Annotated in this window: 50 protein-coding genes and 2 tRNA genes (2 of these 52 running past the window's edge); 26 read left to right on the top strand and 26 right to left on the bottom strand. The window is 59.5% G+C overall.

Annotated features, from left to right (window positions below):
• Positions 1–216, bottom strand: partial view of an oxidoreductase gene (locus ACO07T_RS08650; RefSeq protein WP_422049063.1) — the 5' portion only. 732 nt of this gene lie to the left of the window's left edge; 216 of the gene's 948 nt are visible here — the first part of the coding sequence; the start codon lies at positions 214–216; its stop codon lies beyond the left edge, outside the window.
• 161 nt (positions 217–377) lie between these two features.
• Here ACO07T_RS08650 and ACO07T_RS08645 point away from each other — a divergent pair, with 161 nt between their 5' ends.
• The gene (locus ACO07T_RS08645; protein WP_422049062.1) at positions 378–1271 is read left to right on the top strand and encodes an AraC family transcriptional regulator; all 894 of its coding nucleotides are present in this window, start codon (positions 378–380) and stop codon (positions 1269–1271) included.
• 106 nt (positions 1272–1377) lie between these two features.
• Here ACO07T_RS08645 and panB read toward each other — a convergent pair whose 3' ends face one another.
• Together panB and panC are read right to left on the bottom strand one after the other, a co-directional pair.
• Positions 1378–2187, bottom strand: a complete 810-nt coding sequence (gene panB / locus ACO07T_RS08640) for a 3-methyl-2-oxobutanoate hydroxymethyltransferase (protein WP_422049061.1) — start codon at positions 2185–2187, stop codon at positions 1378–1380.
• Entirely contained in the window at positions 2184–3032 is an 849-nt protein-coding gene (gene panC, locus ACO07T_RS08635) for a pantoate--beta-alanine ligase (protein WP_422049060.1), read from the bottom strand. The genes panB and panC overlap by 4 nt, the downstream gene beginning before the upstream one ends.
• Positions 3033–3210: 178 nt before the next feature.
• Here panC and ACO07T_RS08630 point away from each other — a divergent pair, with 178 nt between their 5' ends.
• A complete protein-coding gene (locus tag ACO07T_RS08630) occupies positions 3211–5718 on the top strand; it encodes a GcvT family protein (RefSeq protein WP_422049059.1) in 2508 nt (835 codons plus the stop codon).
• An 83-nt stretch (positions 5719–5801) separates the two neighbouring features.
• On the opposite strand, the gene ACO07T_RS08625 is transcribed toward ACO07T_RS08630, so the two are convergent.
• From ACO07T_RS08625 to ACO07T_RS08600, 6 genes are all read right to left on the bottom strand, one after another.
• A complete protein-coding gene (locus ACO07T_RS08625) occupies positions 5802–6200 on the bottom strand; it encodes an EF-hand domain-containing protein (RefSeq protein WP_422049058.1) in 399 nt (132 codons plus the stop codon).
• 130 nt (positions 6201–6330) lie between these two features.
• On the bottom strand, positions 6331–6990 hold the full coding sequence (locus ACO07T_RS08620) for a DUF938 domain-containing protein (protein ID WP_422049057.1): 660 nt from the start codon (positions 6988–6990) through the stop codon (positions 6331–6333).
• Entirely contained in the window at positions 6975–8066 is a 1092-nt protein-coding gene (locus ACO07T_RS08615; protein ID WP_422049056.1) for an NAD(P)/FAD-dependent oxidoreductase, read from the bottom strand. The genes ACO07T_RS08620 and ACO07T_RS08615 overlap by 16 nt, the downstream gene beginning before the upstream one ends.
• On the bottom strand, positions 8063–9001 hold the full coding sequence (locus ACO07T_RS08610; protein WP_422049055.1) for an aldo/keto reductase: 939 nt from the start codon (positions 8999–9001) through the stop codon (positions 8063–8065). Before ACO07T_RS08610 ends, ACO07T_RS08615 begins: the two co-directional genes overlap by 4 nt.
• A gap of 109 nt (positions 9002–9110) precedes the next feature.
• On the bottom strand, positions 9111–9701 hold the full coding sequence (locus ACO07T_RS08605; RefSeq protein WP_422049054.1) for an NAD(P)H-dependent oxidoreductase: 591 nt from the start codon (positions 9699–9701) through the stop codon (positions 9111–9113).
• A gap of 198 nt (positions 9702–9899) precedes the next feature.
• The gene (locus tag ACO07T_RS08600) at positions 9900–10073 is read right to left on the bottom strand and encodes a hypothetical protein (RefSeq protein ID WP_209059628.1); all 174 of its coding nucleotides are present in this window, start codon (positions 10071–10073) and stop codon (positions 9900–9902) included.
• 255 nt (positions 10074–10328) lie between these two features.
• Here ACO07T_RS08600 and ACO07T_RS08595 point away from each other — a divergent pair, with 255 nt between their 5' ends.
• Positions 10329–11363, top strand: a complete 1035-nt coding sequence (locus tag ACO07T_RS08595; RefSeq protein ID WP_422049053.1) for an AraC family transcriptional regulator ligand-binding domain-containing protein — start codon at positions 10329–10331, stop codon at positions 11361–11363.
• A 10-nt stretch (positions 11364–11373) separates the two neighbouring features.
• On the opposite strand, the gene ACO07T_RS08590 is transcribed toward ACO07T_RS08595, so the two are convergent.
• Complete coding sequence (locus ACO07T_RS08590) at positions 11374–12345, bottom strand: sodium-dependent bicarbonate transport family permease (protein WP_422049052.1); 972 nt, start codon at positions 12343–12345, stop codon at positions 11374–11376.
• Positions 12346–12554: 209 nt separating this feature from the next.
• Here ACO07T_RS08590 and ACO07T_RS08585 point away from each other — a divergent pair, with 209 nt between their 5' ends.
• On the top strand, positions 12555–13457 hold the full coding sequence (locus tag ACO07T_RS08585) for a LysR substrate-binding domain-containing protein (protein WP_422049051.1): 903 nt from the start codon (positions 12555–12557) through the stop codon (positions 13455–13457).
• An 83-nt stretch (positions 13458–13540) separates the two neighbouring features.
• Complete coding sequence (locus ACO07T_RS08580) at positions 13541–14278, top strand: GGDEF domain-containing protein (RefSeq protein WP_422049050.1); 738 nt, start codon at positions 13541–13543, stop codon at positions 14276–14278.
• A 46-nt stretch (positions 14279–14324) separates the two neighbouring features.
• Here ACO07T_RS08580 and ACO07T_RS08575 read toward each other — a convergent pair whose 3' ends face one another.
• Positions 14325–16289: an alkyl/aryl-sulfatase gene (locus tag ACO07T_RS08575; RefSeq protein WP_422049049.1), complete on the bottom strand. Its 1965-nt coding sequence runs from the start codon at positions 16287–16289 to the stop codon at positions 14325–14327.
• Positions 16290–16393: 104 nt separating this feature from the next.
• Here ACO07T_RS08575 and ACO07T_RS08570 point away from each other — a divergent pair, with 104 nt between their 5' ends.
• Positions 16394–17296 (top strand): LysR family transcriptional regulator, encoded by a 903-nt coding sequence (locus ACO07T_RS08570; RefSeq protein WP_422049048.1) that lies wholly within the window; start codon positions 16394–16396, stop codon positions 17294–17296.
• 45 nt (positions 17297–17341) lie between these two features.
• Here ACO07T_RS08570 and ACO07T_RS08565 read toward each other — a convergent pair whose 3' ends face one another.
• A complete protein-coding gene (locus tag ACO07T_RS08565; RefSeq protein WP_209059642.1) occupies positions 17342–17842 on the bottom strand; it encodes an Lrp/AsnC family transcriptional regulator in 501 nt (166 codons plus the stop codon).
• Between the two features lie 216 nt (positions 17843–18058).
• Here ACO07T_RS08565 and trxB point away from each other — a divergent pair, with 216 nt between their 5' ends.
• Complete coding sequence (gene trxB, locus ACO07T_RS08560; protein WP_209059644.1) at positions 18059–19000, top strand: thioredoxin-disulfide reductase; 942 nt, start codon at positions 18059–18061, stop codon at positions 18998–19000.
• A 192-nt stretch (positions 19001–19192) separates the two neighbouring features.
• Here trxB and ACO07T_RS08555 read toward each other — a convergent pair whose 3' ends face one another.
• A complete protein-coding gene (locus ACO07T_RS08555) occupies positions 19193–20248 on the bottom strand; it encodes a hypothetical protein (protein ID WP_422049047.1) in 1056 nt (351 codons plus the stop codon).
• Positions 20249–20509: 261 nt separating this feature from the next.
• Between ACO07T_RS08555 and ACO07T_RS08550 the strand changes: the two genes are divergently transcribed.
• Positions 20510–22189, top strand: a complete 1680-nt coding sequence (locus ACO07T_RS08550) for an adenylate/guanylate cyclase domain-containing protein (RefSeq protein ID WP_422049046.1) — start codon at positions 20510–20512, stop codon at positions 22187–22189.
• Positions 22190–22337: 148 nt separating this feature from the next.
• A complete protein-coding gene (locus tag ACO07T_RS08545) occupies positions 22338–24413 on the top strand; it encodes a bifunctional sulfate adenylyltransferase/adenylylsulfate kinase (RefSeq protein ID WP_422049045.1) in 2076 nt (691 codons plus the stop codon).
• Positions 24414–24547: 134 nt separating this feature from the next.
• On the opposite strand, the gene ACO07T_RS08540 is transcribed toward ACO07T_RS08545, so the two are convergent.
• Both ACO07T_RS08540 and ACO07T_RS08535 read right to left on the bottom strand, forming a co-directional pair.
• A complete protein-coding gene (locus ACO07T_RS08540) occupies positions 24548–25051 on the bottom strand; it encodes a fasciclin domain-containing protein (protein ID WP_422049044.1) in 504 nt (167 codons plus the stop codon).
• Between the two features lie 175 nt (positions 25052–25226).
• A complete protein-coding gene (locus ACO07T_RS08535) occupies positions 25227–27020 on the bottom strand; it encodes an amidohydrolase (RefSeq protein WP_422049043.1) in 1794 nt (597 codons plus the stop codon).
• Between the two features lie 304 nt (positions 27021–27324).
• On the opposite strand from ACO07T_RS08535, the gene ACO07T_RS08530 reads away from it, so the two are divergent.
• Positions 27325–28755: an SPFH domain-containing protein gene (locus tag ACO07T_RS08530; protein WP_422049042.1), complete on the top strand. Its 1431-nt coding sequence runs from the start codon at positions 27325–27327 to the stop codon at positions 28753–28755.
• Positions 28756–29034: 279 nt separating this feature from the next.
• On the opposite strand, the gene ACO07T_RS08525 is transcribed toward ACO07T_RS08530, so the two are convergent.
• The 7 genes from ACO07T_RS08525 to ACO07T_RS08495 all read right to left on the bottom strand — a co-directional run bounded on the left by ACO07T_RS08525 (position 29035) and on the right by ACO07T_RS08495 (position 37740).
• Positions 29035–30114: a BMP family ABC transporter substrate-binding protein gene (locus ACO07T_RS08525; protein WP_209059661.1), complete on the bottom strand. Its 1080-nt coding sequence runs from the start codon at positions 30112–30114 to the stop codon at positions 29035–29037.
• A gap of 43 nt (positions 30115–30157) precedes the next feature.
• Positions 30158–31078: an ABC transporter permease gene (locus tag ACO07T_RS08520; RefSeq protein ID WP_209085822.1), complete on the bottom strand. Its 921-nt coding sequence runs from the start codon at positions 31076–31078 to the stop codon at positions 30158–30160.
• Positions 31078–32157 (bottom strand): ABC transporter permease, encoded by a 1080-nt coding sequence (locus ACO07T_RS08515; RefSeq protein ID WP_209085825.1) that lies wholly within the window; start codon positions 32155–32157, stop codon positions 31078–31080. Before ACO07T_RS08515 ends, ACO07T_RS08520 begins: the two co-directional genes overlap by 1 nt.
• Positions 32154–33701, bottom strand: coding sequence for an ABC transporter ATP-binding protein (locus tag ACO07T_RS08510; RefSeq protein ID WP_422049041.1), 1548 nt, complete (start codon positions 33699–33701; stop codon positions 32154–32156). Before ACO07T_RS08510 ends, ACO07T_RS08515 begins: the two co-directional genes overlap by 4 nt.
• A gap of 413 nt (positions 33702–34114) precedes the next feature.
• Positions 34115–34888: an HpcH/HpaI aldolase family protein gene (locus ACO07T_RS08505; protein ID WP_422049040.1), complete on the bottom strand. Its 774-nt coding sequence runs from the start codon at positions 34886–34888 to the stop codon at positions 34115–34117.
• Between the two features lie 158 nt (positions 34889–35046).
• On the bottom strand, positions 35047–36942 hold the full coding sequence (locus ACO07T_RS08500; protein WP_422049039.1) for a Hint domain-containing protein: 1896 nt from the start codon (positions 36940–36942) through the stop codon (positions 35047–35049).
• A 723-nt stretch (positions 36943–37665) separates the two neighbouring features.
• Positions 37666–37740: transfer RNA gene (locus ACO07T_RS08495), tRNA-Thr, on the bottom strand.
• A gap of 87 nt (positions 37741–37827) precedes the next feature.
• Between ACO07T_RS08495 and ACO07T_RS08490 the strand changes: the two genes are divergently transcribed.
• The 5 genes from ACO07T_RS08490 (at position 37828) to hisD (ending at position 41785) form a co-directional block, all read left to right on the top strand.
• Positions 37828–38004 carry a hypothetical protein gene (locus tag ACO07T_RS08490; protein ID WP_422049038.1) on the top strand — a complete coding sequence of 59 codons (177 nt, stop codon included), beginning with the start codon at positions 37828–37830 and terminating at the stop codon, positions 38002–38004.
• Positions 38005–39270, top strand: a complete 1266-nt coding sequence (gene murA / locus ACO07T_RS08485) for a UDP-N-acetylglucosamine 1-carboxyvinyltransferase (protein ID WP_209059688.1) — start codon at positions 38005–38007, stop codon at positions 39268–39270.
• Positions 39270–39749, top strand: coding sequence for a DUF2948 family protein (locus tag ACO07T_RS08480; protein ID WP_209059690.1), 480 nt, complete (start codon positions 39270–39272; stop codon positions 39747–39749). Before murA ends, ACO07T_RS08480 begins: the two co-directional genes overlap by 1 nt.
• On the top strand, positions 39746–40240 hold the full coding sequence (locus ACO07T_RS08475; protein WP_422049037.1) for a GNAT family N-acetyltransferase: 495 nt from the start codon (positions 39746–39748) through the stop codon (positions 40238–40240). The genes ACO07T_RS08480 and ACO07T_RS08475 overlap by 4 nt, the downstream gene beginning before the upstream one ends.
• Positions 40241–40480: 240 nt before the next feature.
• Positions 40481–41785, top strand: coding sequence for a histidinol dehydrogenase (gene hisD, locus ACO07T_RS08470; protein WP_422049036.1), 1305 nt, complete (start codon positions 40481–40483; stop codon positions 41783–41785).
• A gap of 102 nt (positions 41786–41887) precedes the next feature.
• Here hisD and ACO07T_RS08465 read toward each other — a convergent pair whose 3' ends face one another.
• Positions 41888–42658, bottom strand: coding sequence for an SDR family oxidoreductase (locus ACO07T_RS08465; RefSeq protein ID WP_422049035.1), 771 nt, complete (start codon positions 42656–42658; stop codon positions 41888–41890).
• Between the two features lie 168 nt (positions 42659–42826).
• On the opposite strand from ACO07T_RS08465, the gene ACO07T_RS08460 reads away from it, so the two are divergent.
• The 7 genes from ACO07T_RS08460 (at position 42827) to ACO07T_RS08430 (ending at position 46120) form a co-directional block, all read left to right on the top strand.
• A complete protein-coding gene (locus tag ACO07T_RS08460; RefSeq protein WP_422049034.1) occupies positions 42827–43306 on the top strand; it encodes a UPF0262 family protein in 480 nt (159 codons plus the stop codon).
• Positions 43307–43311: 5 nt separating this feature from the next.
• Positions 43312–43797: a low molecular weight phosphatase family protein gene (locus tag ACO07T_RS08455; protein WP_422049033.1), complete on the top strand. Its 486-nt coding sequence runs from the start codon at positions 43312–43314 to the stop codon at positions 43795–43797.
• Between the two features lie 115 nt (positions 43798–43912).
• Positions 43913–44131: a translation initiation factor IF-1 gene (infA, locus tag ACO07T_RS08450; protein ID WP_007205486.1), complete on the top strand. Its 219-nt coding sequence runs from the start codon at positions 43913–43915 to the stop codon at positions 44129–44131.
• Positions 44132–44164: 33 nt separating this feature from the next.
• Positions 44165–44740, top strand: coding sequence for a Maf family protein (locus tag ACO07T_RS08445; RefSeq protein WP_422049032.1), 576 nt, complete (start codon positions 44165–44167; stop codon positions 44738–44740).
• A gap of 12 nt (positions 44741–44752) precedes the next feature.
• Entirely contained in the window at positions 44753–45787 is a 1035-nt protein-coding gene (locus ACO07T_RS08440) for a ribonuclease E/G (RefSeq protein ID WP_422049031.1), read from the top strand.
• Positions 45784–45966: a DNA gyrase inhibitor YacG gene (locus tag ACO07T_RS08435; protein ID WP_422049030.1), complete on the top strand. Its 183-nt coding sequence runs from the start codon at positions 45784–45786 to the stop codon at positions 45964–45966. The genes ACO07T_RS08440 and ACO07T_RS08435 overlap by 4 nt, the downstream gene beginning before the upstream one ends.
• 79 nt (positions 45967–46045) lie before the next feature.
• A tRNA-Phe gene (locus tag ACO07T_RS08430) sits at positions 46046–46120 on the top strand.
• 223 nt (positions 46121–46343) lie between these two features.
• On the opposite strand, the gene gcvA is transcribed toward ACO07T_RS08430, so the two are convergent.
• Entirely contained in the window at positions 46344–47249 is a 906-nt protein-coding gene (gcvA, locus tag ACO07T_RS08425; protein WP_422049029.1) for a transcriptional regulator GcvA, read from the bottom strand.
• 142 nt (positions 47250–47391) lie between these two features.
• On the opposite strand from gcvA, the gene ACO07T_RS08420 reads away from it, so the two are divergent.
• The 3 genes from ACO07T_RS08420 to ACO07T_RS08410 all read left to right on the top strand — a co-directional run bounded on the left by ACO07T_RS08420 (position 47392) and on the right by ACO07T_RS08410 (position 50299).
• Positions 47392–48045 carry a pyridoxamine 5'-phosphate oxidase family protein gene (locus ACO07T_RS08420; RefSeq protein WP_422049028.1) on the top strand — a complete coding sequence of 218 codons (654 nt, stop codon included), beginning with the start codon at positions 47392–47394 and terminating at the stop codon, positions 48043–48045.
• Positions 48042–49004, top strand: a complete 963-nt coding sequence (locus ACO07T_RS08415; protein WP_209077277.1) for an alpha/beta fold hydrolase — start codon at positions 48042–48044, stop codon at positions 49002–49004. Before ACO07T_RS08420 ends, ACO07T_RS08415 begins: the two co-directional genes overlap by 4 nt.
• Before the next feature lie 113 nt (positions 49005–49117).
• Positions 49118–50299 carry a PhzF family phenazine biosynthesis protein gene (locus tag ACO07T_RS08410; RefSeq protein WP_422049027.1) on the top strand — a complete coding sequence of 394 codons (1182 nt, stop codon included), beginning with the start codon at positions 49118–49120 and terminating at the stop codon, positions 50297–50299.
• 126 nt (positions 50300–50425) lie between these two features.
• On the opposite strand, the gene ACO07T_RS08405 is transcribed toward ACO07T_RS08410, so the two are convergent.
• Positions 50426–51673: a hypothetical protein gene (locus ACO07T_RS08405; RefSeq protein WP_422049026.1), complete on the bottom strand. Its 1248-nt coding sequence runs from the start codon at positions 51671–51673 to the stop codon at positions 50426–50428.
• Positions 51673–53691: a hypothetical protein gene (locus ACO07T_RS08400; RefSeq protein WP_422049025.1), complete on the bottom strand. Its 2019-nt coding sequence runs from the start codon at positions 53689–53691 to the stop codon at positions 51673–51675. Before ACO07T_RS08400 ends, ACO07T_RS08405 begins: the two co-directional genes overlap by 1 nt.
• A 1100-nt stretch (positions 53692–54791) precedes the next feature.
• Here ACO07T_RS08400 and ACO07T_RS08395 point away from each other — a divergent pair.
• Positions 54792–56139 carry the beginning of a choice-of-anchor L domain-containing protein gene (locus tag ACO07T_RS08395; RefSeq protein ID WP_422049024.1) on the top strand. 1550 nt of this gene lie beyond the right edge of the window, so 1348 of the gene's 2898 nt are visible here — the first part of the coding sequence; the start codon lies at positions 54792–54794; its stop codon lies beyond the right edge, outside the window.

Genomic DNA, 56139 nt, shown 5'->3' with positions numbered 1-56139 from the left:
TGTGGGGCCGAGCTCCTGCTTCAATGCGCCGATGGCGGCGGTTGATTTCTCGGGGTTGCGGTTCAGCATCACCACCTTTGCGCCTTTGGACAGAAGGATGCGGGAGGCCTGAAACCCGACACCGGCATTGCCTCCTGTGATCACATAGGTTTTGCCGGTTTGCGGGCCGAGCTGTTCCGGTGTCCAGCCTTGGGGGCCAAAAGTGGTGTCGGGCATGATGTGTCTCCTTAAAACTTCAAGTCGCTTGATGCGATGTGTGTCCTTCAGTTGCAGATAACTCTCGTATGGCGGCCCAAATAGGCGTGTTTGTCTTGAATGCTTGCCCGATTGTCTCAATGCGGTTGTCATGGTCGATTGTGCGGCGTTAGATCGGTCACATGACCCAAGAAGCGATCAAACACTTCATTGCGGCACGCACGGAGCGGGACGGGCTGACGGAAACCGGCATTGCCGGGGTGCGACTGTTTCGTGCCACTTCTGAGATCCCATGTGTCCCAGCGGTCTATGAACCCTGTGTGGTGGCCATCGTCAGCGGTGCGAAAGAGGCGGTGCTGGACGGCCAGAGATACCTTTATGACAAGCGCCAATACCTGTGCTGCCCGATGTCGATGCCGGTGAAAGCGGGCACCCCGATGGCGTCGCCGGAGCGGCCGCTTTACGGTGTTCTAATCGCGCTTGATCAGCGCCGGATGACCGAAATGTCGATGGAGATGGAAACAGCCGGAGAGCTGCTTTCGCCAATGAAAGGCGACATGCGGGCGCAGGGGATCCGGCTGGCGGCGTGGGATGCGGCGTTTACGGAAGCTTTGCAGCGGCTCTTGGAACTGGGGCGCAGTCAAACGGATACGGCAGTTCTGGGGGAGCCGCGGCTGCGGGAGTTGTATTACGCGATATTGAAGGGGGAGGCGGGCGTTTTTGCGCGGCAGGCCTTTGGGGCGGGCAATGCGATTGCGCGGTCGATTGCCCATGTGTCCTCGCATCTGGATGCGCCGATTTCGATTGACGATATGGCGACCCGCGCGGGCATGAGCCGGGCCGTGTTTCACCGCAAGTTCAAGCAGGTCACGACCATGGCGCCGATCCAGTTTGTGAAGTCCATGCGCCTGAGCAATGCGGCCATGAAGATCGCCAGCGGTGTGGCCGTCAATGAGGCGGCGATGGATGTGGGCTATGTCAGCCCGTCGCAATTCAGTCGCGAGTTCAAGCGGATGTACGGGCACTCCCCACGGCAATGGGGCGATGCTCAGCAAAGCCATTTGGGGGCTTCTTGAGCGCGGGTCTCCGTCTAAGAGCCCGACCTAATTCAGAATACTGGTGCGTGGTGCGCGAAAAACAAAGCCCTAACGCAGAGGTCGGGGCTTTGTCTTGGTATTTGGATCACCGATACACTTCATCCTCGCCGGGGAAGCTGCGGTCTTTGACTTCTTCGGCGTATTGGCTCACGGCGCGTTCGATGGCGGGGCCGAGGTCGCCGTAGACTTTCACGAATTTTGGCGTCCATTCGTTCAGGCCCAGCATGTCTTCGAGCACGAGGATCTGGCCGTCACACTCGGCGGAAGCACCGATGCCGATGGTGGGGATCGGGATCTGTTTGGTGATCTTGGCGGCCAGCGGCTCAACCATGCCCTCAAGCACAATGGCAAAGGCACCGGCCTCGGCCACCGCGCGGGCGTCTTCTTCGTGGATCGCCCAGCTGTCTTCTTCGCGACCCTGAGTCTTAAAGCCGCCCATGACGTTTGAGGACTGGGGTGTGAGGCCGATGTGGGCCATCACCGGGATGCCGCGCTCGGTCAAAAAGCGGATGGTTTCAGCCATGCGCTTGCCGCCTTCCAGCTTCACCGCGCCGCATTGGGTCTCTTTCATGATCTTGGCGGCATTGCGGAAGGCCACGGCGGGGCTTTCCTCATATGTGCCAAAGGGCATGTCGACGACCACAAGCGCTTTCTGAGTGCCGCGCACCACGGCTTTACCGTGCATGATCATCAGATCGAGCGGCACGCCGACGGTGCTTTCCATGCCGTGCATGACCATGCCAAGGCTGTCGCCGACCAGGATGAAGTCCGCGTATTTGTCGACAATGGCGGCGGTGTGCGCGTGATAGGAGGTCAGCGAGACAATCGGCTCTCCACCTTTGCGGGCGGCAATCTGCGGAACGGTGGTGCGGCGGATTTGGGTTTGTTTGCTCATGGGGTCACTACTCTTTGGTCAATCAGAAGAATGTCGCCAAAGGCAACGGAGATCATGATGGCGGTGGGGCCGGTGAGCGGCCCGGTGAGGGTATTGAGCGTTTCGGCGGCCACGATGTCCAGCCCCTTAAGGGCGGCGCGGGTCTCGGCTGAAATAGTGTCGGCGATGGCGGCCTGCAATTGTTCGATGGTGGCATCGGCATCTGCTGCCACCGCCTCAGCGGCATCCAGCGCGCGTGATAGCACCAGCGCGGCGGCGCGGTCTTCAGGCGACAGGCGCACGTTGCGCGACGACATGGCGAGCCCGTCGGCTTCGCGTACGGTGGGCGCGCCGATGATCTGCACCGGCATGTGCAGGTCCGCGACCATGCGCTTGATGACCTGAAGCTGCTGGTAGTCTTTCTCGCCAAAGACAGCCACATCCGGCTGCACGATGTTAAACAGCCGCGCCACCACGGTGGTCACGCCGCGGAAGTGGCCGGGGCGGACTTCGCCATGCAGCATGTTTGCAAGGCGGGTGGTCTCCACGATGGTTTCATCGCCGGAAGGGTACATGGTCTCCACCTCCGGCAGGAAGACCACAGCGACGCCGGCTTCTTTGAGCAGGGCGAGGTCGCGCTCCACATCCCGTGGATAGGCGTCCAGATCGGCGGCTTCGCCAAATTGGGTGGGGTTCACGAAGATCGACACGGCAATGGCGTCGGCGTGGGCTTGGGCGGTTTTGATAAGGCTCATGTGGCCTGCGTGCAGGTAGCCCATGGTGGGCACCATACCGACGCTTTGGCCATTTTGGCGCAGCCCTGCGATCGCTTGGCGGCATTCCGAAACTGAGCGGCAGATCAGCATACTGGTCTGTCTCCATTTAAGGTGGGGAGGGTGTAGCGATGCTGCGGGTGCACAGCAAGGGTTTTAACCAATACGCCACGTCGCATTCGCACAATATTGCGTCGGCTGGACCGAGAGATTCGTGGCCAATCGTTTAGACTCAGCGAAAATCATTCTTCTGCGGGGAGTCGCCTGTCTTATGAAAACGAATGTCAAAGCGCTGGTAGTGGGCGGTGGTGCCGTCGGTACCTCGATTGCATATCACCTGGCCAAAGCGGGCTGGGACGATGTGATGCTGATCGAGCGGGACGAGCTGACCTCTGGCTCGACTTGGCACGCAGCTGGCCTGCTGCCGCTGTTCAACATGTCCTATGCGACAACACACATCCACCAATACTCGGTTGATTTCTACAAAACGCTGGAAGAAGAGACCGGCCTGAACGCAGGCTTTGCGGTTGTGGGCAACCTGCGTATGGCGCAGACCCAAGAGCGTATGGACGAGTACATGCTCTACGCCTCCACCGCGGAAACCTGCGGCGTGGCATATGAGTGGCTGTCCCCCGATCAGATCAAAGAGCGCTGGCCGCTGATCGAAACCGGCGACCTGAAAGGCGCGATCTACCACACCGAAGACGGCTATATTAACCCGGCTGACGTGACCCAGGCGATGGCCAAAGGTGCCCGCCAGCGTGGTGTGGAAATTCACCGCAAGCTGCAGGCCGATGCCTTCCACTGGACCGGCACGCATTGGGAAGTCACCTGCACCAAGATGGTGGAAAAAGGCGGCAACCTGATTGAATCCGATGAGCAGGTGGTGATCACTGCCGAGCACGTTGTGACCGCCTCGGGCAACCACGCACAGCGCACCGCAAAGATGCTGGGCATCAAGATGCCAGCGATCCCGGTGGAGCACACTTTCATCGTGATGGATCAGGACCCTGAGCTGGTCAAATGGCGTGAAGCGGGCAACCCTGAGCACCCCGTTGTGCGCGACGCCGACAATGAATCCTATGCGCGTGAAGAGCGTGGCGGCTGGATCCTCGGCATCTATGAAAAGGGCGCACCTGCGCGCTTTGAGCACGGTGTGCCAGACAGCTTCCGTGCGGACCTGTTCCCGCTGGATCTCGACCGGATCGCGGATCAGTATATGGCGATGGCCGAGCGTGTGCCCTCCTGTGCCGAATCCGGCCTGAAAGACGATTTCAACGGCCCAATCTGCTACACTCCAGATGGCAACCCGCTGGTGGGTCCGGCACCGGGTCTGCGCAACATGTGGCTGGCAGAAGGCTTCTCCTTCGGCATCACCGCGGCAGGCGGCACCGGCTACTACCTCGCGCAGATGATGGTGGACGGCGAAGCCGACATCGACATGGCGAGCCTCGACCCGAAGCGTTATTCCTCCAACTGGATGACCACCGAGTTTGCGGCACGCAAGAACGAAGAGTGCTATGAGCACGTCTACATCCTGCACCACCCAGATGAAGAACGTCCGGCATGTCGTCCGCTGCGTACTTCGCCTGCCTTTGACCGTCAGAAAGAAAAAGGCGCGCAATTTGGCTGGGTGAACGGCTGGGAACGTCCGAACTACTACGGCCCAGTGGACGCACCATCCAACTTTGACGAGGAAAACCGCTCCTTCCGCCGTGGCGGCTGGTGGCAGTATGCCGTGGATGAGGCCAAAGCGATCCGTGAAGGTGTTGGCCTGATCGACGCAACCGCCTTTACCAAGCACGTTGTCAAAGGCCCCGGTGCGACCCAGTTCCTTGACTGGTTCACCTGTAACAAGCTGCCAAAGGTCGGTCGTATCAACCTGACCTATGCGCTGACCGCAGCAGGCACCACCCGCACCGAATACACCATCGTGCGCAACGGCGAGAACAACTACTACATCGTCTCCGCAGGTGCCTGGACCGAATATGACGCAGACTTCCTGCGCAAAGCGGCCGAGGACAAGATGGAAGAGTTCGGCTACATCGAAATCCAGGACGTCACCACGCAGTGGGGTGTGTTCGCGATTGCCGGGCCAAAATCCCGCGATGTGCTGAAAAAGGTCATCAGCGACGCCGATCCAAGCACCGCGCTGTCCAACAAGCGCTTCCCTTGGCTGTCTGCGCGCCAGATCGAGCTGGGCATGTGCCCTGTGAACGCGATCCGTGTGGCCTACACCGGTGAGCTTGGCTGGGAACTCCACCACCCGATCGAGATGCAGAACTACCTCTGGGATCTGCTGGTCGACGCGGGTGCGGAGTTTGACATGAAGCTGGTTGGCGCCCGTGCGCAGAACTGGCTGCGTCAGGAGAAATCCTACCGTGCGTTTGGCACCGAGCTGGGCCGCGATGCGACCCCGGCAGAAGCCGACCTGCCGCGCTTTATCGACCTGTCCAAAGAGTTCCACGGCAAGGCCGAAATGGAAGCCAAGGGCGTGCGCTTCAAGTGCTGCACCATGCTGATCGACGGGCCGGAAGATGCGGATCCTTGGGGCCGCGAAGTGCTCTACACCCCAGAAGGTGAGCGCGTTGGCCGTCTGACCTCTGGTGGCTATTCCGTGGCCTTCGAGAAATCCATCGGCATGGGCTATGTGAAGCCTGAGCTGGCGGTGGAAGGCACCAAGCTGAAAGTGAAGATGCAGGACAAGCTGTGGGATGCGGTTGTGACCTGTGACAGCCCTTACGATCCGAAGAACGAAACCATTCGGAAAGACGGCTAAGTCTGCTCACGAAACAAGAAACGCCCCGCAGATTTGCGGGGCGTTTTGTTTTGGTCGGGGCGGTGTAAAAAAGCGCGCGGCGTTTAATATTCGCCTTTGGTGATCACGCCGTCACCGTCTTTGTCGATGCTGGAGAACCACGCGCGCAGGCGGGTGTTCATCTCGTCACGGGTGACCATGCCATCCAGATTGAGATCGGTGGTGGCGCGGCTCAGCCCTTGCACCGCGCGGTTGGACAGTGAGGTTGGATGGGCCTCGGCCTCTTTGGCGCGGGCCTCGTCAAAGGCGCTGTATTCGGCGTTGTCGAGCTTGCCGTCCTGATTGGCATCAAAGGCCTCAAAGGTGCGTTTGCGCATCTCTTCCATCTCAGCCCAGGTGATGGTGCCATCCGCGTCCAGATCCCAATCCTCAGAGGCGAGGGCGGGGGAGGCTGCGGTGAGCCCAAGCGCGAGCAGGGCGGAACAAATCAGAGATGTGCGCATTGGAGGTCCAATCATTTTAGCTATGGTTGTGTGCACCTTAGGGCGTGGCGCGCGGGATGTCAGCCTGCGGAAAGCACTCAAGCGCTTTGCTAGCGTACATCATGGCCGGACCGCCGCCCTTTTCCCGCTATTACAGTGGTTTCTTCTGTTGCAGCAACAGGTTGTTGGCGGGCATCTCGGTCAGGGTGCCTTTGGAAAGCCCGTGTGAAGTGGCGAAGGCATCGACGTCGGTGTCAGATTTGTACCCGATCTCCGGGTCCTGTGCGCGCAGGTCTGCGTCAAAGCGCTGATCGCCTTCGCTGACCAGCACGCCATCGCGTTTGAAAGGACCATAGATCAGCAGCTGACCGCCCGGGGCCAGCGCCTTGGCGGCTTCGGCAATCAGGGTCTGTGCCTCAGTTGTGCTGATCAGATGCAAAAGATTGCTGAGCAGGATCACATCTGGTGCGCCAACCTGCGCCGCCCAGCCGGGGGCGGTGGCGTCCAGATCCTGAGGGGCGGCGAGATTGGTGAGGCTGCTTTCGTTCACATAGGCCTGAATGCTGGCGCGGCGGGTGGTGTCAATTTCGGTGGGGCGCCAGGTGAGCGCGGGGAAGGCTTCGGCATAGGCGGCGATGTGCTGTCCGGTGCCGCTGGCGATTTCAAGAACCTCGCCCTCTGCGGGCAGAAGGTCTTTCAACGCGTCGATCAGAGGGGCGACATTGCGCGCGGCAGAGGGGGCAAAGAGTTTGCCAGCGGTGTCCGGCGTGGCCACGGAGGCGCTGTCAGGCAGGTTTAGGCGGCGGGGCATCGGGAGAACCTCCTTGGGTCAAGGGCGTTGCGGGTGGCGGTGTCGAGCTCTGAGGGTCGGCCCGCGATCAGATCGGCGATCAGCTGGGAGGCGGCTGGGGCGGATTGGAAGCCATAGCCGCCCTGACCGGCAACCCAGATAAAGGCCGCATCACTGCCATCCGGGCCAAGCGCAAGGTTGCGATCTGGTGTGAAGCTGCGCAGCCCGGCCCAGCTGGCTTCAAGGTGGGTGACCTCCTCAGAGACAAATTCCTGATATCTGGCAAGACCTTCGGCCAGCACCATGTCATCAGGCCACGCGTCAAAGGGCGCCATCGGGTCCTCTTCGGCGGGGGAGACAATCAGGCTGCCCGCATCGGGTTTGGCATACCAGTGTTCATGCACATCCAGCAGCATGGGCCAGTGGCGCAGATCATGGCCGCCGGGGGCGGGTATGCGCGCCATGGAGCGGCGCATCGGGGTGATGCCGAGTGGGGCAATGCCCGCGAGGAGGGCGATCTGATCCGCCCAGGCTCCGGCGGCGTTCAGCAGGAGTTTGACCTCATAGGTCTCACCCCCCGCGACCACCTGCCAGCCTGATTTGGTGCGGGTGATTTCGGTGACGGTCTGGCCGGTGCGCACCTCCCCACCATGGGCGCGGCAGGTTTTGGCACACCATTGCAGCAGGCGATCCGTGTCGATGTCAGAGGCCTCTTCGTGCATGGCTGCGAAACCTGCGATCTCTGGCCGCAGAATGGGCACCCGCGTGCAGGCGTCTTCTGTGGAGATTGGCGTGGCCTCAAAGCTCTCGCAGGCCTGCTCAAAGGCCGCGCGGTCCTCGGATTTGGCGAGAAACATCACGCCTCGGGGGGAGAGGAAGCCGCCGTCTGTTGTGGCAAAGAAATCCGCGCTCGCGCGGCTGAGCGCGACGGTGCTGGGCAGGCCGTAGTTCTGCTCAAACATCGCGGCAGAGCGCCCGGAGGCATGATAGCCAAGCGCGGTTTCCCGTTCCAGAACAAGGGTTTTGCCCATCGGCGCCAGCCGCGCCGCTGCGGACAGTCCGGCGATGCCGCCGCCGATGATCAGGAAATCTATCATGCCTCCTCAAGCCGGTCGGTGGCAGGCGGCGGTGTCGGTGTCAGCGAGGTGAGCTGTTCATAAAGCGCATCGTCCATGTCAAAGGAGACCGCTGCCAGAGAGGGCGTAAGCTGCGCGGCGGTGCGCGCAGACAGGATCGGGCTGGGAGCGGTGCTGTGGCGTGCGGCCCAGGCCACGGCCAGCGTGGCGGGGTGGACATCGCGCTCAGCGGCGATGGCGGTGAGCTGCGTGGCGGCGGTGTGCATCCAATCCACGCCATAGCGTGCGGCATAGCGGCTGTCGGTGCTCAGCCGACCCGCGCCAGTCTCCGCGCTGTATTTGCCGGTGAGCAGCCCGCCGCCAAGGGGCGAATAGGTGGCCGCAAGAATACCAAGATCGGCGCACATGGGCAGGATTTCCACCTCCACCTGACGTTTCACAAGGCTGTACATCGGTTGCAGCACGTCGATGGATAGGTCTTTCGCTGCGCCGGTCCATGCGGCTTTGACCACCTGCCAGGCGGCAAAGTTTGAGAGGCCAACGTATCTGATTTTTCCGGCAGACTTCTGCTCGGCAAAGAAATCGAGGGTTTCCGCGAGCGGGGTCTCTTCATCAAAGCGGTGCAGATAGAGGATGTCGACCTGATCGAGCTGCAACCGCTGGCGGGAGAGTTCAAACTGTGCGGCAAGATTGGCCGCGCCTGCGCCGCCGGTGTAGCCCGCCTTGGTGGCGATCACCAGATCGTCGCGGTGGTCCTTGATCAATTCGCCCAGAATTTCCTCTGATTTTCCGGAGGTATAGACATGGGCGGTGTCAAAGTGGTTGATGCCCGCCGCGCGGCAGGCCTCATACATTTCGGCGCTGTCTGTGGCGCTGGCACCTTCGCCAAATTGCATGGTGCCAAAGGCGAAGCGGCTGATGGGGGTGCCGTTGGGGCTGGTAAGAGGCTGTGTCATGGCGCGACGTTGCCATGGGTTGCGGCGCGGGGGAAGGGAGATTTTGGGCCGCGCATCGCAGCTTTGCGGCCCAGCCCCAAAATGCGCAGGGCCCCCACCAGAGCTGGTGTCAATTTTTGCGGATGGTGGCCGGTGCAGGCAGGGTCTGGCCGATGGTGAAGCAACGCTCAAGCAGCATGTCGCGGCGTTGCTCTGAGGCGGAGCTGCCAATGAGCAGCTCCAGTCGTCGGGGCAGGGCGCCAAAATCGCCAGCGGCGCCCATCATCCATGTGGTGTCCAGCGCCGGGGCATGGCCTTTGCGCTCCACCCGGTCGCTGCGTGGCCCGGCGGGGACCAGCATCAGGCCGGATTTCAGATGGGCGTCACGCAGGGTGGGCGCGGTGTTCTGATTGGCGGCGTCGTTGGGCATCCAGACGCGGTTGACCCAGCCCTTCATCTTGGCGGACATGCCCCACCAATAAAGCGGAAACACCAGACAGATTGCGTCGGCGCGGGCAATGCGTTCCTGTTCTTGGGCGACATCCTCCGCGCCTTCTTCGGAGATGTCTGCAAGGGACCAGAGCGGATTGAAGTCTTCGGCGTGCAGATCCGCGAGTTCCGTGGTGTGGCCTGCGGATTTGAGGCCGGCGATGAAGCGTCTGGCGGCGCCGGCTGTGAAACAGGTGGGGGTCGGGTGATCTAATACGGTGAGAACATGCATGGAAAAACTCGCTGTGTGAGACAGGTTTTTTGAAGCGACGGAGGCGTGCGGAGGCCTGTGCCGCCCCCGACAGCGAAGGAGAGCCACTGTCGGAGGCGGTGCGGGGCAGCCACGGGAGGCGCTTGGGTTGCGCGAGGGGGGAAGTGTGGCTGCCGGATCGGGGTGTACATAGGGACAGGGATCACCCCGAATGCGATGTCAGAGCGCGAAAGGCACGTGCAGGGCGGCGATCTCGGTGGGGGATGGCAGGCCGGGGGCGCCCGCGGCAGAGCTGCCAAGGCCGAGGATCAGCGCGCCTGCGGTGATGGTGAGGCTGCCGCCCAGTGCGGCGAGGGCCAGAGATTTGCCAATTTGCGGAATGGAAAACGTCATGGTTGTATTCCTTTGGTCTGTTTGGCGCGGGGAGGATGCGCGGTTTTGAATGGAGGCCGCCGTCTGCGTGGAGGAGTGCTTGGGCGGTGTGTGTCTGATGTGCTCAGAGATACCGCAGCACAGCCGCCAAATATTGACGCCACGTGCCAAAGACTTGACAGCAGATGCCAAAGGTCAAAGTGTCGATCACGAAAGCGTGATCGGTGGGCGGTGCGCGTGATTGATGCAATTTATGGGTGAACAGGGGGCAAGCGCGTGACGGCAGTGTCAGCGATGTATGCGCGCAAGCAGATCGAGCAGGCTGTGAAGCTGCCCGATAAGGCGCCACTTTATAAGATCATCGAATTGACCCCGGAGCAGGTGCAAGATCCTGCGGTGATGGTGCCGATTGCGGCCTATCTGAGCCTGATTGAAGCGATTGCGCAGAGCGAATGGCCCGATCTGCAGTTTCATATGCGCACAAGCCAGAGCATGCGCTGCGATGAGTTTGGCGTGTTCGGGCTTGCGTTCAAATCTGCGCCGACGGTGCGGCAGGGATTGCAGCGGCTTCAGCAATATGTGCGGCTGCACAATCGGGTGTCGGAGTTTGCGGCGGAACCTGAGGGGGGCGCCTATGTCTGGTCAATGAAGGGACCGGCGGTGGCGCGGCTGGGCAGTGCGCTGTCCAATGAGGCGGCGATGGCGACCACATTGGTGCTGTGCCGGGAAGCGACGCAGACAGCGCTGACCCCGACAAAGGTGGAATTCAGCCACACGCGGGAGGGCAGCAAGGCGGCTTTGCTGGATCATTTTGGCGTGATGCCCGAGTTTGATGCGCCGCGAGATGCGATCCATTTTGACATGGCCGAGGTTGAGCAGCCCTGCGCGGTGGGGGATGCGGCGATCTGGCAATATCTGACGGCGCATCTGGATCAGGCGCTGGAAGAGGAAGACAGCAAGGCGCGCCCGTTTGATGCCTTGGTGGTGGAGGAGATCACCAAGCTGCTCAGCGGTGGTGTGCCTCAGCTGGCCGAGGTGGCCGGGATCATGGGGCTGGGGGAGCGCACCTTTCAACGGCGGCTGTCTGAGCGGGGGCAGACCTTTCAGGCGCTGGTGGATGAAGCGCGGCATCAATTGGCCAAACAACTGGTGCTGGGCTCGTCCTATTCGCTGATCGAGATTGCCTTTCTCACCGGATTTTCCGAGCAGAGCGCCTTTTCGCGCGCTTTCAAGCGCTGGTCCGGCATGTCGCCACGCGCTTACCGGCAGGCAGAGCAGGGCGAGAGCCTGGGGGCTCCCGCCACGCGGTAGAACACGTGGTTCAGCCGGAGAGGCTTGCCAGATAGAAGTAGATCGGCAGGCCGAATGTCAGGTTGAAGGGGAAGGTCACCCCGAGTGCCAGCGACAGGTAGATGCCGGATTTGGCCTGCGGCAGCGCGAGGCGCATGGCAGCGGGCACGGCGATGTAGGAAGCAGAGGCGCAGAGCACCATCAAAAGGAAGGTGCCGCCCATCGACAGGCCCACAAGCTCCCCCGCGCCCCAGCCAAAGAGGGATCCGATCAGCGGCATCACACAGCCAAAGATCAGCACCCCGCCGGAGATTTCTTTGCGGTGTTCAATCAGGCTGCGGCCGGCGGACAGGCCCATGTCCAGCAGGAACAGGGCAAGCACGCCGGTGAAGGGTACGATTATAAAGGGTTCCATCTGTGCAAGGCCTTCCTGACCGGTGGTGACGCCGATGGCAAAGGCACCAAGCAGCAGCACAATCGAGCCATTGCCAAGGATGTGGTGGGCCAGTTTACTGTCAAATTTCGCACCGCCGCCTTTGCGGGCCGCAAGCCAGAGGGCGGACATGATGGCGGGCACCTCCATCACCGCGGCGACGGCGACCATGAAGCCCTCGCTGTCAATGCCGCGCCCTTCCAGCAGGCTCACGGCGGTGACAAAGGTGACGATGGATATGGAGCCATAGTGGCCCGCCACCGCAGCGGCGTTGAGCGGGTCGAGACGGGTCATGATCGAGAGCAGGCCAAAGGCGACAAAGGGCAGCACAAAGGAGAGCACGATCCCGGCGACCAGAGAAAGGATCAGCGCGTTGCTGATCCCGCTGACAGCCACGGCGGCCCCGCCTTTGAAGCCGATGGAGAGCAGCAGGTAGATCGACATGATCTTGGCTGCGCCCTCCGGGATGGAGAGGTCACTTTTGGCAAAAGCGGCGATCAGGCCGAGGAGGAAAAACAGAATTGTGGGCGCAAGCAAGTTGCCCGCCAAAGCAGCGAGGGAGAGGTCCATAAGCGAGACTTTCTTGAATTTTCAGGGGGAGGTGCCGGTGATCAGAGGATCAGTGCGGGTCGGGTCGTCGGAGATCCATAGAGCGGTCCTTGGTCATGCCGCCAAAGAGATCAGGCAGCGGGAGGCATTGCATTTGGCCTCATATCTCTTGTGCGAAACATTTGTTCAAATATAAGATTTCTTCGATTTGTATAGTTTGAGGCTATGAAATGCGCCCGACATTGCGGCAGTTGGAATATATCGTGGCGGTGGCTGAGACCGGGCGGATTGGTGTGGCGGCGGATCGGTTAAATGTGAGCCAGCCGAGCCTCTCTGCGCAGCTGGCTGAGGTGGAAGCGGATCTGGGCACCACCTTGTTCCTGCGCGGGCGCGGTGGGGCCAAGCCTACTCCTGTGGGCGAAGAGGTGGTGCGCCGGGCGCGGATGATCCTGCATGAAATGGAGGATTTGCGCGCGGTGGCGCGCGGGGGCGGGATTTTTCAGGGGCGGCTGCGGCTGGGCGTGTTGCCGTCAATCGGGCCGTATCTGCTGCCCGGCGTGGTGCGTCGCTTGCATGCGGAACATCCGGACCTGCGCCTCGTGATCCGGGAGGAAAGCACCCATGATCTGGAAGAAGGGCTGCGCAGCGGGCGGCTTGATATGATCATCTCCACACCTGAGGACCATATGGGCGCGCGGGCTATGCCCCTCTTTACCGAGGCGCTCTGGGCGGCCTTTGCACTGGATCATCCGCAGGCAGAAGGTGAGGCGATGACGCTTGAGGTGCTGCAGAATGAAACCCTGCTGACCTTGGGGCGCAAACACAGGCTTTCGCATATTGTGGAAGGGTTGGCCCTGCGCGCGGGCGGGCGGGTGTCGGATGAATATGAGGGCACCAGTCTGGATGCGATCCGGCTGATGGCGGCCAGCGGCGCGGGGGTGGCGGTGCTGCCCAGCGTCTATGCGGCGACGGAGGTGCGGCGGGGCACAAATGTGGGGCTGCGCAAGCTCGATCACCCGGAGGCGCACCGCGATATTGCCCTGATGGAGCCGATGCGGTCAGAACCCACACGCGGCGCGGCGGTTTTGGCGGAGATTTTGCAGGCGGAGGCCGCTGTCATCCTGGCGGAATGATTTTCTTTACGTTTGGTCATGCAAATAGAGGGGGGAGCAATCTATTTGGCTTCGCCCGTGTTTGGCGCATAAAGGGACAGGGAATGAGTAAGGGTTTCTGGCGCGTGAATATTAAGAACAGCCGCGATCGATGGACTTTGGTTTTTTTCGTGACGGTGGCGTCCCTGATAGGCTCATTAGCGCTGACCTCTGTGCTGTCGCCCACCGGCCTGTCGCCTCAAGCGCTGCTGCCTTCTGTGACTGTTCCGTTGATTGTGGCCCCTCTGGCCTCGCATTGGGCGGCGAAAAAGATGTGGCGTGTCTATGAGCTCAATCGTGAACTCGAACGGATTTTGGCGCATGACAGCCTGTCGGGTCTGCTGAACAGGGCTGCGTTCTTTGATCTTTTTGCTTCCGATACCGCCCTTGGGCGCGGGGCGATCCTGCTGGTGGACATCGATGGTTTCAAAGCCATCAACCAGAACCATGGCCATAAGATCGGAGATCAGGTGATTGCCATGGTGGCGCAGGTTTTGAAGGTGCAGACGGCGGCAGGTGGCTATGCGGCGCGGGTTGGCAGCGCGCAATTTGCGGTTTTTCTGACTGATGATCTGGGACGTGCGCCCTTGGACTTTGCCGAGCGCATCCGCAGCGCGGTGGAGCAGGAGGCTTTGCCAGCGGATCAGGGCAGCGTGTCCTGCACGGTGTCGATTGGCGTGGAGTATCGCGAAGGGGATGAGGACATCGATTCAGCGATGCGGCGCGCGGATCAGGGGCTGAGTGCGGCTCAGGACGCAGGGCACAACCGCGTGCGCCAATATCAGTATCTGGCGCTGGTGTGAGCTGGACGCCGGAGCGGGCCATGCCGCCGCGGCGTCTGGTCTGAATTCATGGCGTGACGATGTTAAACCATGGGTCAAAGTCGTCCATCATTCCCATCAGCTTGCGGAAAGCCAGCGGATTGCCGGTGAACTTGATCTCGCCGGTGGTGGCCAGCCACATGAAACCCGCCTCCTGCAGGATGAGTTTGTCCAGCGCGCTGCGGTCCATGATCAGAGACACATGGGCATCGTCTGATTGCACATCACGGGTGTTGTTGAGCACGCCGTTTTTCAGCTCGATCATGTATTGCGCGTTCTGATCGGGGAAGTCGAAGTTGATGATGATTTCCGCGTCTTTTGCCAGCTCCGGGTTGAGCTTCACCCCGAGAAAATCAAAGAACAGATCAAGGGACATGCCTTTCACCGTGTCCGGACCGGGCAGCGGGGCAGGGACGGGGCGCACACCGTTTTCCAGCTCTTGTGCTGCGCTGAGGTAGAAATTGCGCCAGCTGCCGCTTTCGGCCTGATAGCCCATCTGCCGCAGGGCGGCGGCCTGCAGGGTGCGGGCCTGTTCATTTTCGGGATCGGCATAGACCACGTGGTTCACCAGCTCCGCGACCCAGCGGTATTCGCCGTCTTCAAAAGCGCGTTGCGCGTTTTCCAGAACCGCATCAGCCCCGCCCATCACCGCGACATAGCGGGTGCTGCTGTCCACCGGGGGCAGGCGATCAAGCAGAGCAGGGTTGCCGTTGAACCAGCCGAGATAGAAATTGTAGACCGCCTGCGCATTGTGTTTGACGCTGCCGTAATAGCCGCGGTTGGCAAAGACCTGTGCGAGGGGTTCGGGCATTTCGATCAGATTGGCGATCTCGCGCGGGCCGTGGCCGTGGTTGGCCAGACGCAGGGTTTCATCATGGATAAAGCGGTAGGCGTCGCGCTGGGTGATCAGATGCGTGTTGATCCGCTCCTGCCCCCAACTCGGCCAGTGGTGGCTGCCAAAGGCGATCTCGGTGCGGTCGCCGAACATCTGAAGGGATTCGTTGATATAGTGGGTCCAGGCCAGCACATCGCGCACGCGCGCGCCGCGCAGGGTGTAGGTGTTGTGCAGCGTGTGGTTCACCGTTTCCGCCAGACAGAGCGTTTTGAACTGCGGGAAATAGAACATGAACTCAGAGGGGGCCTCAGCGCCGTGGGCCATCTGAAATTCGATGTCGATCCCGTCCACGGTCAGCATGGCGCCGGTTTCTGACACGGTTTCATTGGGCGCAACAAGTGAGACAACGCCGGTGGCGGTGCTTTGCCCGAGGCCAGAGCCGATCTGGCCCTCCGGTCCGGCAGGCACCACATTGCCAAAGTGATAGGCAGAGCGGCGGGCCATGGTGTTGCCGACCAGAACATTTTCGGAAATCGCATGTTCCATGAAGCCTTCGGGCGCGATGATGCGGATGTCGCCTGCGGCCTGTTCTTCTTCGCTGATGATGCCGCGCGCACCGCCAAAGTGATCGGCGTGGCTGTGGGTGTAGATGATCGCCTTCACCGGGCGCTCCCCCAGCTCGCGGTTGGCTAAGGCGAGCGCGGCGCGGGCGGTTTCATTGGTGGTGAGCGGGTCGATGACAATCCAGCCGGTGTCCCCCTCAATAAGAGTCATATTGGCGAGATCAAAGCCGCGCACCTGATAGATCCGGTCGGTGACTTTAAAGAGCCCATGCAGGGCGTTGAGCTGGCTTTGCCGCCACAGGCTGGGGTTGGCCGTGTCAGGCGCGGGGCCTGACAGAAAGTCATAGCGCTCCATGTCCCAGACCACATCGCCGTTGTCATTGGTGATGATCGCAGGCTCGATGGTGGCAATGAAGCCGCGCTGGGCGTCCTCGAAATCCTGTTGGTTGCTAAAATCCAGCTGCGCCTGCACAGCAGCATTGGCGGCTTTGGTGTGGGATTCGGCTGCGTGCGCAGAGGCTGTGCCGGGGCTCGCCAGTGCGAGACAGCACAGGAACAAACCGGCCAGGGGCGGGGCTTTGGCGTTGAAGGTCATGGGGTCTCCTCAAAAACTTGGGAGAAAATAGACCGTGGCATATTAAAGGAATAATGGAATTAATCTGCATATGTTATAGATAAGATCTATAACAAGGAGCCGTGATGCTGACCCCGCGCCATTTGCAGCAGATCCTGACCATTGCCGAGCTGGGCACCTTCAATCAGGCAGCGCAGCGTCTGAACCTGAGCCAGCCTGCGTTGACGGCCAGCATCAACACGCTTGAGGAACGGCTGGGGGTGCGTCTGTTTTTGCGCTCCAAGAAAGGGGCAGAGCCGACGGTCTTTGGGCATCATATCCTGAAGACAGCGCCGGATATCCTGTCCCGCCTCAACCGGCTGGAGGATGAGCTGGGCCTGCTGGCCGGAGGGGAGCGCGGCTCGCTGAGAGTGGCGGCGGGGCCGGTGGTGATCCACGGGGTGTTGCGTCAGGTGGTGCCTGCGTTTTGTCGGGCCTATCCGGATTTTCAACTGACCCTGCAGACCAGTTCGGCGGATCAGATCACCAAGGATGTGGCGGCGGGGCGTCTGGATCTCGGGATTGGGGCGCTGAATGCGGAGGCCTGTGGCCCGGATGTGATGCTGCAGCCGCTGTTTGAAGAGCCGATGCAGATCGCGTCGCGGCCTGCGCATCCGTTGCAGGGAGCGCAGGCGCTGTCGCTCAAGGATATTGCGGCCTATCCGCTCAGCCTTCCGGAAATCCCGAGTGATCTGCAGGCGCAGATTGCGGCCATGGGCGGGGCGTCAGCGGAACCGCTGCGCACCACGCTGACCACGGATCAATACGACATGATTATGGATGTGGTGCAAAACGGGAATATGCTGACCTGCGCGCCGCGCCACCTGCTCCGGCCTTACGTGGAGGGTGGGCGGTTGCGGGTGCTTTCGCAAAGCGCACTGCAGCCTGTGTGGCGCGCTTCGGCGGCCTATCGGCCCGTGTCGGCGCTGTCTCCGGCCTTTTCCGCATTGCTTGAGATGATACAGGGCTGGTTTGCACAGCAGTCATGACGCGCCGAGAGCGCGTCCATATGGTCTCAAAGCTTGGGTATGGGCTCAGGCGTCGCGGCTGAGACGTTCTTCGAGCACCTCAAACGGCACGCCGGGGGCATCTTTGGCACCACGGATCACCAGAGAGGTTTTTACGCTGGCCACATTGTCAGCGCTGGTCAGCTCTTCGGTGAGGAAGGTCTGGAAAGTGCTGAGATCAGGCGCCACGCATTTCAGGATGAAATCCACCTCGCCATTGAGCATGTGGCATTCGCGCACAAGTGGCCATTGGCGGCAGCGTTCCTCAAAGGCGGAGAGATCCACTTCGGCCTGAGACACAAGCCCGACCATGGCAAAGACCTGCACCTCAAAGCCAAGTTCGCGGCTGTCCACATCGGCGTGGTAGCCACGGATATAGCCGGCGTCCTCCAGCGTGCGCACGCGGCGCAGACAGGGCGGGGCAGAGATGCCGACTCGTTTGGCGAGTTCGACATTGGTCATGCGGCCGTCGGCCTGAAGCTCTGCGAGGATTTTGCGATCAATCGGATCAAGCCGGTGTCCGGGCATGTCTCTGTCTCATTGGTCAAATTCGCGGTTGTTATATCACCAAAGGGCGCGCGCGCAATATTGTTTCGTGTTAGCGCAATATCCTTTTGCGGATTTCCTACTCACGCTTGTTTGTTGAGCAGAGTGTTCCGCTTTTGGGTCTTGGGCTTTCCCTGCGGGGCGGGGATGGCTATATCGGCTACCGACTTAGATTTTGCAATGCAGAAAGGTGCCTTCATGGCCGAGACAAAACACACCAAGGTTCTGATCATCGGGTCGGGGCCTGCGGGGTATACTGCGGGTGTTTATGCAAGCCGCGCAATGCTGGAGCCTGTGCTGGTGCAGGGTATCGAGCCCGGCGGCCAGCTGACCACCACCACCGAGGTGGAGAACTATCCTTCCTTCGTGGAAGTGCAGGGCCCGGAGCTGATGCAGAAGATGGAAGAGCACGCCCGCGCGATGGGCTGTGAGATCATCGGCGACATCATCACCGATCTCGACCTGAGCGAACGCCCGTTCAAAGCCAAAGGCGACAGCGGCACGCTTTACACCGCGGATGCGGTCATTCTGGCGACTGGCGCGCGCGCAAAGTGGCTGGGCCTTGAGAGCGAAGAGGCTTTCAAAGGCTTTGGCGTGTCGGCCTGTGCGACCTGTGACGGCTTCTTCTATCGCGGCCAGGAGATCGTGGTTGTGGGCGGCGGCAACACTGCTGTTGAGGAAGCGCTGTTCCTGACGAACTTTGCCTCCAAAGTGACCCTGATCCACCGTCGGGACGAGTTGCGTGCAGAAAAGATCCTGCAGGACCGTCTGTTCAAGAACGAGAAGATCGAAACCCTCTGGTTCCACGAGCTCGATGAAGTTGTGGGCGATGAGATGCCAAAAGGCGTGACCGGCGTGAAGGTGAAGCATGTGGAGACCGGTGAGATCACCGAGATCCCGGCAAAAGGCGTGTTCATCGCCATCGGCCACGCGCCTGCAAGCGAGCTGGTGAAAGATCAGCTGGAGCTGCACAACGGCGGTTATGTGCAGGTCGAGCCCGGCACCTCCAAAACCTCCATCCCCGGCGTGTTTGCGGCAGGCGATCTAACCGATCACGTCTACCGTCAGGCGGTCACATCCGCAGGCATGGGCTGTATGGCAGCGCTGGATGCGGAGCGTTTTGTGGCCGAAAACAGCTGAGCTGTTTGACATCGGACCATTGACGGGGTCGCGGCACATGCTGCGGCCCCGTTTGTTTTGATTGTTGGAGGGGGCCAGCCCCCAGCGTGGCTGCGCCACGCTCCCCCCCCCGGGGGAGTATTTGTGGCGGAATGAAGCCGGCTGAAATGACCTCAGAGTGGCCAAATCCCTGATGCGTCAGGGGCAGCGCTCCTAAGCTGTGCTGCCGATGGGGGTTTTGCCAGAGAAGAGATCGGCGCAGGTGCTGGCCAAGCTGTTGATCGCCTGTTCAATTTGTGCCAGCAGCGCTTGCACCGCGGTCATGGCTGCCTTGGCCGGGTCAAAATCGGGCAGTTTGTTGAGTTCCGCTTGAAGCAGATCCCGTGCCTTTTGCATTGCGTCGCGGATGGGTTTGAAAGCCCAATCGGTGAACTTCTTCTTGAGTTTGTGCAATTCGCGGTCGATTTGGTCGAGAAGACCTTTGATCCTACGATAGGTTCCTTTCGCGAGTCGTTTGCCATACGCCAGCACCGTTTCGATTTGGGTTTGCCCATAGTGGGCGAGTTGAGCAAGGGCGGAGCTGATGGCGTGAATGGCGTCCCGGATCGGCTTGAGGCCTGCATAGGTCTTTTCGATGAAATCGCTGAAATCCACCGCCTTTGTAAGCGCGTTCACCACAGCCTCCCCCGCGCGCTCTGCCGCATTGAGGGCGCTCTGCGCCTGATCTTTGGCGTCGTTTAAAGGGCGCACAATGGGGGCGAGTGGCTGATCCAGCGCCGCAGCGCAGCGGTTGACGGAAGCGGGTGTCTCGCAGCCGTCATAATGTTTGAGCAGCGCTGCCGTGACGGTTTCGGCGCGTTCCAGAAACCCTTCGACATTTGCAATCGCGGCCCAAGAGGTATCGACCGGTTTTTTGAGTTCAAAAAACGCTTCCGTGGCCTTGTCGACATCCTTTTGAATGTCACCCAGTACGGTCTGCACCTCGCCAAGGACCGTGTTGATGCTGTCCAGCGTTTCAGCTGCGAATTTGGCCTCTTCGCCAACCTCCGGAAGCCAGGTGGCGGCTTTGCAGGCTTTTTGCAGGTTGGAGAGAACCGAGTGGATCTCTTTGACCTTGTCTTTCATGCGGTTTGGAGTTTTTTCGATCCGCTCCAGTGCGCTGAGCGCATCATGCACGTCTTTGAGGGGCGTCGAGAAGTAATCGATGTCGTTGTAAAGATCGCCCAGATCTCTGTTGAGATCGCTGAGCGGGGAAGCGGGTGCGGCCATGGGGGACTCCTGAAAAAACGAGATACCAGAGAAACATCAACAGTGCGGAGTATGCCGCGTGCCGGGATACAGCGCGGCGGGCTTTGCGGGCCTATTCTAGCAAGTCTAACAGAAAACGGGGTGTGATGCAGCCGGCTGGGCAAGAGCGTGTTGGAAAGATCGCGCGCACAGCACATCTGCGCGAGGGCGCAGAGGGTGATCTTGACGCTGGTGGGGGTGTTGGCCAGTTTGAGGCAGGGCAACATTTTTGAACGGGCGCATATGAATACTCTTTGGAAAGGCAACTGGCGGGTGCGGGTGCGGATTGTGTCCGGCCTGATCCTGTTTGCCTATGTGCTGGTGCATTTTCTCAACATCGGCTTGGGGCTGATTTCGCTGGATCTGGCGGAAGCGTTTCAGGACATGCGCGAGCTGGTGCACCGCAGCTTTCTGGGCAGTGTGGTGCTTTATGGCGCGTTTCTGTTGCACGGCGGGCTGGCGTTGTGGCGTCTGGCGCGGCGGCGGACGCTGCGGGTGCCGATCTGGGAGTGGATTCAAGTGGCGCTGGGGCTGACGATCCCCTTCCTGCTGATCACCCATGTGGTGCACACGCGGATGGCGCATGAGGTTTTCCTGCTCAATGACGAGATGGGCTATATCGTCGGGTTGATCTGGAACACTGGCAGCGGCTGGAAACAGGCGGCGCTGCTGCTGATCACATGGGCGCATGGCTGTATGGGTGTGCATTTCTGGCTGCGCACGCAGGATTTCTGGGAGCGGGTGCTGCCGGCGTTTATTGCCTTTGGTGTGCTGGTGCCGGCGTTTGCGCTGGCTGGCTTTATGGTGCAGGGGCGGCTGCAATCGGCTGCGCTGCGGGACCCGGATGTGTTTCCGGCGTTGGCGGAGTATTACAACTGGTTGTCGGCGGAGGCCTTTGCCACGCTGCATCAGCGGAGCACCATCGCGATCTGGGCATTTGCAGCGGTGCTGGCTGGGGTGGTCATCGCCATGGCAACGCGGCGGCTCTTAGCGCGGCGGGGCGCTGTGCGGATCAAATATGTCTCCGGTCCTGAGATTTCGGGGCAGCCCGGCATGACGCTTTTGGAGATGTCGCGCGCCTCCGGTGTGGCGCATCTGGCGATGTGTGGCGGGCGTGGACGCTGCACCACCTGCCGCGTGATTGTTGAGGAGGGGGCAGAGCATCTTCCGCCGCCCAGCCCGGAAGAAGAGGCCAGTCTGGCGGCGGTGAATGCACCGCCCAATGCGCGGCTGGCTTGCCAATTGCGGCCGGTGCAGCCTGCCACGGTTTTGCGGGTCTTTAACAGCGATGGTGGACGGGTGCGGGCGCACCAGAGCCTTGGCAAAGAGCGCAATATGGCGATCCTGTTTCTGGACATGCGCGGGTTCACCGCGCGCACCACGGGCCAGCTGCCCTATGATGTGGTCTTTCTGTTAAACCGTTTCTTTGATGCCATTGTGCCCTCGGTCATTGGGGCCGGTGGCACGGTGGACAAATACCTTGGCGACGGGCTGCTGGCGGTGTTTGAGCAGGAAGATGAGGCGGCAAGCGCGCGGGCTGCGATGGAGGCGGCGATTGGCATCAGCTCTGCCTTGGCGACCTTCAATCAGGCCCTGAAAGCGGAAAAAGCCGCGCCGGTTGCCATCGGCATGGGCGTGCATCTGGGCACGCTGGTGATCGGGGAGATCGGCGCCGCGCAGCACGCGCCGCGCACCATCATTGGCGACACGGTGAATGCGGCGAGCCGTCTTGAGGGGGCCACCAAGGATCTTGGGGTTGAGCTTCTGGTGTCGGAGAACGTGCTGCGCGCGGTTGGTCAGGATGTGGATCGGCTGGATCTGGAGATTCTGGAGCTGCGCGGGGTGTCAAAGCCGGTGTTGGCGCTGCCTGTGCAGATTGGCAGTGATCTGCGTGAAATTCTGGATCAGGAAGCGGCCGCATAAGGCAGCCGAATGCGCAAAAGGCGAACACAGCTGTGTGATCACCTGCTGTGTCGCTAAAATTTCACAAGTTTAGGGAGTGTAGGGGCTTTCTTTTTGAAATGTGCTGTGCAATGTGTTCACGCGTGAACATACTTTGAGTCTCGTTGAGATGCCCGACACCACAGTCAAACCCAACCCAGACGAGGAAGATCTGATCTTCCGACTCCTGCGCCAGCTGGATGCGGCGCCGGATGCGTCTCAGCGGGCGACGGCGCAGGCGCTGGGCATGTCTTTGGGTCGGCTGAATGCGCAATTACGCGCGGCGGCGGACGCGGGGCTGATCACGATCAGCGACAGGGCCGGGCCGGACAAGCGCCAGCGCTTTGCCTATACGCTGACCACCCGTGGGGCGACGGAGAAGATGCGCCTCACCGACCAATTCCTTGCCCGCAAGCTGGCAGAATACAACGCACTCCATGCGGAATTGACAGGCTCAGCAAGCGGCCTTGTCCCCATCAAACACAGGACACATCCAATGCAAAACAACCTGGCTCCTATTCCTGAGCTTTATGTCTCCTATGAGAGCGCTCAGAAACTGAAAGTCGAAGCGGCTGACCTGGTCAGCTGGGATCTGACACCGCGTCAGATCTGTGACCTTGAGTTGCTGATGAATGGCGGTTTCAACCCGCTCAAAGGCTTCCTGACCGAAGAAGACTACAACGGCGTTGTGGAAGATATGCGTCTGGCGGATGGCTCCCTGTGGCCAATGCCGATCACTCTGGATGTGAACGAAGAGTTCGCAGGCTCCCTTGAAGCGGGTCAGGACATCGCGCTGCGTGACCAAGAGGGCGTGATCCTCGCGACCATGACCGTGACCGACAACTGGGTGCCCAACAAAGCCCGCGAAGCCGAGAAGGTTTTTGGTGCGGATGACGATGCGCACCCGGCAGTGAACTACCTGCACAACACCGCAGGCAAAGTGTACCTCGGTGGCCCGATCACCGGCATTCAGCAGCCTGTGCACTATGATTTCCGCGGCCGTCGCGACACGCCAAACGAGCTGCGCGCCTATTTCCGCAAGATGGGCTGGCGCAAAGTTGTGGCGTTCCAGACCCGCAACCCGCTGCACCGTGCACACCAGGAGCTGACCTTCCGCGCCGCGAAAGAAGCGCAGGCCAACCTGCTGATCCACCCTGTTGTCGGCATGACCAAGCCGGGCGACGTGGACCACTTCACCCGCGTGCGCTGCTATGAGGCGGTGCTGGACAAATACCCAGCCTCCACCACTTCCATGTCGCTGCTGAACCTGGCGATGCGTATGGCAGGCCCGCGTGAGGCGGTCTGGCACGGTCTGATCCGCGCAAACCACGGCTGCACCCACTTCATCGTTGGCCGCGACCACGCTGGCCCCGGCAAGAACTCCGCAGGCGAAGACTTCTACGGCCCATATGACGCGCAGGATCTGTTCCGCGCGCACCAAGAAGAAATCGGCATCGAAATGGTCGACTTCAAACACATGGTGTGGGTGCAGGAGCGCGCGCAGTATGAGCCGATGGATGAGATCAAAGATAAGGATGAAGTCACCATCCTGAACATCTCCGGCACCGAGCTGCGCCGCCGTCTGGCCGAAGGTCTGGAAATCCCTGAGTGGTTCTCCTTCCCTGAGGTGGTGAAAGAGCTGCGCAAGACCCGTCCGCCACGGGCGCAACAGGGTTTCACCGTGTTCTTCACCGGTTTCTCCGGTTCCGGCAAATCCACCATCGCCAACGCGTTGATGGTGAAGCTGATGGAAATGGGCGGCCGCCCTGTGACGCTTCTGGATGGCGACATCGTGCGTAAGAACCTTAGCTCCGAGCTGGGCTTCTCCAAAGAGCACCGTGACCTCAACATCCGCCGCATCGGCTATGTGGCGTCCGAGATCACCAAGAACGGTGGTATCGCGATCTGTGCGCCGATTGCGCCATATGCCACCACACGTCGCGCAGTGCGTGAGGACATCGAGCAGTTTGGTGCCTTTGTTGAAGTGCACGTGGCGACCTCGATCGAGGAATGTGAGCGCCGTGACCGCAAGGGCCTCTACAAGCTCGCACGTGAAGGCAAGATCAAGGAATTCACCGGGATTTCCGACCCCTATGACGTGCCTGCTGATCCAGAGCTGCGTGTGGAAACCGAAGGTGCCGACGTGGACAACTGCGCGCATCAGGTAATCCTGAAGCTGGAAAGCCTCGGCCTGATCAAAGGCTGATCTGAGGGCCTAGAGAATAGAGAAAGGCGCGGAGTGATCCGCGCCTTTTGTGTATGTCACGCCACCGGTTGCCCTGTATCGCAACAGTTTGCGATCCCCTCTCAGACAAGCGGCGTAGCGCACAACGCAGCCGATCAGGTGCCCGGGATCAGCACTTTGTCGATCACGTGGATCACGCCGTTGGAGGCGGTGATGTCCGCAGCGGTCACCTTGGCGTCATTCACCTTCACGCCGTTGCGGGCGTTCACGTCCAGACGCTCACCTTCCACAGTCAGGACTTTGGCTTTCTTGCCGTCGATGTCACCGGCCATCACTTTGGCGGGCACCACGTGATAGGTAAGGATCTGCACGAGCTGATCTTTGTTCTCAGGCTTCAGCAGGTTTTCAACTGTGCCTTCCGGCAGCGCTGCGAAGGCGGCATCGGTGGGGGCAAATACGGTGAAGGGGCCATCGCCTTTCAGGGTGTCCACCAGACCGGCAGCCTGAACAGCGGCAACCAGGGTGGTGAAGGAGCCCGCGTCAACGGCGGTGTCGACAATATCCATTTTCTTGCCGTGGCCGTCGGCGAATACCGAAGTGGCCCCCGCAATGGCCAAAGATGCGCCGATCACAGTGGCCATAAATGTACGTCTAAACATGTTCAATCCTCTCCAATGTTGACGTGGAAGCTACGGACGGCAACGGCGGCGCGGATCAGAAAAAACTCAACTCATGCGCACAAACGTGAATTAAGGCCTTGATAATAATTGCGAAAAATTTTGTTTTTTTGTGTTTGAACAGAGCGGTGTTTTTTGCCGCTCTGCCCGTTAGCGCTCAGTTTTTGCGCGCGGCAGCGTGGGCGATGTCGAGCACATGGTGGCCCACCGGCGGCACCAGCAAGGTCTTTTGCGGACCGTCTTTGGTCCGGTAGATTTCGCTACCGTCCTTGATGGTGGCGACCACTTTGAGGGTGTCGAGCGCCTCAGGATCAACCGCAGTCGGGTCGTCTGAGAGGATCACAAAATCGGCGATTTTGCCCACTTCGAGGGAGCCTTTCTCGGCCTCTTCAAAGTGCTGATAGGCGGGCCAGAGGGTCATGGCCTTGAGTGCGGTCATCACGTCGACGCGCTGGTGGGGGCCAAGGATGTCACCAGAGCGCGTGCGCCGGGTCACGGTGGCGGAGAGCACGCGCATGCTGTCGGGGAAGGCCACGGGTGCGTCGTGGTGGGTGCCAAACATCATGCCGCGCTCGCGCACCCAGCCCGTGGGGGAGATGTTGTCGGCGTTGATTGGCCCGACTGTGCGATCCCTGTGCCAGTCACCCCAATAAAACGTGTGCATCGGGAAGAGCGAGGGGAAGACATCAAGCCGGTCCAGCGCGGCCACTTGATCGGGGCGCAGGAACTGGCCATGGATCAGAACCGGGCGACGATCTGCCCGGCCGTGGGTCTCCTCGGCGGCGTCGATGGCGGCGATCAGCATATCAGAGGCCCCTTCGCCATTGGCGTGGGTGAGAATCTGAATGTCGTTGCCAAAGGCCCAGTTGATGGCGTCCTGCACCTGCTCGGGGGTGGCGGAGGCATAGCCCGCATAGCCCGGAGGATAATTGCCAACCGGATCAAAGTAAGGCCGGTCCCGTAGCGCGGTGAAGCCTTGCGGGGAGCCGTCGATGGTGAGTTTGGCGCCGCCGATGCGCACGCCGTTGTCGTAGGTGGCGGATTGATTGGCGAGGATGAAATCCCGATCCACCAGAACATCGGGATAGACAACCACATCCACGCCCATGCCGCCCTCGGTAGCAACTTCGCGGGCGATGGCGGCGACCTGCGGTGTGGCGCGACCTTCCTGCGCGGTGGTGTAGCCAAAGCTTGCCCAGAGTTTGGCACCCGCACGGGCGAAGGCCTTGAAGCCCTCATCCCCGATCCCGCCAAGCATCTGACCGAGCACCATGAAGAAGGCGTTCTCTTCCAGTACGCCATCGGGCTCGCCATCCGCGCCGTAGCGGATGATGCCGCCGGGCGGCACCGGGGTGCGTTTGGTGATGTCATTGGCGACAAGCGCAGCTGTGTTCACCGCGCCGAAATGGCCGGATTGATGCACAAGGATGATCGGCACATCGGTAGACACCGCATCCAGATCCGCCTTGGTGGGGTGGCGCTGTTCCGCGAGCTGGGACTGGTCATAGCCAAAACCGACAATCAGGTTGGAGGCGGCAATGGCCTCCTGATTGTCCGCCATCCAAGCGCGCAGGGCCTCTTGCAGGCTGGCGATATCCGTCACGTCCCCGTCAGGTGGGGCCAGCAGGTTGGCCGAAAGCGCCTGAAGGCCGCCCATCACCACATGGCCGTGGCTGTCTACAAAGCCGGGCAGCATGGTGCGCCCGTCCAGATCATAGGCGCGGGTGCTCTCGCCCTGATGGGCCAGAAGATCCGCGAGCGTGCCGACAGCGAGGATGCGGCCATCTTTGGTGGCCAGCGCCTCCGCTCGTGGCGCGCTGTCATCCATCGTAAGGATGGTGCCGCCGGAATAGATCGTGTCCGCGATGTCTTGGGCAAAAGCGGGGTCTGTGAAGAGGGCGCTGCAGGACAGGGCAATGGCCCCGGCGACCGGGAGAAACAGATGACGCATACCAAATTCCTTTCGGATTACAGGGCGATTGTGCCTGTGTCCTCCAAGGGCTGTCAAATGGTGGGAGTCATCGCCTTAAAAGCGCTGTTTCAGGCGGCCAAATGCGGGCCGCCGCGGGACAGATTTCGAAAAGTGGCTTTTGTGCAACATGCGCGTCTGAGGGGCAATAAATACTACCCAAAGGCGAGGCGACACGCTTTCTAAGACATCATGGATTTAGCGGTTGAGCCGCCTGTTTCACGGCATGCAGGTGCCGGAATGCCTATATGGCAGACAGGTGAAACAACAACAGGGAGAGCAGAATTTGCTATTTTTGCCAATAATTTCGATCTTTGTCATTGCTGCAGGCTATGTGCTGCGGCGCTCTATTGAGTTTCCGGACAAACCCAATGTGGATGGCACGGTGAACATCGCCGGATGGTTTGTGAAAGCGACCGGTTTGCTGATGCTGGTGGGCAGCCTGTTTAACGGCATGTTCTTTTACGCGGAGCCGGGTTTCAAATACCACGTGCGCACCATTCTGGGCGAAGAGAAGATGGTGTCTGACACGGGCTATAACCTCTATCTCTTTGGCCGCTACAATGCGTGGAAGAACGCGATGTCGGTGCAGGCCTCTTCGACCGGACGGGGCGAAGTGGTGGCTGAGGCAGAAAGCGCGCAGATGAGCGCGAACCTTGCGCCAAAGTCGCTGGTGTTCCTGGATCAGGTGGATGCCTTTGTGTCTGCGACCTCGCGGTTTGAACTGCCCTCTGATGAGGAGGCGTTCCTGCGACTGGCGCGTCAGTACCGCACGCCGGAAAACCTGCTGCGCACGGAACTGGTGCCGGCTTTTGAAGAGACGCTGGGTGCGACCGCTGCGTTGATGTCTGCCGAAGATTACTTCCAGGGCGGCAAGACGGAATTTAACAATGAATTCCAGCGCCAGATGGAAGACGGGATCTATCTTGTGCGCCGGATTGAGACACAGGTGTCTTCTGGTCAGAACCGGGCAGGATCGGCGAATGCCGCGCTTGGGGAAGATCAGGAAGAGTTTGGTGATGACACCAAGACCGTTTTTGTGGTGCAGAAGCTGCTGGATGAAACCGGTCAGCCACGCCGCAAGCAGCAGTCGTTCACCCAGTTTGGGATCTCGGTAACCTCCGCGCGTGTGACCGATGTGAACCCGAACCAGAAATTTAAGGACCGGATGGCGTTACGCCAGCAGGCGGCCGCGGATCGTGCGATTGCGCGTGAGCAGCGCATTCAGGAAGAAGAGCAAAAGCTTCTGGCCGTGGCGCGTGGTGAACGCGAAGTGGCGGAACGTCAGGCCGCGGCCAAGGTGATCCAGATTGAGCGGACCACCGATGCGGAGACCGAAAAGCAGCTGGCGATCACGGCTGCGGAGCGGGAGCGTGAAGCGGCGCGGATTGCCAAGGAGCAGTCTGAGATCCTGCTGGATAAGGCGCGGATTGATGCGGAGGCGGTGCAGGTTGCTGCGGATGCGGAGGCCTATGCCAAGAGCAAAATCCTGGAAGCCGACAACGCGCTGGCGCAGAAGCTCGATGCCGAAGTGGAAATCCAGAAGCTGTGGGCTGAGGCCTTTGCCAAGCGGAATGTGCCGACCTATGTGTTTGGCTCCGGTGGCGGTGACGGCGGAACGCCGGTGGGGGCTGATGATGAGGCATCCCGCCTGTTCCAGATCCTGACGCTACAGGCGGCGGAGCGGCTGGACTACGACCGCACGATCGCTGAGTGATCTAAGGGTTGTGAAGTTTGAGCCGGGCGCGAGAGCGCCCGGTTTTTTGTTGGCCAGAGCCGGGTGTCGCCCGACCTCGGGTGGGCGACCTCAGCTCAATTCTTGGCAAGAAGTTCCCATAAAACACAACAATGCTTAGGCACTCCGGCGGTGCAAAATCGCCCTCCCGTGGGGGAGGTCGGGCGATGCCCCGCGGGCCTGCGGCCCTTTGGCTAGGCTGCCCATACAAAAAGGCCCGCCAATGTGGCGGGCCTTCTGTGTTTCAAAACCAAGCCTGGCTTAGTTCGGGATCTCGGCGGTCAGGCCTTCAACGTAGAAGTTCATGCCTGCCAGGCCGTCGTCACCATAGTCAGCGGCGGTTTCGCCTTCTGCCAGCCATGGGGTGCCATCCTGCTTGTTCAGCGGGCCGGTGAAGGCGTGATAGGAGCCGTCTGCCAGTGCATCAACCAGCGCCAGTGCTTCGGCTTTCACGTCTGCTGGAACCGCGTCGGAGATTTCACCGATGCCAACCATGCCCGCGCCGATGCCGTCCCATGTGGAGACGGATTCCCAAGTGCCGTCCATGACAGCCTGGGTACGTGCGATGTAGTAAGGTGCCCAGTCATCGATGATGGAGGACACACGTGGGAACGGTGCGTATTCGCCCATGTCAGAGGCCTGACCAAAGGTGATCACGTTGCCAGCCGCCTGTGCCGCTGCCTGAGGTGCGGTGGAGTCGGTGTGCTGCAGGATCACGTCTGCGCCTTGCTCGATCAGAGCCTTGGCTGCGTCGGCTTCTTTGGCTGGGTCAAACCATGTGTAGGCCCAGATGATGGAGAATTCGACGTCCGGGTTTACTTTCTTGGCGTGGATGTAGGCGGAGTTGATGCCGCGGATCACTTCCGGGATCGGGAAGGACGCGATGTAGCCAATCTTGTTGGTTTTGGTCATCTTGCCTGCGATGTGGCCCTGCACCGCGCGGCCTTCGTAGAAGCGTGCGGAGTAAACGGACACGTTGTCAGCCTGTTTGTAGCCGGTGGCGTGCTCAAACTTCACCTTCGGGAATTTCTTGGCGACGTTGATGGTTGGGTCCATGTAGCCAAAAGAGGTGGTGAAGATCAGGTCTGCGCCCTGCAGCGCCATCTGGGTGATCACACGCTCGGCGTCGGCACCTTCGGGCACGTTCTCAACAAAGGTGGTTTCCACTTTGTCGCCGAACTTCTCTTCAACCGCGAGACGGCCTTTGTTGTGCTCGTAGGTCCAGCCGCCGTCGCCCACTGGGCCAACGTAGACAAAGCCCACTTTGGTGGTGTCGGCCATGGCGGTGGTCGCCAGACCCAGCGCGACAGCTGCGCTTGTCAGAAGTTTGGTGAATTTCATTTTGGGAGATCCCCCTGTTGGTAGCAGTTTTTTATCATATGCCTCACTGGGAGGCGTGGAAGGTACGGCCAAGCGAGGCGGGTGCGCCGCTCTTGTCAGCCGACATGATAACCAGAACGAGGATGGTTATCAGATAGGGAGACATTGCCAAGTATTCGACCGGAATGGCAATGCCTGCCGCCTGCAAATTGAGCTGTAAAACATTGATGCCGCCAAAAAGATAGGCACCGAGAAGAACGCGCCAGGGTTTCCAGCTGGCGAACACCACAAGGGCGAGGGCGATCCAGCCGACGCCTGCGGTCATGCCTTCGGTCCACTGCGGCACGCGGATGAGCGAAATATAGGCACCGCCAAGGCCCGCGCAGGCGCCGCCGAACATGATCGCCAGAATGCGCACGCGGATGACATTATATCCGAGCGCGTGGGCGGCATCATGGCTTTCGCCCACCGCGCGCAGGATCAGCCCGCCGCGCGACTTTTTCAGGAACCACCAGACAGCGGCAGTGAGGGCGATGCCCACGTAAAGCACGGGGTCATGGGAGAAGAAGATCGGACCAATCACCGGGATGTCTGAGATCACCGGAATGTCGAGTTTCGCCAGAGCGGGCGGCTTGATGCCCACATAGGACTGGCCCATGAGGGCCGAGAGCCCCAGACCAAAGAGCGTGAGCGCGAGGCCTGATGCCACCTGATTGGCCAGTGCAAACTGTGTGAGGAAGGCAAAGAGCAGCGACAGAACCGCGCCGCCGACCATGGCGGCCAGCAGGCCCAGCATGGGTGAGGTGGTCTCCACCGCGATGGCAAAGCCGCAGATCGCGCCCACGATCATCATACCTTCGACGCCGAGGTTCAGCACGCCGGCTTTCTCGACAACAAGTTCGCCAATCGCCGCCAGCAGCAGCGGGGTCGCCGCCACCATGAGGGAGGCGATCAGAAGGACGGGGTTGATGGCTGAGAGATCCATTATGCGACGCCCTTCGTTTTCAGAACCACGCGGTAGTTGGTGAGCAGGTCGAGTGCCAGGAGGAAGAACAGGAGCATCCCCTGGAAGACCTGAATGGCCGCTGACGGCAGGCCCAAATTGCCCTGTGCCAGATCGCCGCCCACATATGTGAGGGCCATCAGCAGGGCTGCGAGCAGGATGCCGACCGGGTGCAGACGGCCGAGGAAAGCCACGATGATCGCGGTGAAGCCATAGCCTGAGGCAAAGTCGATGTTGACCTGACCGGAGGGGCCGGTGACCTCAAACAGACCCGCCATACCCGCCAGTGCGCCGGAGGTGCCAAGGCAGAAGAGGATCAGGCGGGTGGGGTTCACGCCGGCAAAACGGGCCGCGCGGGGGGCCTCGCCAGTGAGGCGGATGTTAAAGCCAAGGATGTGACGGTTCAGAAGCACATAGGCAAAGATCACCGCAATAAAGGCAAATGCCATGCCCCAGTGCAGACCTGCGGCCTCGTTGATCCAGCTGTTGGCCGCCGGGTAGTCGCCAAAGTTGCGCGACCCGGGGAAGCCGTGGCCGTCGGGGTTGCGCAAAAGGCCCAGCGACATGGAGGCCAGGAATTGCTCTGCCACGTAGACAAGCATCAAGGAAACAAGGATTTCATTGGTGCCAAAGCGGACTTTCAGCAGAGCGGGGATCATGCCCCAGGCCCAGCCCCCCAGCGCGCCAGCAAGGATCATCACCGGAAAGATCAGGCGGCTTTCTGTCGGATAGACCGCAAGCCCCACGGCGGCGCCACAGATGGCCCCCATGATGTATTGACCTTCGGCACCGATGTTCCAGATGCCGGCCTTAAAGCCCAGCGACAGGCCAATGGCGATCAGCACCAGTGGTGCGGCTTTCACCAAGAGCTGCGGGCGATAGTAGAAGGCAAACTCGCCAAACACCGGATCCCAGAAGATCGTGCGGATGGCTTCCACCGGGTTTTTGCCAAGCACGGCAAAGAGGATGCCGCCCATGATCATGGTGATGATGACCGCGATCAGCGGTGTCGCCAGCGACAGGGCGCGGGACGGGGTGGGGCGTTTTTGAAGCGCGATCATGCGCTTGCTCCTTCTTGGTCGTTCTCGCCCACGTGGGCGACTTCCATGCCGTGGGCACCGCCCATCATCAGGCCAATTTCATCAATCGTCAGCCCTGCGGCGGAGCGGATGTCAGACAGACGGCCTTCGTTCAGTGCGCCGAAGCGGTCAGAGATTTCCATCAGTTCGTCGAGGTCTTGTGAGATCACAACGATGGCCGCCCCTTCGGCGGCGAGATCGAGCAGGGATTGGCGGATGGCCGCAGCGGCGGCGGCATCCACGCCCCATGTGGGTTGGTTCACCACCAGCACTTTGGGCCGTTGCAGCACTTCGCGGCCAATCACGAATTTCTGCAAGTTGCCTCCCGAAAGCGCGCGGGCGGCTACGTGGTTGCCGGGGGTGCGCACGTCAAAGCTCTTGATGATGCGGTTGGCAAAGTCACTGGCGCTGGACCAGTTCACAAAGCCCCTGTTGGTCAGCCCTTCGCGGATCGCCCCGGTCAGCAGGGCGTTTTCTGTCAGGCTCAGATCCGGTGCAGCGGCGTGGCCCAGACGCTCTTCGGGGGCGGCCAGAATGCCGCGCTCGCGGCGGGCATTGGGGCCAAGGCTGGCAATCTCTTCGCCATTCACCTTGATCGCATCCGGCCATGTCAGCGCTTCGCCAGAGAGGGCGGCCAGCAGTTCGTCCTGCCCGTTGCCAGCCACGCCGCCGATGCCGAGGATTTCGCCTGCGCGCACGGTGAAGTGGATGTTTTTGAGCGTGGTGCCAAATGGATTGCTCGGCTCAATGGAGAGACCAGAGACATCCAGCACCACATCGCCCGCTTTGTCGGTGGTGCGGGTCGGTGTTTGCAGCGTGTCGCCGACCATCATCTCCGCCATGTCGCGGGCGGAGGTCTCGGCAGGCACACATTCGCCCACATTCTTGCCAAGGCGCAAAATGGTGGCGTGGTCACAGAGGGTGCGGATCTCTTCGAGCTTGTGGGAGATATAAAGGATCGAGGTGCCTTCGGCCTTCAGCTTGTTGAGGGTCTGAAACAGGATTTCGACCTCTTGCGGGGTCAGAACCGAGGTGGGTTCGTCCATGATCAGCAGTTTTGGGTCCTGCAGCAGGCAGCGGATGATCTCCACGCGCTGACGTTCCCCGGCAGAGAGGTCGCCCACGGTGCGGTTGGGGTCGAGCGGCAGGCCGTAGGTTTCCGACACGCGGCGGATGCGGCGCGCAAGGTCGCGCATCGACGGCGGGTTTTCCATGCCAAGGGCGACGTTCTCGGCCACGTTCAATGCGTCAAACAGGGAGAAGTGCTGAAACACCATGGCCACGCCTGAGGCGCGGGCGGCTTTGGGCTCGGACGGGGCGAAGGGCTGGCCGTTCCATGTCATGGCGCCGCTGTCGGGCTTCACCAGACCGTAGATCATTTTCACCAGCGTGGATTTGCCCGCGCCGTTTTCGCCGAGCAGGGCGTGTACTTCGTTGTGTCCGATGTCAAAGGAGACGTCGTCATTGGCCACCACGCCGGGGTAGGCCTTGGTCAGACCTTTGATGGAAAGGAGCGGTGCGCTCATATGTGATCCCCTGAGTAAGTCTTTGCCTATTGGGTGCGGACAGGCCGCTTTTTTGTTGCGTACACACCCTAGAAACCGGCCCCCCGCCTCTGCAACAGAAAGTTCCGCGCGCCTTGGGCTTTGGGCCGCGCCTGGCAGGTGCCAGAGGGCGCGTCTCTCTCCATATCCTTGGTTTTTAAGGGCGTTGCCAGAAGATTTTCAATGAAATGACGAAAGAGTTGCAGGGGAAAGCAGGCAGAAAATGCCTAATTTTTATACGGTTTTGGCACGTTTGGAGCCGATCTTTGGGCAGATAGCGTGCCATTTGAGCGCATTGACGTTGGGTCCACATGCGCGCTGAGCCACGCATGTGATGTGTTTTCTGAGCGGGTTCGGCCTGTCGCTGGGCCGCTGGTGGGGACGGCGGAATCGCCTCAGGTCAGGGCCTTCACCTCTGCTGAGAGTGCGCGGGCGGTTTTTGCGAGCAGGAGCGTGTCCATTCCCACCGCCACGAAGGTCGCGCCGAGATCGAGATAGCGTTTCGCAGCCTCTTGGGAAAAGGTCAGGATGCCTGCGGCTTTGCCCGCTTTGGTGATGGTCTGAATGGCCTCTGCGATGGCCGCCTGTACCGCTGATTCATCGGAGTTGCCGGGAAAGCCCATGTCGGCAGAGAGGTCTGCGGGGCCGATGAAGACACCATCGACGCCATCCACGGCAAGAATCTCATCCAGATTGGCCAGCGCCGCGCGGCTTTCGGCCTGCACCAGCACGCAGATTTCCTCGTTGGCATTGCTGACGTAGTCGGAAATGGCGCCAAAGCCGGTCACGCGGGAGCCAGCTCCGCCCATGCCGCGCACGCCTGCGGGGGCATAGCGGCAGGCGCGCACGACGGCGGCGGCCTCTTCTGCGGTGTCGATCATCGGCACCAGCACGGTTTGCGCGCCCGCATCCAGCACCTGTTTCAGAATCCAGTCCTCATAAATCGGCACGCGCACCACCGGATGGCTGGCGCTCCCGTTCATGGCGCGCAGCTGATCGGTGATGGAGAGCAGGTCATTGGGGGCGTGTTCACCATCAATCACCAGCCAGTCAAAGCCGGTGGTGGACATCAGCTCTGCGGCGAGGGGGGAGCCAAAGCTCATCCAGCAACCGATCTGGGGTTGTTTGGCGGCAAGGGCGGCTTTGAAGGTGTTTTTGGGCGCAGGCATAGCGGCTCCGTCAAGTTTGAGGGCAGTTGTGGCGGATTGAATAGGCAAGCCTGCGCGCTGTCCAGAGGCCTGCGCAAAAACGAGACAGGCTGGCCCGAAGACCAGCCCATCCCATAGCGATATTTGGTGCGCGCGATTGCGGCGCGCGGCGCGCGATGTCAGCCGAGCAGCTTGGCTTCGTCCCGTTTCAACGACAGGCGCGCGGCGGTGTAGCGCTTCAGGCCTTCGAGCTTTTGCAGCTCTGGGAAGAGGGCGTAGATTTCGTCGCGCTGTTCGCGGCCGATGCCATCCAGCGAGTATTCGCCGGGCTGGAAGCTTTCGCTCCATGCGCCATCTGCGAGCACCACCTCATGGTGGTCACACATGAAGTGAATGTATTCGACGCCCACGGTGTCGACCTGCTCCACACCTTCGAGATGGGTCAGGTGTTTGGCAGCCACCAGCACCTCGCGTTCCTCAAACAGCAGTTCGGCGCGTTCTGACACCAGCAGCATCCGGTGGTTCGGAGACACCATCATGTCCCGCTCCGGCTGGTTGGGGCCAAGGGTGCCTTTCTTGATCAGAATCGGACGCAGGTTTGGCGTTTTCATCAGCTCGCGGCCCGAGACATGTTTGCGCCCGGTCCAGCGGATCTCCTGAAGGCCGTTGTCGCGGGTGACAACCTTGTCGCCTGCCTGCAGGTTTTCGACCGGCACTTCGCCCATGGGGGTCAGCACGCGGGTGCCGGGGGTGAAGCAGACCACCACTGGCGTGTCGGTGATGTTTTCGATGTTGCGGAAAATGGCGGAGCCTGTTTCCACACCATTGGCATCAAGAAAGAAAATGGTGCCGTTTTCCGCGTTGTCGGGATCAAATTCGATGCGCAACGTGCCACCCGGATTGGCGTCTTCTGCCGCGCGGAAGAGGTTGATCGTGTCAAAATCCACGCCGCTTTCATTGCCGTCGATCACATCACCGGGGCCGACCAGCACAAAAGTGTCCTGATCTTCGCCACCAAACATGGTGTCGTTGCCGTCCATGCCGACAATGGTGTCATCGCCAAACTGACCCAGGATGATGTCGTCACCCGCGCCGCCGATCAGAAGATCATTCGCATCTGGCGTGGCGTCAAAGAAAACATCGCTGATGGTCACGTCGGCAGGCGTATCATCCAGGTTGACGGTGATGATTTCCAACCGTGCCACTGGGCCCGGAATGTCGACCACGACGGAATTGTCGGCGTCTTCTGCGTCGCCGGGAGCAGTGCCGTCTGCGATGGAGGCCTCGGTGGCGCCGTCGCCGTCGATGTCAGCCAGATGCAGGTTGGTAAGATCGCTTGCGGTGAGGGTGACCTCAACCGGATTGCCGTCCGCATCCCATGCGCGGACCTTTACAACCGAGTCCTCGTCGATGTCGTTGATGCGGAACTGAACGTTTTCAACCGCTTCAGAAAACGCCAGCGCTTGCGTGGCTGTGGCGTTGACGCCGTTGCCGGTTGCGGACAGCGCGCCGCTGTTTGGGTTGGCTGCTTCTTCGCCGGTGTTGAGGCCGCTCACCAGCTGCGCATCCGCTTCAAAGGAGGTGGTGCCGGACGTGGTCAGGGTGACGGTAACGGAGCCGGTGTCCTGTGACTGGGGTGCGGTGATGGCATCGCCGTCGGCCTGCGCGCCCAGATCATCCCAGTTGAAGCTTTCGCGCACAGACTGAACCGGCGGTGTGCCTGGTTTGTAGTCGCCAAAAATCGCGTCATTGCCAGCACCGCCAAATACGGTGTCATTGCCTGCGCCGCCCACGATGATGTCGTCGCCCGCGGGCTCGGAGCTATCGCTGTCAGCACCTGTTTCGTCGGCAATGATACGATCGTCGCCTGCCCCGCCAAAGACCAGGTCGCTGCCGTTGCCTGCGAAGATCGTATCATCACCTGCACCCGCACGGATGGTATCAGAGCCATCTTGCGTGCTGATGGTGTTTCCGGAGCTGTCTGCAGTGTCGCCTTGTCCATCAACGGTTCCGACTTCGACAATGTCGTCTGTTTCGGTGCCGTCTACGATTCCGGGACCTCTTGGATCAGCCATAGTACCTCTTCCTCTCCGCGCGGTACCGGCTTGAACCGGCTATGGGGCACAGGCCGCAAAAGATCGGCTCCGTGCCGCAGCAAAGCGGTCACAAGCGGCATCACACGGATGCGTATTACAAGTTTTGGTGGCTGCCCCTAGCCGAACCCATCCCCCAGTCGGATGTGAGCCAAATATGCGCGAAATGTGCCGTTAGAGAAATAAAAACTTATAAAATTTTGGAAAAATCGACGTGAATGGGGCGTGATTGTGCCGGACCAATGGGCGATGTGTTTCAACGGGTTACGGCTGATTGTTTCTCACTTGGGGCGCAATTGTGGCGTGACGTGCCTGGTCAGAGCCCATATTTGCGCCACATTTCGGCCGTTTTTCAAGTTGGGCTAAAAACTGTGAGAAAAACTGGCGTGGTGGGTGTTTCTAAAAGGGAACCAATCGGGCGCGCGGATCGCGGATGTCACGGGCTGAATTGCGTCCGTCTGCGACGAGAAGTGATTGTTTCTGAAATCCGCGCAAAGAACGAGTCGCTGGGGGATTGGTTCGGAGTTGCGCGCAGCAGGAGGCGAATCGCTGTTGCTGATTGCGCTGATTCCCTCAGTGGAGTGGTGTCGCGTATGCAGACCGCATCGGAGCGCTTTTTAGCGTGCATGTTTTATTGCCCTGGCGAGAAATAGGCTCGGGCACTTTTGCACGATAAAAAGTGATGTTCGTTTAAGGGGATGACGGTGGTGCTGCTGGGGAGGATTGAACTCCCGACCTCACCCTTACCAAGGGTGCGCTCTACCACTGAGCTACAGCAGCGTTACCGTGGCGCGGCTTTTAGGCGCAAAATCTGACGGGTGCAAGGGCAATCTGGACCCTTTTTTGCACCTCATGTAAAGAAACTTCATGGAACGCAAATCGACCCCTGTAAATAAAGCCAAAAAAGCCTCAGATCGCGAAGACCGTCTGAAGGCTGCATTGAAAGCCAACATGGGGCGCCGTAAGGCGCAGGCGCGTGCGCGCGCCACACCGGCGGACGCGTCCGAAGAGATTGAGGCAGTTGAGAACAAAAGGCAGGATTAAATGGATTCGATCATCGTACGCGGCAACGGGCCGCTGAAAGGGCAAATTCCCATTGCCGGGGCCAAGAATGCCTGTCTCACCCTGATGCCTGCGACGCTTTTGAGCGAAGAGCCGCTGACGCTGACCAACGCGCCACGGCTGAGTGATATCAAGACCATGAGCCAATTGCTGGGCTCTTTGGGTGCTGAAGTGACCAGCCTGCAGGATGGCAAGGTGCTGGCGATGTCGAGCCATGACATCAACAACCATGTGGCAGACTATGACATCGTGCGCAAAATGCGCGCCTCCAACCTTGTGTTGGGGCCGATGCTGGCGCGGCTTGGACATGCGGTTGTGTCGCTGCCGGGCGGCTGTGCGATTGGCGCGCGACCGATGGATCTGCACATCTTTGGCCTTGAAAAACTGGGCGCTGAGATCGAGCTGAAGGACGGCTATCTGCACGCCAAGGCACCGAATGGCCTCAAGGGCGCAGTGATTGAGCTGTCTTTCGCCTCCGTGGGCGCAACCGAAAATATCCTTATGGCTGCGACACTTGCCAAGGGCACCACGGTGATCAAGAACGCCGCGCGGGAGCCTGAGATTGTGGATCTGGCCACCTGTCTGCGCGCGATGGGCGCTCAGATTGAAGGGGATGGCACCAGTGATATAACCGTGCAGGGCGTGGATCGGCTGCATGGCGCGACTCACCCCGTTGTGACCGACCGAATCGAATTGGGCACCTTTATGCTCGCGCCTGCCTTCTGTGGCGGCGAGGTGGAGCTGCTTGGTGGCCGTATGGATCTGGTGGAGAGCTTTGTGGCCAAACTCCATGAAGCCGGAATCGACGTGGAAGAGACCGACAAGGGCCTGAAAGTGGCGCGCAAAAACGGACGGGTGAAGGCTGTGGATGTGACCACGGAGCCGTTCCCGGGCTTCCCGACCGACCTGCAGGCGCAGTTCATGGCGATGATGTGTACTGCCGAAGGCACGTCTGTGCTGGAAGAAAAGATCTTTGAAAACAGGTTCATGCACGCGCCGGAGCTGGTGCGGATGGGTGCAAACATCGAGGTGCATGGCGGCACCGCGACGGTGCATGGGGTGGAAACGCTCAAGGGTGCGCCGGTGATGGCGACCGATTTGCGCGCCTCGGTGTCGCTGATTCTTGCGGGGCTGGCGGCAGAGGGTGAAACCGTTGTCAGCCGCGTCTATCATTTGGATCGCGGCTATGAACGGGTTGAGGAAAAGCTCAGCAATGTTGGGGCCCATATTGAGAGGGTGAGTGAGTAGTGACACAGGACGCGCGGTTTGAAGATGGCGGCGATCGCCCGCTGAACCTTGGGGCGCTTGATGGGGAGGACCTCCAAGTTCTTTCCACCTTGGCGCAGGATGCGGTTTTTCCGGCCACTGAAATGCAGTGGCTGCCCAAGGAGCGCAGATTTGCCATTCTTTTGAACCGCTTCCGCTGGGAGGATCAGACCTCCGCTGAGGCGCGGGGACGCGCGGTGGAGCGCGTTCAGGCGGTGCTGTTGTTTGAAAACGTGCTGTCGGTGGCCTCTCAGGGTGTGGCGCGCGGGGATGCGGATACGATTCTGTCGCTGCTGTCTGTTGGCTTTGAGGCCGGTGAGGATGCGGAAGGGTTCGTCACGCTGACGTTGGCAGGGGATGGTGCGATCCGTCTGAAGGTGGAAGCGCTGGAGGCCACGCTGAAGGATGTGACGCGGCCCTATATGGCGGTGTCCAAAACCACGCCGAGCCATCCGGAATGATCCGCACCCTGACGGCGGATGATCTGGAGGTCTATAAAGCGCTTTGGATACAGGGGCTTACCTCTGAGCCTGCGGCCTTTCTGCTGACAGCAGAGGAAGCCTTGGGCGCTCTGGACAGCGGCTTGATTACGAAGCTGGCCTCGGGCGCCGTTATTGGTGCCTTTGAGGGCACGACGCTTGTGGGCTTTGTCGGCATGCATCAGGGTGGGCCGCAGCGGCTGCGGCATATGGCAGATATCGGCCCGCTTTATGTGCAGCCCTCGGCGCGGCGTCGGGGGCTTGGGCATCAGCTGATGCAGGCGGCGATAGATGCCGCGCGGGGCAAGTCCTTGTTGCAGCTTGAGCTCTGTGTGGACGCCACAAACGCGGGCGCAAGGGCGCTCTATGCGGCTTTGGGGTTTGAGCAAATCGGGCTGCGGCCACGCTCTGTGATTGTGAACGGCGTGGCGCGCGATGACGTGCTGATGCTGAAGCGGCTCGACGCGGCCTGACATTTTTTCGCCAAAGGTTAACGGCGCTGGGCACAAAAATGCGGCGCAAAACCGTGATGTCGGTATCGCGTCGGTATTGCGACGTTATTGCGTAGGTGCGATTTTCCGACTTTTGACGTCATGAGGCCCGTTAAGGCCGCGTGCGTTGCGCAACGTTTTCTGCCGCAGATCGCCGCATCTGCGCTGATCGCTTGAGACCCTTTGTCCTGCCCGTTAAGACACCGCACAAAGGAGACACTCATGCCGCAGTTTCTGAACAGTTCTGATGCAGATTTTGAGACCCGCTTTGCCGCGCTTCTGAGCGCCAAGCGCGAGGACAGCCCGGATGTGGATGCGGTGGTGGCCGACATCATCGCAGATGTGCGACATCGGGGCGACGCAGCGGTGATCGAGCTGACGGCGAAGTTTGACCGGTTGGAGCTGACGCCGGAGACGCTGCGCTTCTCGGAAGCTGAGATCGAAGAGTACTGTGCGCAGGTGACTGATGCTGATCGCGCGGCACTTGAGCTGGCGGCAGAGCGGGTGCGCGCCTATCACGCGCGCCAGATGCCGGAAGATGCCAGCTGGACCGACGAAAGCGGGGCCACGCTTGGCTGGCGCTGGACAGCGGTATCGGCTGCGGGGCTTTATGTGCCGGGTGGGCTGGCGAGCTATCCGTCTTCTGTCTTGATGAATGCGATCCCTGCCAAGGTGGCCGGGGTGGAGCGGCTGGCGATTGTGGTGCCGACACCGGACGGGGTGGCCAATCCGCTGGTGCTGCTCGCGGCCAAGCTGGCGGGTGTGGATGAGATCTACCGCATCGGCGGGGCGCAGGCCGTGGCGGCGCTGGCCTATGGCACGGACACCATTGCGCCGGTGGATAAGATCACCGGGCCGGGCAACGCCTTTGTCGCGGCGGCCAAGCGCCGGGTGTTTGGCAAGGTGGGCATTGATATGATCGCTGGCCCGAGCGAGATTCTGGTGATTGCCGATAAGGACAACAACCCGGATTGGATCGCGCTGGATCTGCTGAGCCAAGCCGAGCATGACGAAAGCGCGCAGTCGATCCTGATCACTGATGATGAGGCCTTTGGCGCGGCGGTGGCTGCGGCGGTGGACAAACGTCTGGAAACGCTGGAGCGGCGCGAGATTGCCGGGGCAAGCTGGCGTGATTTCGGGGCGGTTGTGACCGTGCCCGATCTGGCGACTGCGGCGCAGCTTTCCAACCGGATTGCGCCGGAGCATCTTGAGCTTTGTGTAGCTGATCCGGATGCGCTGGCAGAAGAGATCACCCACGCGGGGGCCATTTTCCTTGGCCAATATACCCCTGAGGCGATTGGCGATTATGTGGGTGGCCCCAACCACGTGCTGCCCACGGCGCGCTCTGCCCGGTTTAGCTCCGGTCTGTCGGTCATGGATTTCATCAAGCGCACAACCCTGTCAAAGATGACGCCCGCGGCTCTGAAGGCGATTGGTCCGGCGGCGGAAACCTTGGCGATTTCAGAGAGCCTTGAGGCGCATGGTTTGAGCGTGCGCGCGCGGCTGGATGCGCTGAACGAAGAGTAGACGTGTAGGGGCGCTGCCCCTGCCACATCAGGGATGTGGCTACCCCGGGATATTTACGGCAAGAGGAAGCCTCAGCTCCCAGTTTTGGTGGGGCTGAACGCTTCAGTAGTGGCTGGTGTAGCCGCCGTCCACGGCCCAGACCTGTCCGGTCACATAGCTTGCGCCGGGAGAGGCCAGAAACAGTAGCGCGGGGGCGAGTTCTGCGGGCTCTCCCCAGCGTTTGAGCGCGGTGGCGTTGTTGAGCTTTTCTGCAAGTGCGGGATCTTTTGCCGCCTCCATGTTGGGGGCGGTTTTGAAGAAGCCGGGGGCCACGGCGTTGACGTTGATGCCGGAGGGGCCAAGTTCGGCGGCCAAAGCTTTGGTCATGCCATTGAGGCCCGCCTTTGCTGAGGTATAGGCGGCGTCGCCCGGTTGCGCGATGAGACCGGCAATCGAAGAAATGTTGACGATGCGGCCGTAGCCCTTTGCCTGCATCTGCTCTGCTGCGCGCTGGCACAGCCGGAAGGGGGCGATCAGATCCACCCCAAACAGGCGTTGCAGATCGGCTTGTGTGAACTCTGGCAGGCTGCGGCGGTCACGCAGGCCGACATTGTTGATGAGGATCGACAGGCCTCCGGCGGTTTGCAGCGTGGCAAAGGCGGCCTCGGTTGCGGCCTCATCTGACACGTCAAAGGGCAGGGGGCTGGCCGCCCATCCGCGCGATTTGAGCGTGGCGGCGACCTCTGCGCAGCGCGCGGCGTTACGGCCGTTAATCCACACATGTGCGCCGGCCTCAGCGAGAAGCTCGGCGGCGGCAAGGCCAAGCCCGTCAGTGCTGCCGGTGATCAGGGCATTTTGGCCGGAGAGGTCAAAGCAGGGCAGGGCGTTGGGCATCAGGTGATCCTTTGTCGCGTGCGGGTGGCCCCGGCATCGCGTGGCGGGCAGGGCCCTGTCAAGCGTGTCGCGCCGTGACGTGAGATCGGCTTGAGGCAGACGGTGCATAGACAAGGCGGGCGCGGCTGCGCTACTCATGCTGCATCGCAACACCGAGAAGAGGCAGCCATGTCCCGGATCAGCCACATTCAGATTGACGACCGCAACCTGCCGCCGCCCACGCCGGAGATTGATCAGGAACGCAAAGTCGCGATTTTTGACCTGCTGGAGGACAACAGCTTTGAGCTGCCCAAGCGGGGGGATCGGGCGGTGCCTGATGGGCCGTTCTCCGTCGATCTCGCCATTCGCGAAAAGCGGCTGGTGTTTGATGTGGCGACCGAAGGCGGGGACAAGGCGGCGGAGTTTCACCTGAGCCTGAGCCCGTTTCGCCAGGTTGTGAAAGATTACTGGGCGATCTGTGAGAGCTATTTTGACGCGGTGAAGACCCTGCCGCCGAGCCAGATCGAGACCATTGATATGGCGCGGCGCGGCATTCACAACGAAGGCGCACGTGTGCTGCAGGAGCGGCTTGAGGGGAAGGCCGAGGTGGACACGGACACCGCGCGACGGCTTTTCACCCTGATCTGCGTTCTGCATTTCGGAGGCTGAGGCAAGTGGCAAAGACGGACCAGAAACAGCCTTTGCCACAGTCGGTTCTGTTTTGCTGTGATCAGAATGCGGTGCGCTCTCCGATGGCGGAGGGCATCATGAAAAAGCTCTACGGCATGGACGTTTACGTGCAATCCGCCGGGATTCGCAGCGATCTGGACATCGACGGCTTTGCGATTGCCGTGTGTGACGAGATCGGCGTGGAGCTTGCCCGCCACCGCACCCGCAGTTTTGCGGATATGGAAAAGCTTGGCGATGACCTCTCAAGCTTTGACATGGTGGTGGCCCTGACGCCCGCGAGCCGGGCTGAGGCGGAAAAGCTCACCCGTTTTGATCATCTTGATCTGGAGTTCTGGCCGGTGTCAGACCCAAGCGGTGCGACCACCGGCGATGCACGTGAGGCCAAGCTCGCAGCCTACCGGATGGCGCGCGATGAGATCGTGGCCTATCTGCAAAAGCGCTGGGGGGCGTCGGTTTCCACAGCGTCATAAGGCATTCAGAGGGTCACTTTTGCGCAATTGGCGGGAGTTTGCCCTTGAAAAGCAGCACATTTGGGATCATTTAGAGGCAGCCCGCAACAGGCGGGTGTAATGTGAAGGAGAAACCATGGCCAAGGAAGAACTGCTCGAATTTCCCGGTGTCGTGAAGGAACTCCTGCCCAATGCGACGTTTCGGGTCGAGCTGGAAAACGGCCATGAGATCATCGCACATACGGCAGGCAAGATGCGCAAGAACCGCATCCGTGTTCTGGCTGGCGACAAAGTCCAAGTCGAGATGACACCTTATGATCTGACCAAGGGTCGGATCAACTATCGCTTCAAGTAAGCCTTTGCGCGGACAGACAAAACGAGGTCTGAGATGAAGTTGATCTTGGGCTCGGGCAGTCCGCGCCGCCGGGAATTGCTGGCACAGATTGGGGTTGTGGCGGATGATATTCGCCCGCCCGATATTGATGAGACCCCCCTCAAAAACGAGCTGCCCCGCCCCTATTGCGCGCGTATTGCGCGGCAGAAGGCGGAGGCTGTGCAGGCCGCGCCTGAGGATATCGTGCTGTGCGCCGATACCACTGTCGCTTTGGGGCGCCGTATCATGGGCAAACCTGCGGATGCCGGAGAGGCGGCAGAGTTCCTTATGGCGCTTTCCGGGCGTCGCCACCGGGTGATCACGGCAGTTGCGGTGCGCAGAGGCGATCAGCTCTGGACCCGCGAGGTGGAGAGTGCTGTGAAGATGAAGCGGCTGTCCAACGCGGAGCTCAATGCCTATCTCGCTACCGGCGACTGGGATGGAAAGGCAGGGGGCTACGCCATTCAGGGGCCAGCCGGGGCCTTCGTTCCGTGGATTTCCGGATCATTCACTGGCATTGTGGGGCTGCCCGTTGCGGAGACAGCCGGGCTTTTGCAGGCCGCCGGATATCCGCTTTACCAAAACACGTAAAAGGATGCGCAGATGAAGGGGCGTCAGATCATTCTCGACCACATCAATGGGCGCGAGGCCGCTGCTCTTATGGTGGATGGCCAGCTTGATGACCTGTTGATTGAGGGCGATGCGCCGCGGGTGGGCACGATCTACCGCGCGGTTGCCGACCGGCCTGTGAAGGGGCAGGGCGGGATGTTTTTGAAGACGCCCGATGGCGCGGCCTTCCTGCGGCAGGTGAAGGGGCTTGCGCCGGGGGATCAGATGCTGGTGCAGGTCACCGGCATTGCCGAGCCTGGCAAAGCCATTCCGGTGACACAGAAAATCCTGTTCAAAAGCCGCTATGTGATTGTCACTCCGGGAGCGCCGGGCGTGAATGTGAGCCGCTCGATCCGCGATGATGACGCGCGCGATGCGCTGCTGGCGATTGCCCATGCGGAGGCCGGCGGCCTGCCCGAGGAGGCGCGCATTGGCCTGATTCTGCGCTCTGCTTGCGAGGGCGCGGCAGAAGAGGACATTGCCGAAGACATCCGCGCGATGCTGGATCTTTGTGAAGCGGTTCTGGCGGATGCGGAAGGTGCGGCGGAGATGCTGAGCGAAGGCGACGGCCCGCATGTCTCCGCCTGGCGCGATTGGTCAGATCCTGCGGAGGTGGTGACCGAAGCGGGCAGTTTTGACAGCCACGGCGTGCTTGATGCGCTGGAGATGGCGGAGGGCGCCGAGGTGGCGCTGGGCGGCGGGGCCTACATGTATGTGGAACCGACCCGCGCGCTGGTGGCAGTGGACGTGAACACCGGCCGTGACACCTCTCCGGCCGCAGGCACCAAAGCCAATTTTGCCGTTGCCAAAGCCCTGCCGCGGGCGCTGCGTGTGCGCGGCCTCGGCGGGCAGATTGTGCTGGATCTGGCCCCGATGCCCAAGAAGGACCGCCGCGGGTTTGAAAGCGCGCTGCGCGCCGCCTTCAAGCGCGATCAGATCGAGACCACGCTGGTGGGTTGGACCTCGCTTGGCCACTACGAGCTGCAGCGTAAAAACGCGCGTGCGCCGCTGTCGGAGGTGCTGAAATGAGCTGTCCGATCTGCAAGAAAGAAACCGTGGCGGACTACCGCCCGTTCTGCTCTAAGCGTTGCGCTGATATCGACCTGAGCAAGTGGTTTTCAGGCGATTATGCGGTGCCGTCTCAGGATCCTGAGGAGGCGATTGAGGCGCTGGAAGAGATCGAAAAACAGTCTTCGCGATTGCATTGAATTTTTTTGTCATTTCCCTCTGGACAGCCCCGCGCGGCTGACATAGAAGCACCCCACCCAAGGCGAACAGCCTTCCCGTGCCCGGGTAGCTCAGGGGTAGAGCAGTGGATTGAAAATCCTCGTGTCGGTGGTTCGATTCCGCCCCCGGGCACCATTTAGACCTCTGATACAGATTATCTGGTTTGGCTGCGCGGTTGGCAGTTTTAGATGGCACTTTGTTGTCTATGTCTGCAATGCACCCAAGAGAACAACGAAACATGTTCTGCGCGGAGCGAGGGCGTGTCGATGGGGGGTTGCTTGCCAACCAGCGAACAGGCACCTATCCCACAATTGCAGCGGCAGATGGGCGGAACTCCAGCGAGACGGGGATATGCACCTCAGGCGTTTTTCAGCTCCCGGAACATCCAGTCGCGGAGCGCTGCGATGTTTGGGCGTCGTGAATGCGCTTCGGGATAGACAAGGTAAAAGGTTGATCCCAAGGGGATTGCTAAGTCGAAGAGCTCGACCACGCGTCCGGCTTGGACGTCTTTTGCCGACAGGACTCGCCAGCCAAGGACAACACCCGCGCCATCGATGGCGGCCTGCAGCCCATGGTCCGGTAAGCTGAAGTGCATCCCGCGCGAGGCGTCTACGTCGGTTGTTTCGCTTGCGTCCAGCCAGGTCTGCCAAGTTGGTGCGTTCGGGTCAAAATCCATTGAGTGGTTGTGCAGCAGGACATGTTTTCGAAGATCAGACGGCGTTCTGATCGCGTTGGGGCCTTCAAGAAGACTGGGGCTGCACATGGGAATAACCGCCTCATCAAAGAGCTTGATGGCTTCAAGGCCGGGCCATTGGCCGTGGCCGAGGCGAATGGCGGCGTCAAAATCGTCGCGTTGAAAATCCACCAGACTCAGGCCAGTAGAAATGCGCACATCGATATCTGGATGTTCCGTATAGAACTTCTGCAGCTTCGGGATCAGCCACATCGCGGCGAAAGTAGGCGCGACGGAGAGGGCGAGTGAGCCGCCTTGATCTGCCTCCATCACGTTTTCCATGGTGCGATCGAGACTGATGAACACCGCGTGCAGCTCTTTGGCGAGAAGCTGCCCAGCCTCGACAAGAACCAAGCCGCGCGTCCGCCGCCGAAACAGCGGGAAGCCGAGGAACTCCTCAAGTTTTTTGACCTGGTGGCTGATCGCTGCCGGTGTGACAGACAGCTCTTCGGCGGCTGCCACAAAGCTGAGATGGCGCGCGGACGCTTCGAAAGCGCGGAGTGCGTTCAGAGGGTAGTTTTTGCGGTGCATGGCTATGACCTAGTTTTTCTAACCCTGCGATAGACATTGTCGTTTGTCAAATTGCGGTGTGATGCGCACATTTACATTCAGAAACAGCCCAGTCGGGCATCCCAACCAAGACGAATGAATGAGTTTCCGAAAGGAGAACGCTATGGCACGTGCCTTCGCGACCATCGCCTTTACGCCTGCCGTACGCTCGCAGCAGCATCGCAAGGGCTCTGCAGATGCCTATGCCAAGCTCTTGTCTGACGATGTGGTCTACCCAGATGAACTCGGACCCCAAGAGATCGATTTTATCACCGCGCGTGACGGTTTCTATCAGGCCTCGGTGTCTCAGACAGGATGGCCTTATGTGCAGTTTCGCGGTGGCCCGGCGGGCTTTCTGAAGGTGCTGTCGTCCCAGACGCTTGGCTATGCCGATTATCGCGGAAACCGTCAGTATATCAGCGCGGGGAACCTGTCGGGCAATGATCGGTTGTCGATGATTTTGATGGACTACCCCAACCGCCGCCGCCTGAAGCTGTGGGGCCGCGCGCGTCTGATTGAAGGCGACGACCATCCCGAAATTCTGGACCAGTTGCATGACCCATCCTACCGGGCGCGTCCCGAGCGCGCGGTGATGATCACTGTTGAGGCCTTCGACTGGAACTGCCCCAGCCATATTCCCCAGCGCCTCACGGTCGATGAGGCGCACCAAGAGATTGCGGCGTTGCGCCGCGAAAACGAGGCCCTGCGGGCCGAAACCTCTGCCCTGCGCGCGACGCTCGCGCGCGGCACCCCAACTTTGAAAGGAACTGACCAATGACAAAATCTTTGCGTATTCCCGTACTTACCACGCTGCTGGCCGGCACCATGCTATTGCCGATGATCCACCCCAACAGTGCGACCGCTGCGGAAAGCCCCTTTGCCGTGGATATGAAATCCATGGAGATTGACGGGCACAATATTGCCTATCGTGAAGCAGGTGATCCGTCCAAACCGACCGTGCTTCTTCTGCACGGGTTTCCCACCTCGTCGCATATGTTCCGCGACCTCATTCCCGTGCTGGCCGAGGATTATCACGTGATTGCACCGGATTATCTGGGCTACGGCGCATCGGACATGCCATCTGCGGAAAGCTATGACTACAGCTTTGCCAATGCCGCGGAAACCGTCACCCGCCTGATCGACGCCAAAGGGGTCGACACCTATAGCGTCTACCTGATGGATTACGGCGCGCCTGTTGGGTATCGCATGTTTGCCGAACACCCCGAGCGCGTCACGGGGTTCGTGATTCAAAACGGCAATGCCTATGATGAAGGCCTGCGCGAATTCTGGGATCCGATCAAAGCCTATTGGGCCGATCCCAGTACGGAAAACGGCGATGCGCTGCGTGGCTTTCTGACGCTTGACGCAACCAAATGGCAATTCACCCATGGTGTGGGCGATGTCTCTACAGTCAGCCCCGACAACTATTGGCACGTTCAGTACCTGCTGGACCGCCCGGGCAATCAAGAGGTGCAACTGGAGATGTTCCTGGACTACGGCACCAATGTTGCTGAGTACCCCAAGTGGCAGGCCCTGTTCCAAGAGCATCAGCCGCCGGCGCTGATCGTCTGGGGCAAGAACGACCATATCTTTCCCGCAGATGGCGCCCATCCCTACAAGGCGGACCTGACCGATGTGGAATTCCATCTGCTGGACACCGGTCATTTCGCGCTTGAGGAGTATGGCGATGTGATTGCGGCCGAGATGCAGGAATTTCTCGCACGTGTCACCCAGTAGCGGTTCCCGGCCCTGGCGTGATGATCTGCCAGGGCAGTGCAAACGGGCAGCCATGACATCCCACATTTGAGCTGCCCGTTCTGAACGGCAATGACAGAAAAAGGACCAAACCCATGAAAGATAGCATCAACCTGAACGTTCTCAGAGTGGCGGCCTTCTCCGATGGCGCCACAGGCGGCAACCCCGCAGGTGTCGTGCTCGGCGATACGCTTCCCACCGACTTTGAAATGCAGCGCCTCGCTCAGGAGGTGGGATATTCCGAAACAGTCTTCGCCGCGCCTCAGGGTGACGCATGGCGGGTGCGCTACTTCTCGCCCGAGGAAGAGGTGGCTTTTTGCGGACATGCCACCATCGCGCTGGGCAACGCCCTGACTGCGCGAGAGGGTGCCGGACTGTTTCAACTTGATCTGAATTCGGGTCGCATCAGCGTGGAAACCAAAAATGACGGCAGCGCCACGCTGACCTCTCCTCCCACTCACAGCGCTGAGGCGGACCCGGATCTGGTGGCGGCGGGGCTTGCGCTTTTTGGCCTGAAAGCCGCCGATCTTGACCCGGCATTGCCACCCGCGCGCGCCAATGCCGGGAACAATCACCTGATCCTTGCATTGCGCGACAGACAGAGGCTTGCGGCAATGTCATATGATTTGGCGGAAGGTGCGCAGCTCATGCGGGCGCATGATCTGACGACGATCAGTCTGTTGTGGGCGGAAACACCGCGCCTTTTTCACAGCCGCAATGCCTTTTCCATTGGCGGCGTGGCTGAAGACCCCGCGACAGGGGCCGCCGCCGCCGCATTGTCTGGCTATCTGCGCGATATCGGCTGGCCACATGAGGGTGGGATCGACATCGTGCAAGGAGAAGACATGGGGGCGCGGTCGCTGTTGAAAGCGCAGTTCAGTGCCACACCGGGCGAAGGGATCCGCGTGTCAGGGGCGACCCGGATCATAGAGCCCGACACGCCAAGGGCGGATGGGGAGGCGACGTCACCGGTGACCGTTCTGGCACCGATCAAACTTGCTGAAGGAAAAACAGAGGCAGATCTGCTTGCGGCTTCGGCCGTGTTTCAAAGGGACTTTGTCGCCCATGAGCCGGGCATCTTGCGCCGCGAACTTGTGCGCAAACCTGACGGCACATACCTCGATATCGTGCAGTTCCGAAGCCACGAGGATTATCAGGACGTGGTCAAAAAAGAGATGGAGTCGCCCGTATGCGCGATGTTCTTTTCGGTCATGGACCTTAGCGATTTTGATCCCGACGCCGAGATGGATGTATACATCTCGCTCGAAACACATTGAACAAGCGTTTGCGGCTCCGGCGGGGGCCGCAAACCGCAGTTTTTGAGGCTTGTGAACGGATGGGAAAATCAGCGGATTTCGGTTTGGCGCTGCCAGATTATAAATGCGAATAAATGCAAGGGGGCGCTATTTCTCGATATTCGCCTCACCAGTTGGGATGCTGTTAATTCTGAACAAGGTTTCAAGATACTGAGACCGACGTCTCTCCCCGAATCTTCCGTCGAACATCTGGGCAATCGTGCCATCGGTGAACATGGAATACAGCGCCAGGGTGAAGTCCTCGGCGAAACCTCTTTTTTCGTTGGAAAGAACCAAAGCATAGGGTTCATAGGTCCCACGAGAAGAGGGCGTTTCGTCTGCGGGGCAATCGTTATCTGTATTGTTGGCGCGATAGGCGTTGACCGCCGCTCGAACGAGATCGACATCTCCGAAATAGCGGTAGATCTTTCCGTTGCAGAAGGCTTCTGTGGCTAAGGTGTGAGAGTCAAAAGCTTGGGGGCAAATGCCGACGGAGGAGGGGGCCAGTTCCGCTGCTTTGATAACTGACGGACCGATGGTCGACCCTTCGAGGTACCCCCAAATTTCGAACTCAGGCTTTACCGGGTCCGGCTCCGGCCAGATTTGCGGAGGCCAAACTTTGCGCTCTGGGTCTTCGGTGTTTTCCGGCAAGTTCTTGTCTGTCGCCATGGCCTCAAGGATGGCATCACAGGCAGTCGTCCAGTTTATGCTTGGCTTTTTTTCAAAGGATTCAGTATCGGGTCGGCGAAGCCATTCCCAACCGGTCGGGTGTTCGCGCTCGGCGCAAAAAACAGGCTCCAACTCGGGGAACTGAGTGCATCTAAGCTTCAGGGTCGTTGCAAGCTGTTCACGAAACACTCTTCTTGGATAGCCCAGCTGAAAATACGAACCATTTGCCAGATAAAGGATGGGGGAGAAAACAAAGCGGTGCAGGCCTTCTCCTTGGTCTTCGTTATCTATTTCTGAGAAGGTCTGCATCCGTTTCAGATTTACAGTGGTCGGATCGCACAGCAGTTCCACTGTCGCGATCTCGGCGGTGCATGTGACGTATGTCTCGCCGTCCTCTGTGCAATAACTGCCTTTGGACAAAAGGTCCGATCGTTGCCCCGCCGAAATCGGCACGGTTTCGAATGGCCGATTTGAGCGCACGAGTGCCTCAACGCAGATATCCCAAAAAAGCCCGCGGTATTTTTGGGTTCTTTTGTCCTTCCAGATGAATGGCGGCACATCGGTGCGCGCGCCCATGATGATTTTCCGATCCTCTTTTACAGCGGTCTCAAGTTGGATATTTTGTCCAAAGGCAAGTGCTGGCAGGCAAGCCAAGCTCAACAGTGAAATCCAGACACTGGCTTTCATTATTCTTCCCCCGCAGCTTCTAAAACTCGACCGTCGGCTGGATCCTTTGAGGCACGATAGAAGGCGCGCCGGGTAAGTACCTCGGACAGGCAGAACATCACCGCAGCTGCCAGAACAACGGCGTAAAGCGTCGCCCAGATCATCAACCCGGCGTCTATATGATCGAAATCTCGAGGATAGTCCTGCGTGGCCGCCAAAAATGACAGATAGCGCATGACGGGGGTGATGATCAGCATCATCAACGCTCCCACCGCGACCCAAGACAGACTGTCCAGCATTGACAACTCGCGCCATGTTTTGGCATTCGATTTCATCTGGTCGCTAGACTTATGTCTCTTGAGCTGTTTCTGCTCATACCGGCCCGCGTCGGTCCACAACCGCTGCCTCGCATCCAAAAGCACTGTTACAAGCAGCGCCAAACATGCCGCGCGGAAAGAAATTGGGCCCATGTATTCAAAACGCCAGCGGATCGAAATTATGAACTCTTCGAATGTCATTCGCCAGGCTTCTGCTTCGGGTGTTCTGGTTTCCGTGAGCCATAGCTGAACCGCTATGTTCAATGCTGTAGAAACCAAGAAGGCAATGGAAAACAGGCTTAGTGCCTGCGGTAGCCAGCGTGTCCAGTGATTGGGATAGCGCATGTTTTCCCATTTTCGCTGGCCGTCTTCAGCAACCGAAGTCATGCGGACCCAGCGAAATGTGATCGCAACGATCGTGGCGATGCAGTAGGTGTTGAATGCGTTGACCGAATACAGCCTGATCCTCCGATAGGTGTCACTGCTGAGCGTGTCCCAGATCAAATTGAATTCCGCTTGCCCCGGCCACAGCACCGCCCAGGCGACTGTCCAACTCAGCACGATCGCCAGTGTCCAGAAAAGCGCCAGATTGTTGCCGCGGCGCTGCATCAATGGTTCAGTCTTGTTCTTGTAAAGGACGTCTACGAATTGCCTCAGCCTATCCCGGGCGCGGCGCTGGCTTTCTGTGGGGGCCGGGCGCTGATCATAGGGGTGAATGACGTCCTGTTCGTCATAAAGAGCAATCAGAACGCAGAAATCGCTGGCCAATTCATCTGCGGCAGTGGCCACAGCCTCCCAGCCTTCATGGGAAAGATCGGGACTATTCGCATTGCTGAACAACTCGTTCTTTCGGCGACGAAGCTCATTTTCTATTTCTTCGAAGCGGTTTTTGTCACCGGTCCCCGTGATCCGCAGCTTTTCATCAAGAAACCACGCCGATGCAACAAGAATGACCTCGATATTCAGGATGAAATCATCCAGATTGCCCAGAAACGGCTTGGCCTTTTCGTGCAAATCTATAACACGTTTGCGCTCGGGTTCTGAAATAAGATATTCGCTGGAATTGTCGGCTTCGCTGTCCGTGAAGAACCGTAAAACCTTGGCGTTCGACCGCAAAGCGTCCGAGGTATCTATCACCCAGGTCGGTATTCCCGCAACGCGATGGGCAAACATACGCAGCCATTCATCCACGCGCACCAAAGCCTTTATAGAAGGCGCTAGACCGACCATGATCAGGGCCAGTCCCATGGAGACTTCGGGCGCGATATTGACACCTGAATTGGTTTCCACGGGCTCAGAACTCACGGTGGGTTCAAGGTTTGCTATCCAGAACTCGATCGCCGAAGATTCCATGGGGGCGAAACCCGTCGTCGGTTCGGGTGCGGTGTCTGACGCTGGAGGCGGGCTCGTCGACGCTTCAGAGGGCAGAGTGCTCGCCCCGATCTCGGGCAAAAGATTTTGCCCCCCGATGAGAGGTAGCAGAATCTCGGCATAGCCGCACAAGATCAAATAGAGGATGATCAGCGAAAGCGTGTAGATAAAATATGCATAGGTAACCTGCCGGCGTGCGCGCAATTTATCTGGTGTAAGAAACGATACAAGCCGATCAAGACGTTTGCCGGTCTCGTAGGAGATCCGGTTAAAACGTTCATGGGAAAATGCGATTATAATGCCGACGCCAAAAAACAATGCGACAATGTCGTGCATACCGTCCGTAGACATGACGTTACAATGCTACTTTATCGGCACCGTTCGCGCGAAGGGTCGCACCCCACCTGAGAATGCACCGAGGAAGGGGATGCTGCAAAAAACGCAGCGCACAAAACAATCAATACCAAGGCTGACTTCACAGCAATCACTCCGCTAAATCGGAAGAATTAAGTAACGTTTATTGTAATATATAAATTCGATTCTTTCAACTTTTGGTTGGTTGCATTGGTTTAGATTGGTATTTTGGTTTCTATTTCTCCATTTGCGCGTTTTGTTCTCTTTTTGGTTTCAGTTCATTTTAGGCTCTCTGTTAATGAGGGCTATGCCTTCTCCGGAGGAGAGAGATTTCGCTTGCCGATGTCAGTTTTTTTGGGCCCGGCAAAGGTGAGTTCTATCAACTTTTCAGATGTTTCTTAAAATAGGGATTGCCGAATTCCCCAGCAGATGTGATCGGCGATGAAAGCAAGCCTTTTCTGCAAAGATTGAAGCGCAACCGTTCTTCAAGATAATTTCGGGTATCACTCAGTTTTAGCTCAGGCCATCTCAGAGGCCAAGAAGTTGATCCCAATTATCCCTGTTTTTAGGTGGTAATAAGTGACCTGATCTTCGCTGGTTCAGCGGCACGCGCAGATCTCCGTGGTAAATTCAATATCCAATCGGCCCGAGTCAAGAGGCTGGGTCAAACCGACCATGACGGTCCCTTGAGAACGTGATTTCTAACGTGGGCTGGTAAGGTGGGTGGGGCTATCTTTTCTGAAGAGGTTTCTTTTAAGAACTTCTAGAAAAGTAAGTGCGAGTGCGAAAGGTCCCGATGGGTCTAGGTTTTTGGGAGTTGATCGTGTCGTGAAATCTATGTGCATTTCCGTGCAAAATGACTTTGCGGTCAAACAATAGAGAAATATCTTCCGTATTTAGATGAAATGTCTCTGTCCGAATTGACCGGGAAAAATCCTGCTTATGATTTTGGGAAATCGGGTGGCTGCTCTGATTTCTGTTGTTTGATGTTTAACAACTTTGACTGAAGTAAAAATTGTGACTATTTAGGGATTATATTTATTGTGTTACACGGCAAGCGTGTATCATGCTCAGTTAATTGGTTTGAGGGTATTGTTATGACGAAATCGGTGCCACTGCCTTATTCCGGCGGTTCCTATATTGTTACGCAAGGCTTTAATGAAGAGGTTAGCCATTTTGGCGCCCTGAAGTGGGGTGTCGATTTTGCTGTCCCTTACGGGACCGCTGTCTATCCGATTGTAAGCGGGGACATAGTCGCTTTTCGTCAAAGCGTCGGAGAAGAGTTCATTCAGGGTCCCCCAAATACGCTTATAGATGGAGATTTATACGCAAGTGCGGGTAGCGGACATGGCAACTATGTTACAGTTCGATCTTTCGTCGATGGCCAAGAAATCTTTGTGACTTATGCCCATATGGCCCCTAACTTTTTAGAGACAGCGCTAGGGATTTCTGCTGGTGAAGGCGGGTATGGTGCTGGCCAGATTTGGGGCCGTGTCAACTTTGGGGAGCCGTTTGGTGACACCGGTGCGACTGGCCTGCGCCTGTCTTCGCTCGATGAGGAGGTCGGTGCCAGTCGTGGCCAGCATCTACACGTGCATCTTGGCACATCTGTTGTCGAGTTCTCGGGTAGTGAATTTGTATCCGACGGTTCAAATGATGTCACGCTACCTATCTACTATGCTGCATTTGGCAAAGACAGCTCTGACGTCCCTAACAGCCCAGACGCCTTCAGCACGCCTTATTTTGGTGCGGATTATTCCTTGTTTTCCGACGCTAACGATGAAAATGGTGGTACTTTTATTGCCCCTGAAGAAACTATTTCCTTCGCCGGAGCAGCGAACGAATTCGGTGTTGCATCTGGGAGTGATGTTGCCGAGCTCTATCTGCAGTCAATTCTTGGTGGTGCTATTTCGAATGTGACTTATACTGGCAGCGAAAACGCGGCCTTCCTGGTCAAAGATTTTGAAATACCCGGTGTGGGTATTGATTTTGAAGGGGGGGTACTTCTGTCCTCGGGTGGGTTCCCGGGACCTTCAAATACGAGTACTGACTTTTCTGTGTCGCATAATGCGCCCGGTGACTCTGATCTCAGCGCTGTTGCCCGCGATGCGTTTGATGGTGCCGGGGAATCGCTTGATGCGTCAGTGCTTGAGTTCGATATTTTTGTAGACGACCCAGATGTGGACGGCATTCGGTTCGACATCGTGTTCGGTTCTGATGAGTATCCTGAATTCTCGAATACGTCTGTGATTGATGTGGCTGCTGTCTTTGTTAATGGAAGCAATGCAGCTCTGTTCAATGGTGACCCCAGCACCCCTCTTAGTGTTATTGATGAGAATCTTGCGCTCAACTTCGTTGACAACACCTCAGGCGTGTACCCAATAGAATGGGACGGATTTGGGGCGTTGTCGGTCCGGCCAGACCTAGAGCAAGGGCAAAATAGCA

The organism is Shimia sp., assembly GCF_965227725.1.
GTDB lineage: Bacteria > Pseudomonadota > Alphaproteobacteria > Rhodobacterales > Rhodobacteraceae > Shimia.
The sequence above is the reverse complement of the archived record's forward strand: the minus strand, read 5'-3'. Positions and strand labels throughout refer to the sequence as shown.

Excerpts from the sequence above, each read along its gene's own strand:
- ACO07T_RS08645 (WP_422049062.1), top strand. The coding sequence starts at position 378 with ATGACCCAAGAAGCGATCAAACACTTCATTGCGGCACGCACGGAGCGG.
- panB (WP_422049061.1), bottom strand. The coding sequence starts at position 2,187 with ATGAGCAAACAAACCCAAATCCGCCGCACCACCGTTCCGCAGATTGCC.
- panC (WP_422049060.1), bottom strand. The coding sequence starts at position 3,032 with ATGCTGATCTGCCGCTCAGTTTCGGAATGCCGCCAAGCGATCGCAGGG.
- ACO07T_RS08630 (WP_422049059.1), top strand. The coding sequence starts at position 3,211 with ATGAAAACGAATGTCAAAGCGCTGGTAGTGGGCGGTGGTGCCGTCGGT.
- ACO07T_RS08625 (WP_422049058.1), bottom strand. The coding sequence starts at position 6,200 with ATGCGCACATCTCTGATTTGTTCCGCCCTGCTCGCGCTTGGGCTCACC.
- ACO07T_RS08620 (WP_422049057.1), bottom strand. The coding sequence starts at position 6,990 with ATGCCCCGCCGCCTAAACCTGCCTGACAGCGCCTCCGTGGCCACGCCG.
- ACO07T_RS08615 (WP_422049056.1), bottom strand. The coding sequence starts at position 8,066 with ATGATAGATTTCCTGATCATCGGCGGCGGCATCGCCGGACTGTCCGCA.
- ACO07T_RS08610 (WP_422049055.1), bottom strand. The coding sequence starts at position 9,001 with ATGACACAGCCTCTTACCAGCCCCAACGGCACCCCCATCAGCCGCTTC.
- ACO07T_RS08605 (WP_422049054.1), bottom strand. The coding sequence starts at position 9,701 with ATGCATGTTCTCACCGTATTAGATCACCCGACCCCCACCTGTTTCACA.
- ACO07T_RS08600 (WP_209059628.1), bottom strand. The coding sequence starts at position 10,073 with ATGACGTTTTCCATTCCGCAAATTGGCAAATCTCTGGCCCTCGCCGCA.
- ACO07T_RS08590 (WP_422049052.1), bottom strand. The coding sequence starts at position 12,345 with ATGGACCTCTCCCTCGCTGCTTTGGCGGGCAACTTGCTTGCGCCCACA.
- ACO07T_RS08585 (WP_422049051.1), top strand. The coding sequence starts at position 12,555 with ATGCGCCCGACATTGCGGCAGTTGGAATATATCGTGGCGGTGGCTGAG.
- ACO07T_RS08580 (WP_422049050.1), top strand. The coding sequence starts at position 13,541 with ATGAGTAAGGGTTTCTGGCGCGTGAATATTAAGAACAGCCGCGATCGA.
- ACO07T_RS08575 (WP_422049049.1), bottom strand. The coding sequence starts at position 16,289 with ATGACCTTCAACGCCAAAGCCCCGCCCCTGGCCGGTTTGTTCCTGTGC.
- ACO07T_RS08570 (WP_422049048.1), top strand. The coding sequence starts at position 16,394 with ATGCTGACCCCGCGCCATTTGCAGCAGATCCTGACCATTGCCGAGCTG.
- ACO07T_RS08565 (WP_209059642.1), bottom strand. The coding sequence starts at position 17,842 with ATGCCCGGACACCGGCTTGATCCGATTGATCGCAAAATCCTCGCAGAG.
- trxB (WP_209059644.1), top strand. The coding sequence starts at position 18,059 with ATGGCCGAGACAAAACACACCAAGGTTCTGATCATCGGGTCGGGGCCT.
- ACO07T_RS08555 (WP_422049047.1), bottom strand. The coding sequence starts at position 20,248 with ATGGCCGCACCCGCTTCCCCGCTCAGCGATCTCAACAGAGATCTGGGC.
- ACO07T_RS08550 (WP_422049046.1), top strand. The coding sequence starts at position 20,510 with ATGAATACTCTTTGGAAAGGCAACTGGCGGGTGCGGGTGCGGATTGTG.
- ACO07T_RS08545 (WP_422049045.1), top strand. The coding sequence starts at position 22,338 with ATGCCCGACACCACAGTCAAACCCAACCCAGACGAGGAAGATCTGATC.
- ACO07T_RS08540 (WP_422049044.1), bottom strand. The coding sequence starts at position 25,051 with ATGTTTAGACGTACATTTATGGCCACTGTGATCGGCGCATCTTTGGCC.
- ACO07T_RS08535 (WP_422049043.1), bottom strand. The coding sequence starts at position 27,020 with ATGCGTCATCTGTTTCTCCCGGTCGCCGGGGCCATTGCCCTGTCCTGC.
- ACO07T_RS08525 (WP_209059661.1), bottom strand. The coding sequence starts at position 30,114 with ATGAAATTCACCAAACTTCTGACAAGCGCAGCTGTCGCGCTGGGTCTG.
- ACO07T_RS08520 (WP_209085822.1), bottom strand. The coding sequence starts at position 31,078 with ATGGATCTCTCAGCCATCAACCCCGTCCTTCTGATCGCCTCCCTCATG.
- ACO07T_RS08515 (WP_209085825.1), bottom strand. The coding sequence starts at position 32,157 with ATGATCGCGCTTCAAAAACGCCCCACCCCGTCCCGCGCCCTGTCGCTG.
- ACO07T_RS08510 (WP_422049041.1), bottom strand. The coding sequence starts at position 33,701 with ATGAGCGCACCGCTCCTTTCCATCAAAGGTCTGACCAAGGCCTACCCC.
- ACO07T_RS08505 (WP_422049040.1), bottom strand. The coding sequence starts at position 34,888 with ATGCCTGCGCCCAAAAACACCTTCAAAGCCGCCCTTGCCGCCAAACAA.
- ACO07T_RS08500 (WP_422049039.1), bottom strand. The coding sequence starts at position 36,942 with ATGGCTGATCCAAGAGGTCCCGGAATCGTAGACGGCACCGAAACAGAC.
- ACO07T_RS08490 (WP_422049038.1), top strand. The coding sequence starts at position 37,828 with ATGGAACGCAAATCGACCCCTGTAAATAAAGCCAAAAAAGCCTCAGAT.
- murA (WP_209059688.1), top strand. The coding sequence starts at position 38,005 with ATGGATTCGATCATCGTACGCGGCAACGGGCCGCTGAAAGGGCAAATT.
- ACO07T_RS08475 (WP_422049037.1), top strand. The coding sequence starts at position 39,746 with ATGATCCGCACCCTGACGGCGGATGATCTGGAGGTCTATAAAGCGCTT.
- hisD (WP_422049036.1), top strand. The coding sequence starts at position 40,481 with ATGCCGCAGTTTCTGAACAGTTCTGATGCAGATTTTGAGACCCGCTTT.
- ACO07T_RS08465 (WP_422049035.1), bottom strand. The coding sequence starts at position 42,658 with ATGCCCAACGCCCTGCCCTGCTTTGACCTCTCCGGCCAAAATGCCCTG.
- ACO07T_RS08460 (WP_422049034.1), top strand. The coding sequence starts at position 42,827 with ATGTCCCGGATCAGCCACATTCAGATTGACGACCGCAACCTGCCGCCG.
- infA (WP_007205486.1), top strand. The coding sequence starts at position 43,913 with ATGGCCAAGGAAGAACTGCTCGAATTTCCCGGTGTCGTGAAGGAACTC.
- ACO07T_RS08445 (WP_422049032.1), top strand. The coding sequence starts at position 44,165 with ATGAAGTTGATCTTGGGCTCGGGCAGTCCGCGCCGCCGGGAATTGCTG.
- ACO07T_RS08440 (WP_422049031.1), top strand. The coding sequence starts at position 44,753 with ATGAAGGGGCGTCAGATCATTCTCGACCACATCAATGGGCGCGAGGCC.
- ACO07T_RS08435 (WP_422049030.1), top strand. The coding sequence starts at position 45,784 with ATGAGCTGTCCGATCTGCAAGAAAGAAACCGTGGCGGACTACCGCCCG.
- gcvA (WP_422049029.1), bottom strand. The coding sequence starts at position 47,249 with ATGCACCGCAAAAACTACCCTCTGAACGCACTCCGCGCTTTCGAAGCG.
- ACO07T_RS08420 (WP_422049028.1), top strand. The coding sequence starts at position 47,392 with ATGGCACGTGCCTTCGCGACCATCGCCTTTACGCCTGCCGTACGCTCG.
- ACO07T_RS08415 (WP_209077277.1), top strand. The coding sequence starts at position 48,042 with ATGACAAAATCTTTGCGTATTCCCGTACTTACCACGCTGCTGGCCGGC.
- ACO07T_RS08410 (WP_422049027.1), top strand. The coding sequence starts at position 49,118 with ATGAAAGATAGCATCAACCTGAACGTTCTCAGAGTGGCGGCCTTCTCC.
- ACO07T_RS08405 (WP_422049026.1), bottom strand. The coding sequence starts at position 51,673 with ATGAAAGCCAGTGTCTGGATTTCACTGTTGAGCTTGGCTTGCCTGCCA.
- ACO07T_RS08400 (WP_422049025.1), bottom strand. The coding sequence starts at position 53,691 with ATGTCTACGGACGGTATGCACGACATTGTCGCATTGTTTTTTGGCGTC.